This is a genomic window from uncultured Aggregatibacter sp. (genome assembly GCF_938046485.1).
Taxonomy (GTDB): Bacteria; Pseudomonadota; Gammaproteobacteria; order Enterobacterales; family Pasteurellaceae; genus Aggregatibacter.
On sequence record NZ_CALIWN010000028.1, the window covers coordinates 1 to 42,807 of the forward strand.

The 42,807-nt window shown below is 42.7% G+C and carries 40 protein-coding genes, 5 tRNA genes, 1 pseudogene and 1 riboswitch; of the genes and pseudogenes, 31 read left to right on the forward strand and 15 right to left on the reverse strand.

Annotated features, from left to right (window positions below; all coding sequences use genetic code 11):
- Window positions 1–114 precede the first annotated feature (114 nt).
- The 6 genes from nagA to Q0203_RS03375 form a co-directional block, all read right to left on the reverse strand.
- On the reverse strand, window positions 115–1,260 hold the full coding sequence (gene nagA / locus Q0203_RS03350; RefSeq protein WP_297929533.1) for an N-acetylglucosamine-6-phosphate deacetylase: 1,146 nt from the start codon (window positions 1,258–1,260) through the stop codon (window positions 115–117).
- Between the two features lie 50 nt (window positions 1,261–1,310).
- On the reverse strand, window positions 1,311–2,114 hold the full coding sequence (nagB, locus tag Q0203_RS03355; protein ID WP_297929535.1) for a glucosamine-6-phosphate deaminase: 804 nt from the start codon (window positions 2,112–2,114) through the stop codon (window positions 1,311–1,313).
- 145 nt (window positions 2,115–2,259) lie between these two features.
- Entirely contained in the window at window positions 2,260–3,138 is an 879-nt protein-coding gene (nanA, locus tag Q0203_RS03360; protein ID WP_297929538.1) for an N-acetylneuraminate lyase, read from the reverse strand.
- A gap of 13 nt (window positions 3,139–3,151) precedes the next feature.
- Window positions 3,152–4,024, reverse strand: coding sequence for a MurR/RpiR family transcriptional regulator (locus Q0203_RS03365; RefSeq protein WP_297929540.1), 873 nt, complete (start codon window positions 4,022–4,024; stop codon window positions 3,152–3,154).
- A gap of 21 nt (window positions 4,025–4,045) precedes the next feature.
- On the reverse strand, window positions 4,046–4,924 hold the full coding sequence (locus Q0203_RS03370; RefSeq protein ID WP_297929603.1) for an N-acetylmannosamine kinase: 879 nt from the start codon (window positions 4,922–4,924) through the stop codon (window positions 4,046–4,048).
- 17 nt (window positions 4,925–4,941) lie between these two features.
- Complete coding sequence (locus Q0203_RS03375; protein ID WP_295976612.1) at window positions 4,942–5,643, reverse strand: N-acetylmannosamine-6-phosphate 2-epimerase; 702 nt, start codon at window positions 5,641–5,643, stop codon at window positions 4,942–4,944.
- Window positions 5,644–5,892: 249 nt separating this feature from the next.
- Here Q0203_RS03375 and Q0203_RS03380 point away from each other — a divergent pair, with 249 nt between their 5' ends.
- The 4 genes from Q0203_RS03380 (at window position 5,893) to nagE (ending at window position 11,710) form a co-directional block, all read left to right on the forward strand.
- On the forward strand, window positions 5,893–6,879 hold the full coding sequence (locus tag Q0203_RS03380; protein WP_295976611.1) for a sialic acid TRAP transporter substrate-binding protein SiaP: 987 nt from the start codon (window positions 5,893–5,895) through the stop codon (window positions 6,877–6,879).
- Window positions 6,880–6,948: 69 nt separating this feature from the next.
- Window positions 6,949–8,799 carry a TRAP transporter large permease subunit gene (locus tag Q0203_RS03385; RefSeq protein ID WP_297929542.1) on the forward strand — a complete coding sequence of 617 codons (1,851 nt, stop codon included), beginning with the start codon at window positions 6,949–6,951 and terminating at the stop codon, window positions 8,797–8,799.
- Window positions 8,800–8,914: 115 nt separating this feature from the next.
- Window positions 8,915–10,048, forward strand: coding sequence for an N-acetylneuraminate epimerase (locus Q0203_RS03390; RefSeq protein ID WP_297929544.1), 1,134 nt, complete (start codon window positions 8,915–8,917; stop codon window positions 10,046–10,048).
- Window positions 10,049–10,243: 195 nt separating this feature from the next.
- Entirely contained in the window at window positions 10,244–11,710 is a 1,467-nt protein-coding gene (gene nagE, locus Q0203_RS03395) for an N-acetylglucosamine-specific PTS transporter subunit IIBC (protein WP_297929546.1), read from the forward strand.
- Window positions 11,711–11,866: 156 nt separating this feature from the next.
- Here the strand turns inward: nagE and Q0203_RS03400 are convergent, their stop codons facing one another.
- The gene (locus Q0203_RS03400; RefSeq protein WP_033002463.1) at window positions 11,867–12,208 is read right to left on the reverse strand and encodes a carboxymuconolactone decarboxylase family protein; all 342 of its coding nucleotides are present in this window, start codon (window positions 12,206–12,208) and stop codon (window positions 11,867–11,869) included.
- Window positions 12,209–12,321: 113 nt separating this feature from the next.
- Between Q0203_RS03400 and Q0203_RS03405 the strand changes: the two genes are divergently transcribed.
- Window positions 12,322–13,230: an AraC family transcriptional regulator gene (locus tag Q0203_RS03405; RefSeq protein WP_297929549.1), complete on the forward strand. Its 909-nt coding sequence runs from the start codon at window positions 12,322–12,324 to the stop codon at window positions 13,228–13,230.
- 79 nt (window positions 13,231–13,309) lie between these two features.
- Window positions 13,310–15,154: an ABC transporter ATP-binding protein gene (locus Q0203_RS03410; protein ID WP_297929551.1), complete on the forward strand. Its 1,845-nt coding sequence runs from the start codon at window positions 13,310–13,312 to the stop codon at window positions 15,152–15,154.
- A gap of 321 nt (window positions 15,155–15,475) precedes the next feature.
- Here the strand turns inward: Q0203_RS03410 and Q0203_RS03415 are convergent, their stop codons facing one another.
- The 3 genes from Q0203_RS03415 to Q0203_RS03425 all read right to left on the reverse strand — a co-directional run bounded on the left by Q0203_RS03415 (window position 15,476) and on the right by Q0203_RS03425 (window position 18,688).
- Window positions 15,476–16,465, reverse strand: coding sequence for an amidohydrolase family protein (locus tag Q0203_RS03415; protein WP_290521519.1), 990 nt, complete (start codon window positions 16,463–16,465; stop codon window positions 15,476–15,478).
- Between the two features lie 255 nt (window positions 16,466–16,720).
- Window positions 16,721–18,460 carry a DUF3413 domain-containing protein gene (locus Q0203_RS03420; RefSeq protein ID WP_297929554.1) on the reverse strand — a complete coding sequence of 580 codons (1,740 nt, stop codon included), beginning with the start codon at window positions 18,458–18,460 and terminating at the stop codon, window positions 16,721–16,723.
- Window positions 18,461–18,466: 6 nt separating this feature from the next.
- The gene (locus Q0203_RS03425) at window positions 18,467–18,688 is read right to left on the reverse strand and encodes a YejL family protein (RefSeq protein ID WP_297929556.1); all 222 of its coding nucleotides are present in this window, start codon (window positions 18,686–18,688) and stop codon (window positions 18,467–18,469) included.
- Window positions 18,689–18,813: 125 nt separating this feature from the next.
- Between Q0203_RS03425 and yejK the strand changes: the two genes are divergently transcribed.
- The 4 genes from yejK to cpxA all read left to right on the forward strand — a co-directional run bounded on the left by yejK (window position 18,814) and on the right by cpxA (window position 22,521).
- Entirely contained in the window at window positions 18,814–19,836 is a 1,023-nt protein-coding gene (gene yejK, locus Q0203_RS03430; RefSeq protein ID WP_297929558.1) for a nucleoid-associated protein YejK, read from the forward strand.
- A gap of 65 nt (window positions 19,837–19,901) precedes the next feature.
- A complete protein-coding gene (bamE, locus tag Q0203_RS03435) occupies window positions 19,902–20,318 on the forward strand; it encodes an outer membrane protein assembly factor BamE (RefSeq protein ID WP_295976603.1) in 417 nt (138 codons plus the stop codon).
- 31 nt (window positions 20,319–20,349) lie between these two features.
- The gene (locus Q0203_RS03440; RefSeq protein WP_297929560.1) at window positions 20,350–21,048 is read left to right on the forward strand and encodes a response regulator; all 699 of its coding nucleotides are present in this window, start codon (window positions 20,350–20,352) and stop codon (window positions 21,046–21,048) included.
- A gap of 45 nt (window positions 21,049–21,093) precedes the next feature.
- Window positions 21,094–22,521: an envelope stress sensor histidine kinase CpxA gene (gene cpxA, locus Q0203_RS03445; RefSeq protein WP_297929562.1), complete on the forward strand. Its 1,428-nt coding sequence runs from the start codon at window positions 21,094–21,096 to the stop codon at window positions 22,519–22,521.
- 67 nt (window positions 22,522–22,588) lie between these two features.
- On the opposite strand, the gene galU is transcribed toward cpxA, so the two are convergent.
- The 5 genes and pseudogenes from galU to uspA form a co-directional block, all read right to left on the reverse strand.
- The gene (galU, locus tag Q0203_RS03450) at window positions 22,589–23,479 is read right to left on the reverse strand and encodes a UTP--glucose-1-phosphate uridylyltransferase GalU (protein ID WP_297929564.1); all 891 of its coding nucleotides are present in this window, start codon (window positions 23,477–23,479) and stop codon (window positions 22,589–22,591) included.
- Window positions 23,480–23,632: 153 nt separating this feature from the next.
- A pseudogene (locus Q0203_RS09655) lies at window positions 23,633–23,901 on the reverse strand (phosphomannomutase CpsG); the annotation flags it as partial.
- 95 nt (window positions 23,902–23,996) lie between these two features.
- Window positions 23,997–24,182, reverse strand: coding sequence for a carbon storage regulator CsrA (gene csrA / locus Q0203_RS03460; protein ID WP_021615192.1), 186 nt, complete (start codon window positions 24,180–24,182; stop codon window positions 23,997–23,999).
- A gap of 139 nt (window positions 24,183–24,321) precedes the next feature.
- Entirely contained in the window at window positions 24,322–26,946 is a 2,625-nt protein-coding gene (gene alaS, locus Q0203_RS03465; RefSeq protein ID WP_297929566.1) for an alanine--tRNA ligase, read from the reverse strand.
- A gap of 212 nt (window positions 26,947–27,158) precedes the next feature.
- Window positions 27,159–27,584, reverse strand: coding sequence for a universal stress protein UspA (gene uspA / locus Q0203_RS03470; protein WP_021615195.1), 426 nt, complete (start codon window positions 27,582–27,584; stop codon window positions 27,159–27,161).
- Between the two features lie 312 nt (window positions 27,585–27,896).
- On the opposite strand from uspA, the gene Q0203_RS03475 reads away from it, so the two are divergent.
- The 21 genes from Q0203_RS03475 (at window position 27,897) to Q0203_RS03575 (ending at window position 42,728) form a co-directional block, all read left to right on the forward strand.
- A tRNA-Met gene (locus Q0203_RS03475) sits at window positions 27,897–27,973 on the forward strand.
- Window positions 27,974–27,978: 5 nt separating this feature from the next.
- Window positions 27,979–28,063, forward strand: a tRNA-Leu gene (locus Q0203_RS03480).
- Window positions 28,064–28,091: 28 nt separating this feature from the next.
- A tRNA-Gln gene (locus tag Q0203_RS03485) sits at window positions 28,092–28,166 on the forward strand.
- A 38-nt stretch (window positions 28,167–28,204) separates the two neighbouring features.
- A tRNA-Gln gene (locus tag Q0203_RS03490) sits at window positions 28,205–28,279 on the forward strand.
- Between the two features lie 110 nt (window positions 28,280–28,389).
- Window positions 28,390–28,477, forward strand: a riboswitch (TPP riboswitch).
- A gap of 126 nt (window positions 28,478–28,603) precedes the next feature.
- The gene (thiD, locus tag Q0203_RS03495; protein ID WP_297929568.1) at window positions 28,604–29,413 is read left to right on the forward strand and encodes a bifunctional hydroxymethylpyrimidine kinase/phosphomethylpyrimidine kinase; all 810 of its coding nucleotides are present in this window, start codon (window positions 28,604–28,606) and stop codon (window positions 29,411–29,413) included.
- Window positions 29,414–29,434: 21 nt separating this feature from the next.
- A complete protein-coding gene (gene thiB / locus Q0203_RS03500; RefSeq protein WP_297929570.1) occupies window positions 29,435–30,439 on the forward strand; it encodes a thiamine ABC transporter substrate binding subunit in 1,005 nt (334 codons plus the stop codon).
- A gap of 29 nt (window positions 30,440–30,468) precedes the next feature.
- Complete coding sequence (gene thiP, locus Q0203_RS03505) at window positions 30,469–32,091, forward strand: thiamine/thiamine pyrophosphate ABC transporter permease ThiP (protein WP_297929605.1); 1,623 nt, start codon at window positions 30,469–30,471, stop codon at window positions 32,089–32,091.
- Window positions 32,075–32,722 carry a thiamine ABC transporter ATP-binding protein gene (thiQ, locus tag Q0203_RS03510; RefSeq protein ID WP_297929572.1) on the forward strand — a complete coding sequence of 216 codons (648 nt, stop codon included), beginning with the start codon at window positions 32,075–32,077 and terminating at the stop codon, window positions 32,720–32,722. Before thiP ends, thiQ begins: the two co-directional genes overlap by 17 nt.
- A gap of 45 nt (window positions 32,723–32,767) precedes the next feature.
- On the forward strand, window positions 32,768–33,772 hold the full coding sequence (gene bioB, locus Q0203_RS03515; RefSeq protein WP_297929574.1) for a biotin synthase BioB: 1,005 nt from the start codon (window positions 32,768–32,770) through the stop codon (window positions 33,770–33,772).
- A 188-nt stretch (window positions 33,773–33,960) separates the two neighbouring features.
- Window positions 33,961–34,030: transfer RNA gene (locus tag Q0203_RS03520), tRNA-Cys, on the forward strand.
- A gap of 669 nt (window positions 34,031–34,699) precedes the next feature.
- Complete coding sequence (locus tag Q0203_RS03525) at window positions 34,700–35,887, forward strand: phage major capsid protein (RefSeq protein ID WP_297929576.1); 1,188 nt, start codon at window positions 34,700–34,702, stop codon at window positions 35,885–35,887.
- A gap of 53 nt (window positions 35,888–35,940) precedes the next feature.
- The gene (locus Q0203_RS03530) at window positions 35,941–36,507 is read left to right on the forward strand and encodes an HK97 family phage prohead protease (protein ID WP_297929578.1); all 567 of its coding nucleotides are present in this window, start codon (window positions 35,941–35,943) and stop codon (window positions 36,505–36,507) included.
- 43 nt (window positions 36,508–36,550) lie between these two features.
- Window positions 36,551–37,741, forward strand: coding sequence for a phage portal protein (locus Q0203_RS03535; protein WP_297929581.1), 1,191 nt, complete (start codon window positions 36,551–36,553; stop codon window positions 37,739–37,741).
- A complete protein-coding gene (locus Q0203_RS03540; RefSeq protein WP_297929583.1) occupies window positions 37,725–38,099 on the forward strand; it encodes a phage head closure protein in 375 nt (124 codons plus the stop codon). The genes Q0203_RS03535 and Q0203_RS03540 overlap by 17 nt, the downstream gene beginning before the upstream one ends.
- Window positions 38,086–38,400: a head-tail connector protein gene (locus Q0203_RS03545; protein WP_297929586.1), complete on the forward strand. Its 315-nt coding sequence runs from the start codon at window positions 38,086–38,088 to the stop codon at window positions 38,398–38,400. Before Q0203_RS03540 ends, Q0203_RS03545 begins: the two co-directional genes overlap by 14 nt.
- A 14-nt stretch (window positions 38,401–38,414) precedes the next feature.
- Entirely contained in the window at window positions 38,415–38,777 is a 363-nt protein-coding gene (locus Q0203_RS03550) for an HNH endonuclease signature motif containing protein (protein ID WP_297929588.1), read from the forward strand.
- Window positions 38,778–38,879: 102 nt separating this feature from the next.
- Complete coding sequence (locus tag Q0203_RS03555; protein WP_109059162.1) at window positions 38,880–39,248, forward strand: phage terminase small subunit P27 family; 369 nt, start codon at window positions 38,880–38,882, stop codon at window positions 39,246–39,248.
- Window positions 39,249–39,254: 6 nt separating this feature from the next.
- Entirely contained in the window at window positions 39,255–40,922 is a 1,668-nt protein-coding gene (locus tag Q0203_RS03560; RefSeq protein ID WP_297929599.1) for a terminase large subunit, read from the forward strand.
- On the forward strand, window positions 40,919–41,206 hold the full coding sequence (locus Q0203_RS03565) for a hypothetical protein (RefSeq protein ID WP_005633842.1): 288 nt from the start codon (window positions 40,919–40,921) through the stop codon (window positions 41,204–41,206). The genes Q0203_RS03560 and Q0203_RS03565 overlap by 4 nt, the downstream gene beginning before the upstream one ends.
- A 125-nt stretch (window positions 41,207–41,331) precedes the next feature.
- Window positions 41,332–41,664 (forward strand): hypothetical protein, encoded by a 333-nt coding sequence (locus Q0203_RS03570; protein ID WP_172452405.1) that lies wholly within the window; start codon window positions 41,332–41,334, stop codon window positions 41,662–41,664.
- 95 nt (window positions 41,665–41,759) lie between these two features.
- Window positions 41,760–42,728: a hypothetical protein gene (locus Q0203_RS03575; RefSeq protein WP_297929602.1), complete on the forward strand. Its 969-nt coding sequence runs from the start codon at window positions 41,760–41,762 to the stop codon at window positions 42,726–42,728.
- Window positions 42,729–42,807 lie beyond the last annotated feature (79 nt).

Sequence of the window (42,807 nt, forward strand, 5' to 3'; positions counted from 1 at the left end):
ACGTTATTTAACCCTTTCGGGTATTCATGATTTCGTGCAACAAGTTGCACGCTACGATTCTTTTGTTTTCAGGGCGTCGCTGTCCTACCCATTAGACAACAAGCTCATATCCGATTAATTCGCTTTCCACTCGCCGTTCACGACAGTACCAACGACGTGGTAATCATTCGTGAAAACAGCAAGGTTGGCGATTTTGCCAGCTTCGACAGAACCTAAACGGTCATCGACACCGATAGCGCGTGCCGGATAAAGGTTACTCATGCGAATCGCTTCGGCAAGAGGAATCTCAACATATTCCACCGCATTTTTGATGGATTCCATCATGGTGATAGAAGCACCTGCGATCGTGCCGTTACCGTCATAGCAACGTCCTTCTTTCACATAAATGGTTTTACCCACGAAGGTGAAGGTTTCTAGTTCAGGGCCTGCACCGGCAGCCGCTAAAGAATCGGTCACAATACAAAGTTTGTCGCCTTTCACTTTTTTATCCAAACGCACATTACCAAAATCCACATGTACGCCGTCCACGATAATGCCGGTGTAAACGTCAGAATCCAATACTGCACCCACCACGCCCATGGCACGACCGGAACTGATCGGCGACATGGCATTGTGTAAGTGCGTTGCAAAAGTTGCGCCTTTACGGAAAGCCGCTTTTGCCACGTCATAGGTGGCGTTAGAGTGACCGACTGACACCACGATGCCACTTTTCACAAAATCAGGCGTGTAATTGATGGTTGGGTTTTCTGCGGCAATGGTGAGTTTGGTGATCACATCGGCGTTTTCACACAAGAAATCTTTCATTTCAGGTGAAATTTCACGGATATATTCCGGACGGTGTACGCCTTTTTTCTCTACGCTCAAATACGGCCCTTCAATATGCAAACCCAGTGCTTGGTTTTTATGTTTATTCAAATATTCACGCATAACTTTCACCGCACTTTTGATGCCCTCATCCGGTGCCGTAATAAAGGTTGGCAAGAAGCTGGTGCAGCCGGATTTCAGGTTGGTCGCTTGCATGATTTCTAAGGTTTCTACACTGGTTTGGTCGTTGAACATCACACCACCACAACCGTTTAATTGCAAGTCAATAAAACCGGCAGTGAGGTTATGCCCCTCTAAATCAAGGGTCTTAATGCCGCTTTCCAATTCGCTTTGTGGAATCACTGCTTCAATGTGTTCGCCATTCACGACCACCGCATAATCCCGAAGGATTTCATGTTTGGTGTAAATGACAGAATTAATTAATGCATATTTCATAATCGTACCTTTAAATAATCTAAAAATTCACCGCACTTTTGCGCTAAACATTACAACACGCTATGAATAGCGTGACTTTCCAAGTCGGTGAAATATTTCACGGTTTTTACTTTCAACTCTTGCAACGCCGGCTCATCACACACCAACACAAAATGGCGATGTAATTGCAATGCGCTGACCGTCCACATGTGATTTACTGCGCCTTCAACAGCGGCTTGCACAGCGAGCGCTTTGGAATGCCCTGTTGCCAAAATCATCACTTCTTCTGCGTCTAACAAGGTGCCGACCCCAATGGTTAAGGCATATTTCGGCACTTTATTGACATCATTATCAAAAAAGCGAGAATTGGCGATGATCGTATCCGGTGTAAGGGTTTTAATACGGGTACGGGAGCTCAACGAAGAAGCCGGTTCGTTAAAGGCAATATGGCCATCTACGCCAACGCCGCCCATGAATAAATGAATTTTGCCGTAAGATTTGATTTTTTCTTCGTAACGGCGACATTCTTCATCATGATCGTCCGTATTGCCGTCTAAAATATTGATGTTTTGCGGCTGAATATCAATGTGGTTGAAAAAATTGTTATGCATGAAGCTGTGATAGCTTTCCGGGTGTTCTTTCGGAAGACCCACATATTCATCCATGTTGAATGTGACCACATGTTTAAAACTCACTTCACCGGCTTGGTTTAAGCGGATCAGTTCTTGGTAAGTTTTAAGTGGCGTTCCGCCGGTAGGTAAACCCAATACAAACGGGCGTTCTTCGGTGGGATTAAAACGATTGATTCTGTCAACGATGTGACGTGCTGCCCAACGGCTAACTTGTTGTTCGTTATGTAGAGGGATAAGGCGCATAATAAACTTCCTTTATTGTGACCGCACTTTACAATCATTTTGTAGGAACAGGCGTTATGCCTGTCCCATTTATGTCATAAAGAGAATTTAGGACAGGCATAACGCCTGTCCCCACCAGAAAAGTGCGGTCTCTTTTTCCATTAAATTAGAGATATTTCGCTTTTAATTCTTTTGCTCTTGCTAACTGAGCGTCAGTCGCTTTTGCCGTCATTGGTTCACGACAATAGCCGGCATCCACACCTTCCAATTTCAACAATTCTTTGATGGTTAAATACAAACCATTCGCTAAGATACCTTCGATTAAATCGTTGGTCACATGTTGAATTTCACGAGCTTCAGCCAGTTTGCCTTGTTTGGTCAAGTCAAAAATTTGTCTTGCACGAACACCGTTGACGTTGAATGTACTACCGATAGCACCATCCACCCCTAAAGCCACCGCCGGCAACATCATTTCATCGAAGCCGGCCCAAATTAAGTGGTTTGGATACGCTTTTTGTAAACGTTCTAATAAGTAGAAGTCACCTGCGGTAAATTTCACACCAAGCACTTTCGGGTTTTTGTAAAGTTCGCCGAATTGTTCTACGCCCATGTTTACGCCGGTTAAGAACGGAATGGAGTAAACGATCATGTTGTTACCGGTTTCGGCAATGATGGTGTCGTAGTAGTGTTTGATTTCAGGGAAGCTGAATTTGTAGTAGAACGGGGTTACCGCAGAAAGGCAGTCATAGCCTAATTCAGTGGCATATTTACCTAATTCCACCGCTTCGTGTAAATTCACGCTACCCACTTGTGCGATTAACGCCACTTGGTCTTTTGCTTCATCTTTTGCAATACGGAAGATTTGTTTTTTCTCTTCGGTAGAAAGCATGAAGTTTTCACCGGTAGATCCGCCCACATACAAACCATTGACTTTCATTTTGTCGATATTGTGGCGAATAATTTGGCGTAAGCCTTTTTCATTAATAGAGCCATCTTCGTTAAATGACACTAATAACGCACTGAAAATACCTTTTAAATCACGCATTGTTTTCTCCTGTTTAGTATTTAATACGTTGTTCTAAAATGACATTAAGAGTTTTCTCTTTTATCTTAATCGCTTTTTCATGCTCCGCTTGAACCAGCAAAGCATAAATTAAATCTAAAACGAATAATTGCGCCGTTTTGGTACCAATGGAATCCCCTTGCAGTTTCCCTTGTTTATTACCATTGACCAACACAAAATCCGCATATTCGGTTAACGGGGAACGCATACTGTGGGTCAATGCTACCGTTGTTGCGCCGTTTTCCTTGGCAATTTTTAATGCATGCGCCGTTTCTTGCGAATAGCCGGAGTGACTGATGCCAATCGCCACATCATTACGTTGTAATAACGCCACCTGCATATACATAAAATGGTTGTTGCCGCTCGCATCCACTTGAATGCCAATCCGCATGAATTTGTTCTTGGCTTCTTCTGCCGTTACGCCGGAGGATCCGACACCAAAGAGAAAAACTCTGTTCGCGCCTCGAATGGCTTTTACAACCACTTCTAACTGATGAAAATCCAACAAATTAATCGTTTCGTTCATCACTGAATTAATGGCTGATTGCAATTTATGTGCAATCGTTTGTGAATCATCGTTAGGTAAGATCTCCGTTTCTAGCACCGTATCATCTCGACCTTCCCGTGTTTTCGCCAGCTCAATCGAAAACGCCAACTTAAAATCACTAAATCCTTTAAACCCCAGTGTACGGCAGAAACGCACAAGTGTCGCCTCTCCGACATCTAAACGTTCGGCAAGCTGCGCCAAGGAATACTGCATAATACAATCAGGCGATTGGGTAATGACATCCGCAATTTTTTTCTCCGTCTTCGTCAGGCTTTGATAAAGCGAACTGAGGAAGTTAAGTACATTTCCGTTTCCCACCATAAACAACCCTAATCATGTAATTTAGCCATGTAATTGAGTAAGTGCCCATGCAGCCGCGCCGATAAGTCCGGCATCTTGCCCTAATTGAGCCGCATCCAACGGACAACGATAAATTTCCGGCATTTGCGCCAAATACTGTTTCACCAAAGGCAAATAGCCCTCAGCCAACCCAACGCTACCCCCAATGACCACGTGTTGTACGTCCATACCAATCACTAAATCCGCCACTAAATTGGCAATCGCTTTTGCTGAACGAGACACAAGTGCGGTCGCTTTTTCATCCATTTTTCTAAAACGGGCAAAGACTTCTTTGGGATCGCAAGGATCGTCCCATTGTTTGGAAACCGCTTCAATGGCGCGTCCCGCTGCGATGGCTTCCACACAACCGACTCGACCACAGCCGCATACTGGTCCATTGGGATCCGCAAGGGTATGTCCAATATGGCCGGCAATGCCATTCGGTTCGGTGAGTAATTGGTGGTTTAAAACTAACCCGCCACCTACGCCCGTAGAGACGGTAATAAAAGCAAAGTTTTGAAGGTTATTTTTATCTTGCAGTTGATATTCCGCATAAGTCGCCGCCTGTGCGTCATTTAATAATAACACCGGCTTGAACGTATGCTGAGAAAGGCTTTGTTTTAGAGGGAAATAAGCCAGTCCGCCTAAATTTTTCGGGTTAAGTGCGGTCAATATTCCTTTATTGATGATGCCTGTGGAGGCAACCGCAACATAATCGAATTGCCCCGCATAATCCGAAAGTAATTGTGCTAGCGTTTGATGCATTGCCTCCACCACATTTTCTTGCGGTGTGTGGATTTGTTGACGTTGTGTCACTTGGTTCCCTGACACAATGGCTGAGGCGATTTTAGTTCCGCCGATATCTAAGGCTAAGCAACGCATCATGTTTCCCCTCTTAATTATTTATTTGCAGAATTAACCGCACTGGAGAACCAGCTAACGATATGTTCTAAACGGGTTAATGCGGAACCTACGGTCACGAAATCCGCACCGATCTCAATGGCGGTTTTGGCAAGTTCCGGTGTGTTGTAACGTCCTTCTGCCATCACTTTGCAACCGGCAGCTTTCAAATCTTTCACTAATTGATAGTCCGGTTCCTCCGGTACAGCGCCACCTGTGTAGCCTGACATGGTGCTACCCACAATATCAAAGCCTAATTTTTGGCAGTACAACCCTTCTTCTAAATTGGAGCAATCCGCCATGGCAAGACAGCCCATTTCATGAATTTTTTTGACCGCACTTTCAATATCAACAGGACGCGGACGATGGGTGCCATCCACTGCAATGATATCCGCACCGGCATGGGCTAAATCTTCAATGTCTTGTAAAAACGGCGTGATACGCACCGGGCTGTCCGGCAAATCGCGTTTTACAATACCGATAATCGGCACATTGACGGTTGGACGCGTTGCTTTCAAGTTGTCCACGCCTTCAATACGTAGTCCAGCCGCACCACCGATAACGGAAGCCTGCGCCATCGCGGCAACAATTTCCGGCTTATCCATCGGGCCATCATCGACCGGTTGGCAGGACGCAATCAATCCATTTTGAATTTTGGCAAAAACTTCTTGGTGGGATAATTTGTGCTGAGTGAATGACATAAAAACTCCTATTAATTTGCGGCTGCATTTGGCAGTCATTCTTGTCATCGTGCATTATATGATAACAATACTTCATTTTGAAATATATTTTTGAAGTGTTTTTCCAATGATGTGATCTACCTCTCATTTCTGAAATAAAACTTCATAATCTATTTGAAAATGATTTTTTTACTTTAGAATGGATACCGAGTTGTAATCTAACTATGTTTCAAAACATCAATTAACTTACTATCATTACAGGAGTAGCTTATGAAACTAGCAAAACTTTTCCTTGCCACTGCAATCGCATTAGGTGTGACTTCCGCTGCTAACGCTGCAGAGTATGATTTAAAATTCGGTATGAACGCAGGTACGTCTTCTAACGAATACAAAGCCGCTGAAATGTTTGCCAAAGAAGTGAAAGAAAAATCCAACGGCAAAATTGAAATTTCTCTTTACCCAAGTTCCCAATTAGGTGACGACCGCGCCATGTTAAAACAATTAAAAGACGGTGCGTTAGACTTCACTTTTGCTGAATCTGCACGTTTCCAATTGTTCTATCCAGAAGCGGCTGTGTTTGCTTTACCTTACGTTATCAGTGACTACAGCGTGGCACAAAAAGCGTTATTCGACACGGCATTCGGTAAAGACTTAATCCAAAAAATGAACAAAGATTTAGGCTTAACCTTATTATCCCAAGCCTATAACGGTACACGCCAAACCACCTCTAACCGTGCAATCAACAGCATTGCTGACATGAAGGGCTTAAAATTACGCGTACCAAACGCGGCAACTAACTTGGCGTACGCAAAATATGTGGGTGCATCCCCAACACCAATGGCATTCTCCGAAGTGTATTTAGCATTACAAACGAACTCCGTTGACGGTCAAGAAAACCCATTGGCAACCGTTCAAGCACAAAAATTCTATGAAGTGCAAAAATACTTGGCAATGACCAACCACATTTTGAACGACCAACTTTATCTTGTAAGTAACGAAACCTTTGCTGACTTACCGGCTGACTTACAAAAAGTGGTTCGTGATGCAGCACAAAAAGCCGCAGAATATCACACCAAATTATTCGTTGACGGTGAAAAAGAATTAGTGACTTTCTTTGAAAAACAAGGTGTAACCGTAACATATCCGGATCTCGCCCCATTCAAAGAAGCGATGAAACCTTTCTATGCTGACTTTGTAAAACAAACCGGAACAAAAGGCGAAGAAGCACTTAAAGAAATTCAAGCCATCAGCAAATAATACGCTTATTCGTGTGCCTGTTTCGGCAGGCACGCTTTTTCTCTCCTTTATTATTCAACGGAGTTGAATATGAAAATCTTTAATAAACTCGAAGAATGGATCGGTGGGGCACTATTCCTCGTGATATTCTGCATTCTTGTTTTGCAAATTCTATTCAGACAAGCTTTCCACTCCCCATTAATTTGGAGTGAAGAACTTGCCAAATTGCTGTTCGTTTATGTCGGTATGCTCGGCATTAGCGTTGCCGTCAGAAAACAAGAGCACGTTTATATCGACTTCTTGACTAACTTAATGCCACCGGCAGTCAAAAAAATCACCAATACATTCGTACAAATCGTGATTTTCCTCGGTGTGATTTTCTTTATCCACTTTGGTATCAAAACCTATTTAGGTGCCAGTTTCCCAATTGATGCGTTAGGCGGTATTTCTGAAAAATGGATCTATGCCTCTTTACCAATCATTGCCGTATTGATGCTCGTTCGCTTCTTCCAAGCGCAAGCAGACAACTTCAAAGAAAACAAAAGCTATTTGCCGGCAACCTTCTTTATCGTAAGTGCGGTCGTTTTATTAGGCATTTTATTCCTGGCTCCTGACTGGTACAAAGTCTTCCGCGTTACCGAATATGTCAAATTGGGCGCAAATGCCGTTTATGTGGCATTGCTTTTCTGGTTAGTGATTATGTTCTTGGGCGTACCAGTGGGCTGGTCATTATTTATCACAACCCTACTTTACTTCTCTATGACTCGTTGGAATGTGGTGAATGCGGCTTCTGAAAAACTCACCATGAGTTTGGACAGTTTCCCACTTCTTGCCGTACCATTCTATATTCTTACCGGGATTTTAATGAATACCGGTGGTATCACCGAACGTATCTTTAACTTCGCCAAAGCCTTACTTGGCCACTACACCGGCGGTATGGGACACGTTAATATCGGTGCGAGCCTGTTATTCTCCGGTATGTCCGGTTCTGCACTTGCCGATGCGGGTGGTTTAGGTCAATTGGAAATCAAAGCCATGCGTGATGCAGGATATGACGATGACATCTGCGGCGGTATTACTGCAGCCTCTTGTATCATCGGTCCATTGGTTCCGCCAAGTATTGCCATGATCATTTACGGTGTTATCGCAAACGAATCCATTGCAAAACTCTTTATTGCCGGCTTCGTACCGGGGGTATTAGTCACCATCGCCCTCATGGCAATGAACTACTACATCTCCAAAAAGCGTGGTTATCCAAGAACACAAAAAGCTTCTCGTGAAGAACTTTGCTCTTCATTCAAAAAAGCATTCTGGGCAGTTTTAACTCCAATTTTGATTATCGGCGGTATCTTCTCCGGTTTATTCAGCCCGACAGAATCTGCGGTGGTTGCAGCAACCTATTCTGTGATTATCGGTAAATTCGTGTATAAAGAATTAACCTTGAAAATGCTCTTCAACAGCTGCGTGGAAGCCATGTCCATTACCGGTGTTGTTGCATTAATGATTATGACGGTGACCTTCTTCGGCGACATGATCGCCCGTGAACAAGTAGCAATGCGTATTGCTGACGTCTTCGTTGCCGTGGCGGATTCTCCGTTAATGGTGTTAGTCATGATCAATGCCTTGTTATTGTTCCTCGGTATGTTCATTGACGCCTTAGCACTACAATTCCTTGTATTGCCAATGTTAATTCCAATCGCCATGCAATTCGGTATCGACCTTGTGTTCTTCGGTGTTATGACAACCTTGAACATGATGATCGGTATCTTAACCCCACCGATGGGAATGGCATTATTCGTGGTCGCACGTGTGGGTAACATGTCCGTGTCCACCGTAACGAAAGGCGTATTACCATTCTTAATCCCGATTTTCGTGACCTTGGTGTTAATCACCATCTTCCCAAGTATCATCACATTCATTCCGAATTTGTTAATACCTTAGGAACCTAAAAGTGCGGTTGCAAAACGCAGTAAATTTGAACCGCACTTTCTTATACATATAAAAGACCTATTCTGCCGTTGACGAATAGCCCAAATCACTCCAAACGAGGTTTATTATGAAATTTCAAAAAACAACATTAGCTGCACTCTTCTTTGCTGCAACCACTTTTGCTGCGACAGCGCAAGCGGCTGCTTATCCGGATTTACCGGTGGGTATTAAAAGCGGTGCCGGTGCGTTAATTGGCGACACTGTTTATGTGGGCTTAGGTACAGGCGGTGATAAATTCTATGCGTTAGACTTAAAAACGCCGAACGCGCAATGGAAAGAAATCGCTGCATTCCCGGGCGGTGACCGTAACCAACCTGTGGCTGCGGCTGTTGACGGCAAATTATATGTATTCGGCGGATTACAAAAAAATGAAAAAGGCGAATTACAATTCGTCAACGATGCTTACAGCTATAATCCGGCTGATAATACCTGGAACAAATTACCCACCCGCTCGCCACGCGGTTTAGTCGGTTCTACCGGCGCATCACATGGTGACAAAGTGTATATCGTGGGCGGTTCTAACTTGTCTATTTTCAACGGTTTCTTCCAAGACACTGTTGCGGCTGGGGAAGACAAAGCGAAAAAAGACGAAATCACCAAAGCGTATTTTGAACAACGTCCTGAAGACTATTTCTTCACAACCGAATTGTTAAGCTATGAGCCATCTACTAACAAATGGCGCAATGAAGGTCGCGTACCCTTCTCCGGTCGTGCCGGTGCGGCATTTACCATTCAAGGTGATGATTTAGTTGTCGTGAACGGTGAAATCAAACCGGGCTTGCGTACGGCAGAAACCCACGCCGGTAAATTCACCACGAAAGGTGTAGAGTGGAAAAACTTACCTGATTTACCGGCACCAAAAGGTCAAAGCCAAGATGGTTTAGCCGGTGCGATGGCAGGTTACAGCCACGGACATTACTTAGTCACCGGCGGTGCAAACTTCCCGGGTTCCGTAAAACAATTTAAAGAAGGAAAACTTCACGCTCACCAAGGCTTAAGCAAAGCCTGGCATAAAGACATTTATACGTTAAACAACGGCAAATGGAACATCATTGGCGAATTGCCGGCAGGCATCGGTTACGGTGTTGCCGTATCTTATGACAACAAAGTCTTGCTCATTGGAGGGGAAACCGATGGTGGCAAAGCCTTAACCTCTGTTCAAACGATGAGCTATGACGGCAAACAATTAAAAGTAGAATAATCTTCTTTGGGTTTCAAATTAACGGATTAAGCGTGCTTGATCCGTTATTTTGTTTTTAAGTTAAGCATCGTGCCAACAGATTCGTGATAGCTCTCACAAATACGAAAGTTTTCATTTGAAAAGCGAAATCCTCTCGCGCTATGCTACGCAGACCTCAAAAATTATTTTATGAATCAAAAAATTAAAGGAGTTCTTATGAGTATTCTCAGTTATGCCCAAAAAATCGGGCAAGCCTTAATGGTGCCGGTGGCTGTATTACCGGCTGCCGCTGTACTAATGGGGATCGGCTATTGGCTAGACCCAGACGGTTGGGGTGCAAATAGCCAACTTGCCGCCTTGCTCATCAAATCCGGGGCTGCCATCATCGACAACATGGGCTTATTATTTGCCGTGGGCGTGGCTTTCGGTTTATCTAAAGACAAACACGGCTCAGCCGCTCTTTCCGGTTTAGTGGGTTACTATGTTGTAACTACACTACTCGCACCGGGTGGCGTCGCACAATTACAACATCTTGATCCAAGCCAAGTGCCTGCCGCTTTCGGTAAAATCAATAACCAATTTATCGGGATCTTAATCGGTGTGCTTTCTGCCGAACTTTACAACCGTTTCTATCAAGTAGAGTTGCCAAAAGCCCTTTCCTTCTTCAGCGGAAAGCGTTTAGTTCCAATCGTGGTCTCTTTTGCCATGATCGCGCTTTCTTTCATTCTGCTTTATGTATGGCCTTATATCTTCAACGCACTAGTGTCTTTCGGTGAATCCATCAAAGATTTAGGCGCGGTGGGTGCGGGTATTTACGGTTTCTTCAACCGTCTATTAATTCCGGTGGGCTTACACCACGCGTTAAACTCGGTATTCTGGTTTGACGTTGCCGGCATTAACGATATTCCTAACTTCTTAGGTGGTGCAAAATCCATCGCTGAAGGCACTGCCACTGTGGGTGTGACCGGTATGTACCAAGCCGGTTTCTTCCCAGTCATGATGTTCGGTTTACCGGGTGCCGCATTGGCGATTTACCAATGTGCAAAACCAAGCCAAAAAGTAAAAGTCGCTTCCATCATGTTGGCGGGCGCCTTTGCTTCCTTCTTCACCGGTATCACCGAACCACTTGAATTCTCCTTCATGTTCGTTGCACCGATTCTTTATGTATTACACGCGTTATTAACCGGTATTTCCGTGTTTATCGCAGCGAGCATGCACTGGATTGCGGGCTTCGGCTTCAGCGCAGGTTTAGTGGATATGGTATTATCTTCACGTAACCCATTAGCCGTTGACTGGTACATGTTATTGGTACAAGGCTTAGTCTTCTTCACCATTTACTACGTTGTTTTCCGCTTTGCTATCCAAGCCTTCAACTTAAAAACTATCGGTCGTACCGAAGAATCTGAAGAGCCAAAAGAAGAACAAAGCGAACACAATCACTCTCGTGAAGAAAGAGCGGTTAAATTTATCGACGCTTTAGGCGGTGCAGATAACTTTAAAACGATTGACGCTTGTATTACGCGTTTACGTTTAACTTTAGTGGATCGCAATAAGATCAACGAAGAACAATTAAAATCGCTCGGCTCTAAAGGCAACGTCAAACTGGGTAATGATGGTTTACAAGTCATTCTGGGAACAGAAGCGGAATTGGTTGCAGAAGCCATTAAGGCGAAAGTGAAATAATGCAAAATCATATTAAACAACGAATGTGTTTAAATTAACGAACGTGTTTAAATTGATGTTGTAACACAATTTATCAGACGATCAGCGCCTGTCTCTCTAAAAAAAATGGCACCCTTAACGAAAGGGTGCCAATCATACAAAGTTCCTAATAAATGCTTAGTCTTTTTGCGTATTATAAGCTTCTAATGCGCGTAAAGAATAGGTGTAAGCTGCACCTGCATTTAATGCGATAGACATCGCTAATGCGGCAGCCACTTCTTCTTCAGTTGCTCCGGCTTTTACCGCTTCGGCGGCGTGTACGCCGATACAGCTTTCGCAACGGGTGGTCACAGCTACGGCAAGGGCGATTAATTCACGGGTTTTCACATCTAAAACATTGCCTTCTGCTGCGGCTGCGCCTAGTGCACCGTAGGCTTGTAACATTTTCGGATGTTTTTTACCTAATTCGCCGAATGATTTTTTTACGTGGGCAACATCATTTTTCCAATCTGCAAACATGATTTTTCTCCTTAATTTAGGTTGGAATCTATTTAAATTTCGCAACCAATTATAGGCAAATTCGTCTATCATACTTGCTCATTCGTCTTAACTTTTATGCGTAAAATCTCATTATGGACTGTTTAGATAAACTTATTCAGCTGGCACAGGTGAGCGGTGAAGTGAATATTCGCTGCCTGTTTCAAGGACAGTGGCAAATTCAACCGAATATCGCCGAAAATCAATATGTGGGTGCATTTCACTTGATTGAGCAGGGCGAATGCTGGCTCACGCTAGATAAAAAACAAATTCATTTGCAAGCGGGTGATATCTTTTTTCTCCCGCAAAATCGACCGCACTTAATTGCCGGACAGGCACAGAATTTGTCGGAAAATAATGAGCCCCATGCCCAAGATAACCGCTCTACGTTGTTTAAAGTGTATAGCATTGGGCAGAATTCGGCAGATTTGAAAATGTTCTGCGGTTTGTTTTATTACAGCAAACCCTCCCTGCTCATTGATTCGTTACCGGAATATTTGCATTTATCGCTTAATGACACACCGGTGCAGCCGCTGATTCGCTTAATGCAACAGGAGGCGGATAATCATCAAAGCGGTGCAAAATCGCTGATGGATGCCTTAGTTACTGTACTGTTTATTTATATTTTGCGCCACGGACTACAAGCCAATCTGCTTCATTGCGGATTATTTGCCGGGTTACAAGACAAGCGCTTAGGCAAGGTATTAGAGCAGTTATTTAATGCGCCGCAACAGGCGTGGAATATGGATGCTTTGGCAGCGTTGGCCGCGATGTCACGGGCGAATTTCATGCGTGTATTTCAGCAAAAAATCGGTATGGCGCCGGGCAAATTCTTAACGCAACTGCGTTTGCAAGAAGCGGCGTTATTGTTAAATAAAACACAAAAAAATATTTTGTCGGTGGCATTAGAGGTGGGCTATCAATCGGAAGCGCATTTTAGCAAAGCCTTTAAAGCACTGTATGGCATGACCCCAAGTCAATATCGAAAGGCCGAACAGGTTTAGGTGATATTGGCATTTTACGCTATAATGTATTCTATTGAGGCAACAGCGTGGTTGCCTTTTATTTTTAAGGAAAGAGGACATGTTAAATAAAATTTTTAGTTGGTTTGAGCATCGCTTGAATCCCTATCCCGACCAATCGCCGAAAACACCGGATAAAGGGTTGTTCCGCTTTATCTGGTCGAGCATCGAGGGCATGAAAGGTTGGATTTTGCTGTTAGCCGTACTGACGATTGGCAACGGCGTGATGGAAGCCATGTTGTTCCAATTTATGGGCTTATTGGTGGATTGGTTGGGGGCTTATACCCCAGCAACCTTATGGCAGGAAAAAGGCCATTGGCTCATGGGAATGGGCGGCTTGTTAGTCTTCAGCATCGTTTGGTTGTTTTTAGCCTCCTCCGTGCGTCTGCAAACCTTACAAGGCGTGTTCCCGATGCGTTTGCGCTGGAATTTCCATCGTCTGATGTTGGGACAAAGTTTAAGTTTTTACCAAGACGAATTTGCCGGCAGGGTGTCTGCCAAAGTCATGCAGACGGCCTTAGCAGTGCGCGATACGGTGCTGACCATCGCCGATATGTTAGTTTATGTGGTAGTGTATTTTGTCACTTCTGGCTTGGTGTTGGCCTCATTAGATAGTTGGTTCCTTGTGCCTTTCTTCGTTTGGATTGTGCTGTTTATCACCATTTTACGTTTGTTAATTCCCCGTCTTGCCAAAACTGCCGAACGTCAGGCAGATGCCCGTTCATTAATGACGGGGCGAATCACCGATGCCTATTCCAATATTGCTACGGTGAAACTCTTTTCCCATGGTGATCGAGAAGCAAGTTATGCTAAACGTTCTATGGAAGAATTTATGGTCACGGTGCACGCCCAAATGCGTTTGGCGACGTCGTTAGATAGCTTAACTTACATCAATAATGTCGTGCTGATTCTAAGTACCGCGATCATTGGTGTTCTGCTATGGCAACAAGGGCTGGTCGGTGTCGGCGCCATTGCCACGTCCACCGCAATGGCGTTGCGTGTTCATGGCTTGTCCCGTTGGATTATGTGGGAATCGGCACGCTTGTTTGAAAATATCGGTACGGTCAATGATGGTATGAATACGCTGACTAAGCCGCAGACTATTTTGGATAAGCCGAATTGCCTGCCATTAAAAGTGACGCAGGGTGAGATTAAATTCAATGACCTAAGCTTTGCCTATGATCCGGCAAAACCTTTATTGAGCCATTTTAATTTAACCATTAAACCGGGTGAAAAAGTGGGCTTGATTGGGCGTTCCGGTGCGGGCAAATCCACGATTGTGAATTTATTATTACGTTTCTATGAGGCCCAGCATGGCTCCATTACCATTGATGGGCAAAACGTGTTAGATGTCAGCCAAGAAAGCCTGCGTAGTCAAATTGGCTTGGTGACGCAAGATACATCGTTATTGCATCGTTCCGTACGTGATAACATCGTATATGGCAGACCGAGTGCCACCGAGCAGGAAATGTTGGATGCCGCCACACGTGCCGAAGCGGCAGATTTTATTCCGTTTTTAAGCGATGCACAGGGACGCAAGGGATATGATGCGCACGTTGGCGAACGTGGCGTGAAACTCTCCGGCGGACAACGCCAGCGTATCGCCATCGCCCGCGTGATGTTAAAAGATGCGCCGATTTTGTTATTAGACGAAGCCACCAGCGCGCTGGATTCCGAAGTAGAAGCGGCGATCCAAGAAAGTTTGGATAAAATGATGGAAAACAAAACCGTTATCGCCATCGCTCACCGTTTATCTACGATTGCCGCGATGGATCGTCTGATTGTGTTGGATCACGGACAAATCGTGGAACAAGGTACCCATGCCGAATTACTCGCACAAAACGGTCTTTATGCCAAATTATGGCAGCACCAAAGCGGCGGCTTCTTGAGTGGGCATACGGATTAAAAACATTTAAAAAAACGACCGCACTTTAAAAACAAAATACCGAGCATGATGGCTCGGTATTTTATTGCACAATTAACATTAACCTCGATGTGTAATTCATGATTTCGTTCGTAGCACGACCAAATTACGCACGGAACGTTATTTAACGCTTTCGGGCATTCATGATTTCGTGCAACAAGTTGCACGCTACGATTCTATGCTAAATTATGGCAGCACCAAAACGGTGTTTTTTTTGAGTAAACATATAGATTAAAAACATTTAAAAAAATGACCGCACTTTAAAAAAATACCGAGCATGATGGCTCGGTATTTTATTTTGTATTAATCAATGCCTAATACTTTACGGCCGTTAATACTGGCAATATTCACCATGGCGTCTAAATCCGGGAAACGACAACCGGCGGCCAATAAGCTCAATTCCTGCCACATATCCCCTTCGCACAACGGCACCATGTAGTCACAAATATTATCCGTACCAATCGCCACCGTAATCCCTTCCGGAATCATTTCATCGGCTGGAGTTAACGCATTGTGGAACGGCATGAGTTCTTCTTTACGATTACTGTCAATCCATGCCATCGGGCAAGCAATCATCATCATTTGTGCTTGGCGCATTTTTTCATAGAGGCGATAGCGATAGTCTTTGGAATGCGATCCAATGGAGATGCCGTGAATAGCGACTACGCGTCCTTGCATACCGTGTTCAATGGTTTTGTCGCACAACTGTTCCGTTTCGATTTCCGTTGGCGAGTTAAATTGATCCACGTGAACATGACACATAATGCCGCGTGATTTGGCGGTATCCAATAAAATATCCATGGCTTCCAAACCACGTCCATAATCCAACTCATCACGGTATGGTAAGCCACCAATCATATCCACCATCTCGGAACCAATGTCAAACCATTTACGCGCCGTTGGCTCAATCACACCTTTTAAGGTTTGGTTCGCAAATTTCAATACGATGTCATGCTTATAGACTTCACGAGCCTTGTGGGCGGCGATAATCGCACGATCTTCACACACCGGGTCAATGTCCACAAACGTCCCGAAAGCCGTCACCCCTTGGGAAATCATCAATTCAATTGATTGACAAAAACGGGCATAGTAGTCATCTACCGAAGAGGTACGCTTCACCTCATCCACCAAATCCCATTTTTGTTGCAAATTACAGCTTTGATAAATACCGATTTTTTCCGGTGTCATGGTAAAGGCACGATCCGCATGCGCATGCGCATTCACCCAGCCGCCTTTTTTAATAATCTCATCTCGAATATAAGTTTTAAAACTACGAACGTGACTTTTCGTCATAGTGACTCCATAAGTAAATTTAAAGGATAGGCAGGGAGCAAATAGAAAAAAATCCTCATAAAAGAGGATTTCGTATTAATTGAAAATAGGCAGGCGTTCAATGACAATGCATTGAAATAACAGATAATGTTATAAAAAATTCGCAGATTTTTAATTAATAACATCGTATTTGTCCTAATGAAATTGCGCGCTAGTATAAAACCCGGCGGCACAAAAATATAATTGATTCTGGCTATTAGTTAGGCACATTTTCAATCATTTCTCTAAAAATGATCGATCTTGATTGAACACTTCCAAGAACAAGCCTAATGGCGGTCTCTCCGATGAAATCTTCTGATAAGTGCGGTCATATTTTTGATAGTTTCCGCGCGTATCAATATGATATTGCGTGCCGTCCGGCTGAATAATCACATTCCAACGATAATTGGAGACTAAGACCCAATCCGTTGCCTGTTTCAAATCGAATAAATCACGCCCTTGCGCATAATCCCTGATCGGATTTTTTACGTTGAAAACGTGTTTCATCAATGCCGGCAATAAATCCACATGGGCAGTTAATTTGGTGATTTTGGTTGCCGGTAAGCCTTGCCAACGGACAATCATTGGCACCTGCACTTCGTCACGAGAGAAATCATTGATTTCTTCTTTTTCTGTCAATGTGTTGAAACGATACCCATGCTCTGCAGTAATCACCACAATCGTGTTCGGCAAATCTAATTCCGGCAAGAGTTGCCCGAAGAGTTCGTCTAGTTTAGCAAGCTGTTGCTGATACTTATCTTGCGTCAAATTGGGTTCAATATTTAAACTCAAATAACCCCAAAACGGTTTTTCCTGTTGTTTAGCGGAATCCAACCAACGTTTAAAGGACTGCACCGCAGCTTGGTTGCTATTATCACCGCTTAATTTCGCTTTCGGATAAATCGCACGACGGAAAACCGCATTATCAAATTTATTCGCAGAAAATAAGCCTTGCACATATTGTTCTTGTGCAAAACGTTCAACCAAAACGGAAGGGGTTTTATTGCTGAGCAGGCTGTCTGTATAGCTCGCGTTCAATCCGTAAAATAACCCTGTTAAGCCGGCATTGTTATTATTGCCGCTACTGTAATGGTTGGTAAATTGTGTGGAACGTTGTGCAAACGCCGCCAAATTCGGCATAGTTTCCATATCAACGGCATCATAACGTAAGCCGGAAACCGTAATCAGCAGCACATTGGTCTTTTCTTGCGGTGCCTCAAAAAGCAATGGGTTTCTCGGGTAGTTAATCGCTAATGCATCTAAACGTCCTTCTTGTTCTAAGCGTTGGGAATATTCTTGCTTATTGATAAAGCCATGTTTTTCCAAGAAAGAGCGCGCTGTCATCGGATAAGACAGCGGGAAATTGGAACGTTGCATCGTAATCGGGCGATATAAATAAGCGTCCGCCCACGCATAAATCAGATGGGTGGCGATAAAGGTGCAAACAAAAAAGATACCAACGCCTCTCAGCCATTTTTGGCGCTCCAAGCTACGTAACTTTTGCCAAGACCAACGGGAAAACAACATTTGCACTAATAAAATCAACGGCATCGGCGTAAAGAACAGTTGCCAGTTACGCGACAATTCGCCATTTTCCGGATTCACTAACAAATTCCAAACAAGGGAAGATAAATGCAGGTTAAACCGCACAAAAACTTCCGTGTCGACCAATAATAAAGTATTACCGATTGTGGCAAGAATAACCGTGAGCCCGCGAAAAGTGCGGTGGTTTTTCACGATAAAACTGAGGGGGAAGATCACCAACAAATAAAAGGCGAATACAATGAAACTAAAATGCCCTAATAAGCTGATGAAAAAGTAAATTTTGCCAAAGAGCGTATCCGGCCAGTCAATAATAAACGCATAGCGGGCACCGATAAAAATTGCCCAAAGAATATTAAAAAAAGCAAACCAGTGCCCCCACGAAATTTTCTGTGAGGTTTCTTCACGATATTGTCTGCTGTTGAATTTACACATTGCCAATTATTTCGCTGTGTTAATGGAATTGAGTAGTGCCTCAGAAAAGGCTTGTGCCAGTACCTTTTGCTGTTGTTTCCCCAAGCTGCCGGTGAGCAAATTGGTGGTCATATTGCCTAAGACGATTAAGGATAAATCCAATGGCGCGTGGTGTTTTTCAAGCACTGCGATCATGTCGTTTAAAATTGCATCTATTTGTTTATCTTGATATTTTGATTGAATTGCCATGTTTGATTAGCCAATTAATGTAAAGCATTACGTATATTAACCGATAATTGGGCTAATCCTAACATATTTTGTTAGTTCTGTTAAAAAGTGCGGTTATAATAGCGGGCGTTTTTTAAGGTGATTTTATGAGCATTACAGTTAAACAAATTATTCTTCATCAAATTATCAAGGCGGAGCCAGAAGGCGACAATCTGCCACCATTAAGCTGTGTTCTGCGTGAACAATTATTAACCATCACCCCTGAAGTAGAGCAAATGATGTTGCAATTACATCAGGGTTATCAAAATAAAGCCAAAGCATACGGCGTGTTTCAAGAATCTTCGGTGTTTGCCCAATGCCTTAACCGATTGTTGGAAAATGAACTGGATTTTCTGCCATTCAGCCATGAAGCAACTCATTTATTGCTTGCCGAATTGGGGAAATATCACTTTGCCGACAACGGCACGTTAGTGTTATGCCAATATAATTTCTTGGCTACCGATTATTTATTTATTGCGCTATTGGACAGTCGTGTCAGTATGTTAGTCAACGATCAACTGGAAATTCAACGCACAGAATATCTCGATATTACGCAATTCGACATTGCTGCTCGCATTAATTTGACGGATTTACAACTCAATGCCAATTCCAATCGTTATCTCACGTTTATTAAAGGGCGCGTAGGACGCAAGATCGCCGATTTTTTTATGGATTTCTTAGGCGCAGAAGAAGGGCTCAATCCACAAGTACAAAACCAATGCTTATTACAAGCGGTGAGTGATTACTGCGTACAAGGCGAACTCAATTCAGAACAAACTCAAGCCGTGAAAAAGCAGGTGTTTGAATACTGTAAAGGTCAAATAAATAGCGGTGAGGAAATTACGTTGACGGAACTTTCCGATACGTTACCAACACTCAATCAGCAACCTTTTGTTGCATTCGCACAAGAACAAAACTATGGATTGGAAGACAGTATTCCACCAATTCGCACCGCACTTAAATCGTTAACCAAATTTTCCGGTTCTGGCAAAGGCATCACCATCAGTTTTGATGCGGAATTACTAAATCAACGCATTCTTTGGGATGAAACTACCGATACGTTGACGATTAAAGGATTGCCGCCAAACTTGCGGGATCAATTACAACGCCGGCTAAAAGAAGAGAATTAATTTGGCAATTAATTAAACTTTCGGTATCATCATTTTTCATTATTTACAGAGGATAAAAGGCAAAAATGCAATTCAAATTTATTGTCACCACATTAATTTTTGCATTGAGCGTGACCGCTTGTTCCAGAATTAACAAAGTGGTCTATCGTATTGATGTGCCACAAGGCAATTACTTACAAGCCTCCAGCGTAGCACAACTCAAAACCGGTATGACAACTCAACAAGTTCAATATTTACTAGGCACGCCGGTGTTGGTTGATCCATACAGTAGCAATACTTGGTACTATGTTTTCTTACAACAAAAAGCCTACGAAACGCCGGAGCAACATACGTTAGTGGTTAATTTCGATCAAAAAGGCACCGTGAGCCACTTTGATTTAGATAAACCATTACCGAATGAAGAGCAAGCAGCCCCAAATAACACGATTATTAATGCGCCTGAAGCGCCGAAAAAACGTTGGTGGCAATTCGGCAAAAAATAATTCGCAATAAACCATGAATCAGGGGATTGTTATGGCAAAAATTTTACTTGTTGATGACGATGCAGAATTAACGGATCTTTTATCGCAATTATTAGAATTGGAAGGATTTGAAGTTAATGTCGTACGCAACGGTAGAGAGGCGCTAACAGCACTTGATAGAACCTACGACTTAGTATTGCTCGATGTCATGATGCCTGTTCTAAACGGCATCGAAACCCTACAACAAATCAGAAAAAACTTTTCGACGCCGGTGATTATGCTAACCGCGCGTGGCGATGAAATTGATCGCATAGTAGGACTAGAACTTGGTGCGGATGACTATCTTCCTAAGCCTTTTAATGATCGTGAGTTGATCGCACGAATTAAAGCGATCTTAAGACGCGTCGATCAAGTCAATAAAATGGCGACACAAACTGATGTTGAGAAAATTGAATTTGCCGGTATTACGTTATATCCGGGAAGACAACAAGTGCTCGCCGGTGATCAGGATTTAGAGCTCACCGGAACCGAGTTTGCCTTGCTGCTCCACTTGATTAAAAATCCCGGTATTATTGTGCCTAAAGAAGTCTTAAGCGTTGAAGTGCTTGGAAAAAAACTGGCTTCATTTGACCGCTCAATTGACATGCATATGTCTAATTTACGCAAAAAATTACCTCCCCGTTCAGATGGCTTACAATGGATGAAGACCTTAAGGGGGCGTGGGTATTTATTAATCACTGAAAAACAATAAATCCTCTAGGGCTATATTGATATAGCCTTTTTTCATTTTAAAATTATGCAAAAGCAAAAGTTTACATTTAATTCTCTGACTATCCGGATCTTTCTCTTTTTCTGGCTGACCTTATTTATCTTGTTACTTTTCATTTTTCTTCTTCCCTATTTTGATGCACATGTTTATTCCAATTTAAAAGAAAATGAAATTCATCGATATGAGAATAAAATTGAATACGCCATTCAGCATAATCAATTTTCAAGATTACTCAATGGCGATATTATCTTTCCGGCTGAATTTTTTAGTGATCACCCGATATTAGTCTCTCATAGCGGCCAACTTCTAGGAATGTTACCGGAGGAAGAAAAAGCCATTAGACAATTCATGTTCAGTAACCCTGTTCAAGTAAAACCGTTAAAGCGGATTTATGGCAATTCCCAAATCGTAGGCCCTTTTCCGATTAAACTAAGCGAACAAGACGCAATGTATCAATGCTTTTTTATTAATCGAATCAGTGCACAAAAAGAAATCCTCACTTATGTTTTCGAACGTCCTATTTTTCTGATTATTTTAGTCATTCTGATTTCCTCGCCTCTATTGTGGTGGCTTTCACAAAGTATTGGCGGACCGATACGCAATTTACAACAAGCCGCAAATGCTGTTGCAATGGGACATTTAACCATCGATAAAAACTTAGAGAAGAAAGGGCTACTGGAATTACGTCAAGTTGGGCAAAGTTTTAATCGAATGACACAATCATTGGAAGACGTTTTAAATAACCAGCGCACATTACTTTCCTCGATCTCACATGAATTACGAACGCCATTAACGCGCTTACAGCTTGCAACTGCTTTATTGAGAAGACGATTAGGCGAAAATGAAAATATCCAGCGCATTGATACGGAAGCCCAACGCTTAGATAAAATGATCAATGACTTATTACAATTATCAAGACAACAACTCAATAGCCATTTAGGCAGAGAAATTTTTGAAATCGCTGCTTTATGGGAAGGCATACTAGAAGATGCAGAGTTTGAAGCCGAACAGAAAAAGATTCTATTTCTTAGCAATCTCTATATTTTCCATCCGGAGAATTATCGCATCAACGGCAATCTCGAACTCCTTCAAAGTGCGGTCGAAAATGTGATTAGAAATGCCTTAAAGTACACTTCTTCTAAGATTGTGATTCATTTCTATATTGAAAACCACGAATTAGTGATTCTCACAGAAGATGATGGCGCCGGATTACCCGCAGAAGAATACGAGAAAATTTTCAAACCCTTTTATCGAGTAGATGAAGCAAGAACACGAACCACCGGCGGAACCGGTTTAGGGTTATCCATTGTTGCACATACCATTAAAAGTCATCATGGACGTGTTCGGGCAAATCGAAGTCGGTTAGGTGGACTGGCCGTCACCTTAAGTATTCCTCTTTGGCTCAGCGAAGTAAATTCTGCTACGACAAATAACAAAACCCAATCTGATGCTTAATTGACAACGGGCATCGGATTGGGTTAAGTATCTTCAGGATAAATCAATTTAGACGAAACAATACGGCTTATTGAAATGATGAAGTCAATGCTTTTAAGTAAGATTTAAACTCATCACCCAGTTTATTGTGATGTAAGCCATATTCTACGAATGCTTTCATATACCCAATTTTATCGCCACAATCATAGGAAATACCGGTCATATGGAACGCTTCCACCGTTTCTTTTTCAATTAACATATCAATCGCATCGGTTAATTGAATTTCATCACCAACGCCAACCGGCGTTTTTTCCAATAAATCCCAAATTGCTGCAGAGAAAACATAACGCCCCACGACCGCTAAGTTAGATGGCGCATCATCAACACTCGGTTTTTCCACAATGCTATTAATTTTTGCACTTTCACCTGGTGGAATTTCAACGCCGCCACAGTCGGCAATACCGTAGCTACTTACGGCTTCCGGTGCAACAGGACTTACCATAATTTGACTGGCTTTGGTTTGATTAAAGCGTTTTAACATGGCCGCAAGGTTTTCTTTTTTCTGATTAGCTGAAAATTCCGCCAATAACACATCCGGTAAGATCACTGCAAAAGGCTCATCCCCGACTAACGGACGACCACATAATACCGCATGCCCCAAGCCTTTTGCATTCCCTTGGCGCACATGCATAATTGTGACATCTTTTGGCACAATAGAACGGACTTCTTCCAAGAGCTGGCGTTTTACCCGTTTTTCTAACATCGTTTCCAATTCGAAAGAGGTATCAAAATGGTTTTCGATAGCATTTTTAGAAGAGTGAGTAACCAATACAATTTCTTTGATGCCAGCAGCAATACACTCATTAACAACATACTGAATAAGTGGTTTATCTACTAGCGTTAACATTTCCTTTGGAATTGCCTTTGTTGCAGGCAACATACGTGTGCCTAAGCCGGCCACAGGAATAATTGCTTTCATATTTATTTTCCTTAATATAAAAAGACCGCACCTTTCCACTTCAAAAAAGTGCGGTAAGTTTTTTATGAATTTCTACTGGCGAAATAAAGCGTATCTTTCGTTTACAAGTTGAGTGTTAATTTACCTTATGAAAGGAATACATCCACACTACGATTCACGCATGACGATTAAGTCCGATATCATTGTCGGATTGTTGTATATAGTCAGTTTAATACCGCCATTGTTTTTCAAAATGATGTAGCAAAATAGACGTCCTCTGTCCCCGTTTCACCAAAATCAATTACATTAACACCGGAATTCAATAATCCATTTGTTACCGTATTTTTTAGTTCTTCGCTCGTTAAACGAACATCACCGGCAACGACAATAATTTTGAGCCTAAAAAGCCACCCACATACACGACCTATACGATAAACAATATCCTATAAAGTTCACTTGAACAAACATAGGCATTACACGCCTTTGGTAAGTCAATTGACTTATAACCGACTTACTTCAACTGCTCATAAAATAAAATTTACGATACTTTGTTTTCATCCTTAGTTTGATGAATACGCTGGTAAATTTCTTCTCTATGAACAGAAACATCCTTCGGGGCTTGTACGCCAATTTTTACTTGGTTGCCTCGTATATTAAGAATCGTGATAGAAACATCATCGCCGATGAGCAAGCTCTCGCCAACTTTACGGGTTAAGATCAGCATATAAACTCCTCACCTTTTATAGTTTATTTCCAACTTCCCTATTTTGCTTCCAACATCCCTATAAAACATTAAACAATACTTTGTACTTTGGCACTTATGACATCATAAGTGCCGACGATTAATTAACAGGAAACAAAGATTATAAATTTGCTTTTAACCAATCAGAGCAAACAGATAATGCTTTGTTGATATTTTGCGGTTCAGTACCGCCAGCCATCGCCATATCAGGTCGACCACCGCCTTTACCACCGACTTGTTGAGCCATTAAATTCACAAGCTCACCGGCTTTCACTTTGGCTGTTAGATCCTGAGTTACGCCAACAATTAAGTTAACTTTTTCATCCAACGCAGAAGCAAACACCACGACGGCAGAGCCTAATTGATTTTTCAGGCTATCCACCATTGCACGTAAAGACTTCGCTTCGATACCATCAAGCTGCTGCACAATCACAGAAACACCATTAATTTCGACCGCACTTTGCGCCAACTCATTACCGGCCTGAAGTGCAGCTTTCTCTTTTAATGTTTGTAACTCTTTCTCAACTTTCTTACATTTATCTTGCAACAGAGAAATCTTATCCACAATAGAATTCACATCGGATTTCAGTAATTCGGCGCTTTGATTCAATAAAGTTTGTTGATGTTGTAACCATTCAATCGCCGTTTCGCCGGTAATCGCTTCAATTCGGCGAATACCTGCTGCCACAGCAGTTTCTGTGATGATTTTAAATAATCCGATATCTCCCGTGCGTTTTGCATGAATACCACCACACAACTCAATAGAGAAATCCCCCATCGTTAAGACACGAACCTGTTCGGAATACTTCTCGCCGAATAACGCCATCGCCCCTTTTGCTTTTGCGGCTTCCAACGCCATAATGTCGGTTTGGATTGGATGATTGGCTCTCACTTGCTGGTTCACAATACGCTCAACTTCAGCTAACTGCGCTTTGCTAATGGCTTCATGTTGAGCAAAGTCAAAACGTAACAACGTATCGGAAACAAGTGAGCCTTTTTGGGCGACATGTTCACCTAATACTTGACGTAATGCAGCATGCAACAAGTGTGTTGCGGAGTGATTTAACGAAATGCGTTGACGGCGAACATCGTCAACCACTGCATTTACAGACTGCCCAACAGATAAACTCCCTTGTGTGAGTTCACCAATATGACCAAATACCTGACCATATTTTTGAGTGTCTTTTACGTCAAAACAAAAACCATTGCCTTCTAAACGACCGATATCTCCAATTTGTCCACCGGATTCTGCATAGAACGGCGTATTATCTAAAATAACTACGGCACTTTGACCTGCTGAAATCGATTCCACTGGATTTCCCTCATGGAAAAGTGCGGTCACTTTTGCCAGTGTTTCTGACTCGGTATACCCTTCAAAACGGGTTGCCCCGTCAACACGGATTACACTGTTATAGTCCATGCCGAATTGGCTTGCCGATTGTGCGCGAACGCGTTGCAATTCCATTTCACGCTCGAAACCTGCTTCATCAATCGCAATACCACGCTCACGGCAAACATCTGCAGTTAAATCCAGTGGAAAACCATAGGTATCATATAACTTGAACGCCACTTCACCGGACAAGATATTCTCTTTTACGTTGGCCAACGCTTCATCCAACAAGGTCAAACCACGCTCTAAGGTGCGAGCAAATTGTTCTTCTTCCAAGCGCAAGAATTTTTCCACTGTCGCTTGATGTTTTTTCACTTCTTTACCCGCTTCTGCCATCACATCAATCAGTGTTGGGACGAGTTTATAGAAGAATGCTTCTGTTGCACCGAGTAAATGCCCATGACGTACGGCACGACGAATAATACGGCGAAGCACATAACCACGTCCTTCATTAGAAGGTACAACACCGTCAGCAATTAAATAAGCGCAAGAACGAATATGGTCGGCAATAACACGTAATGATTTATTGGCTAAATCTTTCTCACCGGTTAACTCTGCCACTTTGGCAATTAAGGTTTTAAAAATATCAATATCATAGTTGGAGTTAACGTGTTGCAATACCGCACTGATTCGCTCCAAGCCCATACCGGTATCCACGGATGGTTTTGGAAGTTTCTCCATTGTGCCGTCAGCATGGCGGTTAAATTGCATGAACACGATGTTCCAGATTTCAATATAACGGTCACCATCCTCTTCAGGAGATCCCGGAGGCCCACCCCAAATATGATCGCCATGATCGTAGAAAATCTCCGTACAAGGACCACAAGGGCCGGTATCACCCATTTGCCAGAAGTTATCTGAGGCATAAGGCGCACCTTTATTGTCACCGATACGAATAATGCGTTCTGCCGGAATACCGATTTCTTTATGCCAAATGTTATAGGCTTCATCATCGGTTTCGTACACGGTCACCCATAATTTTTCTTTCGATAAGCCCAACCATTGTGGTGAAGTTAAAAATTCCCAACCGTAATGAATGGCATCATGCTTAAAATAATCACCGAAACTGAAGTTCCCTAACATTTCAAAGAAAGTATGGTGTCTTGCGGTATAGCCCACATTTTCTAAATCGTTATGCTTTCCCCCGGCACGCACACAACGTTGTGCAGTGGTTGCTCGGGTATAAGGGCGTTTTTCTAATCCTAAAAAAACATTTTTAAATTGGTTCATCCCGGCGTTGGTAAATAATAATGTCGGATCATTATCCGGAACGAGAGAACTGCTTTCTACAACCTGATGCCCTTTACTATGAAAGAAATCCAGATATGCTTGTCGAATTTGTGCTGTTGTTTTCATTTATAAGCCTTAAACTTTAACGTCTTTACTTAATTATTTACAAATTACTGCGTAACTTCTTATTCTTGCATATTTTTTACATTTATAGAAAAACTTTTTACGAAACCATTTCTCTTTTCTTAAAAATGAAGAAAACAAAACCGCACTTACGCTCTAACTTCGTGAAGTGCGGTTATTTTTTTCTGCCTTTAATAACAGGTGAGCTTTAACAATTATTCTTCACGAAGAGGAACAACAAGCATATCAATCTTAATGGAATTCATCACTTGGCGAGTTGAAGACATCAACTTACTCCAAAAATCTTGGTGATGTCCGGTCACAAGCAAATCCACATCATATTGTTCAATCGCATCTGATAGCACTTGACCTAAATCGCCACTTCCACTTAATTTCTCACTCACTGGATACCCTGCTTGTTCAGCTAATTGCAACAATGTTTGTTGAGTTTCGCTGGAAATTCGATCCTGCATGGAGACCATATTGACATCGATCAAACCTGTATAAAGATCCGAAAAGTTCACATCTACATGGATGATGGATAATTTCGCATCATGCCGCCGTGCAACACCAACGGCTTTTTTCAAAAGAACCGGACTTTCTTCTGAAAGATCTACTGCAACTAATACATGTTTGTACATAATCGACTCCTTATCCGATCAGGGTTATTTTTTGTCATTCACATAATAGCACCGCCATATAGGAAAAAATATGCGTCAGATCACATTTTGAGAAAAACATTGATTTTTAATTAACTAAAAACAACCTTACCGCTTTGAATCTCCTCTAAAATAAAGTCAGTTATCTACCTACAATGAACAAAACTAATACGATTTGCTTAATCTCTATTCGAATGCGCCAAAAATAGTTTTTTTCATAAAAAAAGAGTTGACGAGCAAAAGCAATATCCGCATAATACGCCGCGCAAAGTCAATGAGATAATGCAAATGAATGGCTATGTAGCTCAGTTGGTTAGAGCACAACACTCATAATGTTGGGGTCACAGGTTCGAATCCCGTCATAGCCACCATTATTGCGGGACTGGCGAAATTGGTAGACGCACCGGATTTAGGTTCCGGCGCCGCGAGGTGTGTGGGTTCAAGTCCCTCGTCCCGCACCATTTATTTCATTGATATCAACATAGTTGTTGGGGTATCGCCAAGCGGTAAGGCACCGGGTTTTGATCTCGGCATCCCTAGGTTCGAATCCTAGTACCCCAGCCATACTATTTTCAAGCTCTCATTTCTTATTAATATTCTATTGGGGTATCGCCAAGCGGTAAGGCACCGGGTTTTGATCTCGGCATCCCTAGGTTCGAATCCTAGTACCCCAGCCATTTTCTTCATTGTCTTCTGATTCATACTTTCGCTTCCGACCGTATGTTATCGCTTTTACATATTTGATAAACCCCTTGCCCTTTTTTCTTAAAGTATATAGACTGAATCTCGTTATTAGTCGGGGTGCTTTGTGCTGAGATCATACCCGTGAACCTGATACAGTTAATACTGACGTAGGAAACTAACGAGAAAATCACACTTCCTTTCTTTTTCTCCATATCTTCTTCATTCGTCACTATTGCTGATTATCTTTTTTCATTAAAAAGGAACAATGATGCAATATGAGTTTTGTCGTTCTGTGCCGCTAAATGGCGGAGGACGTTATGAGTAAAGTCGCGCAGGCGTTGACCATTGCCGGTTCGGATAGTGGTGGTGGCGCCGGCATTCAGGCAGATTTAAAAACATTTCAAATGCGTGGTGTGTTTGGTACCTCGGTGATTACGGCTGTCACGGCGCAAAACACCTTAGGCGTCTTTGATATTCACACCATCCCTCTTCAAACCATTCAAAGCCAGCTGAAAGCGATTGCTGATGATTTCACGATTAGCGCCTTTAAAATCGGTATGTTAGGCACATCAGAGATTATCGAATGTGTCGCTAAGGCATTAAATCAGTATCACTTCGGCACGTTGGTGTTAGATCCCGTCATGATCGCCAAAGGCGGTGCACCCTTGTTACAACAAAGAGCGGTCGATTCTTTGAATAAATTTTTATTGCCGTTGGCGGATGTGATCACGCCGAACTTGTCGGAAGCCAAGGCACTGACAGGCGTGGAGATCATTGACGATCAAACCGCGCAACACGCAGCGCAAATTTTGCAGGCGCGTGGCGTGAAAACCGTGGTGATTAAAGGCGGACACAGCGCGCATTCGCAAAGTGCGGTATGTCGCGATTGGGTTTTTACCCCCAGCGCACAATTTACTTTAGAAAGCCCACGTTATGCGACAGCGCAAACGCATGGTACGGGTTGCACGTTCTCCGCTTGTATGACGGCGGAGCTTGCCAAAGGTGTTTCCGTGGAACAGGCGATTAAAACCGCAAAAGACTACATTACGGCGGCAATTAGCCATCCGTTAAATATCGGTCATGGACATGGACCGACTAATCATTGGGCTTATCAAGACAAAGCATAATTCATACTGAGGAACAGACACATGAAAAAAACAACGTTAATTTTGACCGCACTTTCTTTATACGCCGGCATGGCATTGGCGAATCATTACGAAGAAACCGTGAATATTTATACTTACGATTCTTTTACCTCTGATTGGGGCGCCGGTCCGAAAGTGAAGCAGGCATTTGAACAGCAATTTCCACTTTGCAAAGTGAATTATGTCCCGTTTGAAAGCGGTGGTACGTTGTTTAACCGTGTGCGTTTGGAAGGGCATAAAACCAAAGCGGATATCGTGTTAGGCTTGGATAATTTTGTGTTGGATGAAGCGAAAAAAAGCCATTTATTTGATGCGAATAACGTGGATTTAAGCAAACTTTCTTTGCCAAACCAATGGACGGATAACACGTTCTTGCCTTACGATTTCGGCACTTACGCCTTTGTCTATGACAAAAATAAAGTGAAAAATCCGCCGAAAAGCTTGAAAGAATTGGTAGCGCGTGAAGATTTACGTGTGATCTATCAAGATCCGCGCACCAGTAGTGTGGGACGTGGTTTGTTAGTGTGGATGAATACGGTTTATCCTGAAGACCAAGTGGCACAAGCCTGGCAACAACTTGCCAAACACACAGTTACGGTGGGCAAAGGCTGGTCTGACACTTACGGCGCATTCCTAAAAGGGGAAGCCGATGTGGTATTGAGTTACACCACCTCGCCGTTATATCATCAATTATTTGAAAATAAAGAGAATTATGCGGCAACCGCCTTTTCTGAAGGCAATGTGATGCAAGTGGAATTGGCGGCGCGAATCGCAGAACATAAAAATCAATGCGCTGATCACTTCATGGATTTTTTGGTGACGCCGGAAGCGCAAAAACAGATTGTCACCGCAAACGTGATGTTCCCTGTAATTCAAGCGCCGGTAGAACCGCACTTTGATGCCCTAAAAGAAAAGGTGTTGCAACAACCTTTCTTGAATACATCCAATATTACTCCGGAAATGTTGCGTAGTTGGGTTAATCAATGGCAAACCACATTAACTCAATAATCTGAACGGTGTTTTTGTTGTCTCGTTCCTTGTTTACTCGTTTAGTGTTTTCCAATCCGCAATTCCGCCCACGTCATTATATGGGCGGAATTTGCGTCATATTGCTCATTTCCCTGCTTTATGCCTTCTCCATGCGTGCTGTGTTGGCGCAGGGCACTAAATTTCACTGGCAACAGTTTTTTTCTGATAGTTATTTACATCACGTTATCGCCTTTAGCTTCGGGCAGGCGTTGCTTTCTGCGTTGTTATCCCTGTTCTTCGGCGTGCTACTCGCTCGTGCTTTTTATTATGTGGAATTTGTCGGCAGAGCCTTTTTACTGAAAATCATGTCGCTGACTTTTGTGTTGCCGGTATTGGTGGCGATTTTTGGCTTAATCGGCATTTATGGCGCCTCCGGTTGGATCGCGCAATTCTTCCATTTTTTCGACCGCACTTGGACGGGCAGCATTTACGGTTTATCGGGGATTTTAATTGCGCATCTTTTCTTTAATATTCCGCTGGCAACCAAACTGTTTTTACAAAGTTTGGAAAGCATTCCTTATGAACAGCATCAGTTGGCAGCTCAACTGAATATTCGTGGCTGGCATTTTGTGCGCTTGGTGGAATGGTATGCACTGCGTCGGCAGATTTTGCCGACTTTCAGCTTGATTTTTATGCTCTGTTTTACCAGTTTTACGGTGGTGCTCACTCTTGGGGGCGGACCGCAATATACTACGCTGGAAACGGCAATTTATCAGGCGATTTTATTTGAATTTAATTTGCCGAAAGCGGCGATATTTGCCTTGTTGCAGTTTGTGTTTTGTTTGCTGCTATTTACGTTTAGTAGTCTGTTCAATAACGCTTCACAAACCACGTTAAGCAGCCCGTATCGTTGGCTGAGTCCATCGAAAAGTGCGGTCAAAATTTGCTATGTTTTTTTGCTCGGCGTTTTTGTGTGTTTTATGTTATCGCCGTTGTTAAATATTTTGTTTAGCGCACTGACATCAGGAAAATGGCTGACGGCGTGGCACAATCCGCAACTGTGGAAAGCCTTAACCTACTCTTTAACTATTGCGCCTGCGTCCGCTTTGCTGGCATTGCTCATGGCGGTGGCATTGTTGTTATTATCCCGCCGTTTGCAATGGCTTTATTATGTGAAAACAGCACAGTTTATTCTTAATGCCGGTATGGTGATTTTGGCAATTCCTATTTTGGTGTTGGCGATGGGGTTATTTTTGTTGTTGCGTGACGTAGATTTTACCAATGCCTATTTATTTGCCATTGTCGTTGCGTGTAACGCCTTGAGTGCCATGCCTTTCGTACTGCGCATTTTGACCGAGCCGTTCAACAATAATATGTTGTATTACGAACGCTTGTGTAATTCCCTTGGGATTGTCGGCTGGCAACGTTTTCGTCTGATTGAATGGCATGCACTTCGTACTCCGATAAACTATGCGCTTGCCTTGGCATTTGCGCTTTCGTTGGGGGATTTCACGGCGATTGCGCTGTTCGGTAACCAAGAATTCACCTCGTTGCCGCACTTGTTGTATCAACAATTAGGCAGTTATCGTCACCAAGAGGCCGCTGTCACCGCAGGTATTTTGCTGTTATTATGCGGCGCTATTTTCGCTTTAATTGAACATCAAAAGGAACAACATGATTCGCTTAGATAACGTATTTTTAGCTGATGATGCACTGCCGATGACGTTTGATTTGCAAGTGGCGGCAGGAGAGCGTATTGCCATTGTCGGGCCAAGCGGTGCGGGTAAAAGTACGTTGTTAAATTTAATTGCCGGTTTTGTTTTGCCCACCTGTGGCGAGATTTGGCTCAACGGTGAAAATCATACGCAAAGCGCGCCTTATGAACGCCCTGTGTCCATGTTGTTTCAAGAGAACAACTTATTTCCCCATTTAACTGTGCAACAAAATTTGGCATTGGGTTTAAAAACAAGCTTAAAATTGACCGCACTTGAGCAAGATCAGATCGAACGGGTTGCTGATGCGGTAGGATTAACATCCTTTTTATCCCGTCTGCCAAACAGCTTGTCGGGCGGACAAAAACAACGGGTCGCATTGGCGCGTTGTTTATTGCGTGATAAACCGATTTTATTGTTGGACGAACCGTTTTCCGCGCTCGATCCGGAATTGAGACTGGAAATGCTCAATTTGATTGATGAACTTTGCCACAGTAAAAACTTAACATTGTTACTTGTGACCCATCAACCGTCAGAGCTGACTGGCAAAGTGGATCGTATGCTTCGTATTGAAAATGGTCGGATAAGCCAGCAAGAAAAATGCGCTTAAAATGCACCGCACTTTTTATTTACTTTGTTTTACTTAAGGAGACCTATGTCAACCAGTACCTTACAAATTTACTCCATCACACCGCATCCAAGCGTAGAATATTGGTCGGTGTGCAAAGTAGAAGCCCTATTTGAAACCCCATTTTTAGATTTGGTTTATCGTGCGGCACAAGTTCATCGCAAAAATTTCAATCCACGCGCGATTCAGCTTTCTACCTTAATGTCGATTAAAACCGGCGGTTGTCCGGAGGATTGTGGTTATTGCCCGCAATCGGCGCGTTACCATACAGGCGTCCAAAATCAAGAGTTATTAAACGTGGAAGACATCGTGGCGAAAGCCAAAATCGCCAAAGCGCGTGGGGCTGGTCGTTTCTGCATGGGCGCCGCATGGCGTGGACCAAAACCGAAAGACATCGCGAAAGTGACAGAAATTATCAAAGCGGTGAAATCCCTTGGCATGGAAACTTGCGGTACTTTCGGCTTATTGCAAGATGGCATGGCGGAAGAATTAAAAGACGCGGGCTTAGATTACTACAACCACAACCTAGACACCGCACCGGAACATTACAGCGAAGTGATTGGCACGCGCCGTTTTGACGACCGTATCAGCACCTTAGGCAAAGTTCGCAAAGCCGGCTTGAAAGTATGCTGTGGCGGTATTGTGGGCATGAATGAAACCCGCAAAGAACGCGCAGGACTCATTGCCAGCCTGGCGAATTTGGATCCGCAACCGGAATCCGTGCCGATTAACCAATTGGTGAAAATTGAAGGCACCCCACTTGCCGATGCAGAAGATTTGGACTGGACAGAATTCGTACGCACCATTGCCGTGGCACGTATTACCATGCCAAACAGCTATGTACGTTTATCTGCCGGTCGTCAAGGCATGAGCGAAGAAATGCAGGCAATGTGTTTTATGGCGGGGGCTAACTCCATTTTCTACGGCGACAAACTGCTTGTGACTGGGAACCCGGAAGAGGACGGAGACCGTTTATTGATGGAAAAACTCGATTTGGAGCCGGAAACGGAAGAGAACAAGCGTTTACGTTAATGACTCGCAGAGATTTAACGCATATCATGCAATCTGCAATATATGATTAAATCAAACATAAAAACAGGTAATTTGTTTAGGTTTATTATGTATCGCAAAAAATAGAACGATCACTCGTCCTGTAGTGTTAATAGAGATTAAGAAATGCATTTGACTTTGTTTTAGCAGGTAGGGTGGTGCACAGTAATGCGTTGTGTAGACTAATGGTAAGTCAGCGAGCAATCGCGGTATTGTGGGTTCAACTCCCACCACAGCGCGTTACAACCTTTGTTTCAATATAATTTTGTCAATCGCCTTTTCTTCGATTTCGTGCTTGATGCACGATCGAACCACGTGCGGCACGTTATTTAACCCTTTCGGGTATTCATGATTTCGTGCAACAAGTTGCACGCTACAGGGATGTTGCGCGGTGGATGTTAATTTGTGGTGTGGGTGTTGTTTTTTGAGGGAAATAAAATGATGCGGTATGGCGAAAGTGGTGCCCCAACAGGACTTGAAATTATTAAATAATTCTTTAATTATCAATATGTTGAATTTTCATTGAAATACCATGGTTACTATCGTGGTTACATTAAAGAACAACCAATGAGAAAAAAGATTTAATTTCTATCAGCGTTCAAAATTATATAAAAAGGTGTTCACCTGTTCACTATATATTATATTTCTTTATTTATCATATAGTTATATAGTGAATAGGGTGTTCACTAGGTATTCACCAGTGTTCACTCTTAAAAAATCCCATCTAAATTATATTTTCCTATCTATGCCTGTATAAAAAACAAGCAACCAAACCTTACCCACTCAACGTAGCCTACCGTAGCTAAACTATTAATTTTTAAGCAATTTACTTCCTGTTTTTTGTATATATATTGTTCTATGGGCTTTTTATAAGCCGTCTTAATTAAGATGATTTTAAAAGGATTAACTATGTTTAAAAAACTGTTAGAACTACGCCAACAAAAAGCGGAAAAAGTCGCAGAAATGCGCGCTATGTTAGATAAAGCAGAGCAAGAAAATCGCTCATTAAATGATGCCGAAAACGTTGATTTTGAAAAATTGAAAGATTTGGTCAAACAATTGAGCGATGAAATCGCCCGTTATGAAACGGTGGCCGATGAAGAACGTAACATTGCCGACAAAGGCAAGCCGGTAGAAACACGCGGTAAAACCTTCAGCAATGACGAACTACGCCACTACATTAAAACGGGTGAATTACGAAATCTTTCCACCACCGGTCAAGAAGATGGCGGTTATACCGTGATCCCACAATTGGATAAAGACGTAATGAAACGCTTAACCGATGATAGCGTGATGCGTCAAATTTGTAACGTGATCCGCTTGCCGGTTGGTGCGAAAGAATACAAAAAACTTGTTTCTGCCGGTGGCGCGGTGGTGGCACATGGTGAAGAAGGCGTAGCGCGTAACAGTACGGCAACCCCGAAACTCCATGAAGTCACCATTGCGTTAAACCCTATCTATGCCTATCCAAAAACCACTCAAGACATTTTGGACTTCTCCAGCATTGATGTTTTAGGTTGGCTGACTGATGAAATTACCGAAAGCTTCACCGAAACCGAAGAAACCGACTTAACCGGCGGTGACGGCACGAAGAAATCAAAAGGTTTCTTATCCTATGAACGTTCTACCGAAGCGGACAAAGTACGCGCCTTTGGTAAGTTACAAAAATTAGAAGTTGCCGGTGCCGACAAAATCACCGCCGATACGCTCATTGATTTGTTCTACACCTTACACAGCAAATACCGTAAAAATGCCGTTTGGGTGATGTCTTCTACCATTGCGGCAGCATTACAAAAACTCAAAAACAAAAACGGCGATTTTATTTGGCGTGATGGTTTAACTGTAGATGCGCCTTCTACCCTTTTAGGTCGTCCGGTTTACTTCCTTGAAACCATGCCGGCAAGTGGTGCCAATAAACCGGTAGTTGCCTTTGGTGACTTCAAACGCGGTTACTTCATTGTAGATCACGAAACCGGCGTAAGAACCCGCCCCGATAACATTACCGAACCGGGCTTCTATAAAGTCCATACCGATAAATATCTTGGTGGTGGCGTGGTAGATAGTAACGCAATCAAGTTCATTGAAGTTACGGCTTAATCGTCAAATTCCAACGGGGGCAATTAAGCCCCCTTTTTGTTAAAAGGGAAAGTATGAATAAAGAATTTGAAATCCGTTCATCCGAAATCACCGCAGACAGCGAGAATAAAAAACTGGTTGGCTATGTGGTGAAGTGGAACAGCCCTTCTGAGGTGCTTTATTGCGATTTTGTAGAACAATTCAGTGCGAATGCGTTTAGTGAAAGTTTAAGCAGCGGTGCCGATGTACGGGCATTATTTGAACACGACTATACCAAACTATTAGGGCGTACCCGTGCGGGAACCTTAAAACTGGAAGAAGACGCAATAGGTTTACGTTTTGAATTAATGCCACCTGATACCACCTTAGGGCGTGATTTGTTGGTAAGTGTTGAACGCGGCGATATTAGCGGGATGTCTTTCGGCTTTTGGGCTAAAGAAGAAACATGGAATTTTGATGTAGAGCCTTGTCAACGCACAGTAGCCAAAGCGGAATTATTTGAAATCACCGTTACAAGTATTCCCGCCTATCCTGAAAGTAGCGTTGAGATTGCCAAACGATCAATGGCAACCGCGAAGGGAAAAACGCAAGGAAAATCCACCGCACTTTTGAAACAGTGGCTTGATGTGGCGGAGGCGTAATATGTGGAACCCGTTCAGACGAAAATAACAACGCAACGCACCGATGGCAATTAATGAGCTGCTTTCTTATCTTGGCGTATCAAACACCGGCGCAGGGGAATTTGTCAGCCCGAACACGGCAGAAAGTTTACCGGCGGTGATGAGTGCCGTTACTGTTATTTCTGAAGCAGTGGCAAGTATGCCTTGTTATTTGTATCAGCTTAAAGACGATGGCCGCGAGCGCGTTTATCGTCACCCGGTGGACTATCTCTTAAACGAGATGCCAAACCGTAGCCAAACACCGTATCAATTCAAATACACCATGATGCGTCACTGCCTATTAAATGGTAACGCTTATGCGGTGATTGAATGGAACAGCAAAGGCGAACCGGTCAGCCTTACCCCGTATCAACCAAGTGCGGTCAATATCTATCGCAAAGTTGGCGGCGAGTATATCTATCAAATTACCGATTTAGACGGCAACAGCAAAAACTATCTTCAAGATGAAATCCTACATTTACGCCATTCATCCCTTGATGGCTTTATGGGGCGTTCGCCAATTACGATTTGCCGTGAAACCGTGGGCTTAGGCATTGCTCAACAGAAACACGGATCGGCGGTGATGAAAAACGGATTAATGGCGAGTGGCTTAATTACTACCGCCGAATGGTTGGATGATGCCAAAGCACAAAAAGCGGTAAAAGCCCTTGAACGTTACAAAGGCGCGAAGAACGCAGGGAAAACACCAATCCTTGAAGGCTCAATGGAATATAAACAGTTAGGCATGACAAACCAAGACGCGGAATGGCTAGCAAGCCGTACATTCACAATTTCCGATATTGCCCGAATCTACAACATTAGCCCAATTTTCCTTCAAGACTATTCCAATAGCAGTTATTCAAACTTTAGTGAAGCCAGTCGAGCCTTTTTATCGCAAACCTTGCGCCCTTGGCTAACCAATTTTGAACAGCAGCTAAAAGATGCCTTGATGATTGATTTAGGTAGCAACAGCAAGAAACGTTACTTAATTGAATTTGATACAAGCGACTTATTGCGCACAAGTCAAAGCGAGCGTTTCCAAAGTTACGATGTGGCAATTAAAGCCGGTGTAATGTGCCCAAATGAAGTCCGCCGTCGTGAAGGTTTACCGCCTTATGATGGTGGAGAAGAATTTAGCCAAGCATGGAAACAAACCGTAGAAGTAAAACGCGGTGATGAACAAGAACCGGGGGTAAGCAATGGCAATCATGATTAAGGCCGGAAAGTATAACAAGGTGATCACCTTACAAAAGCGGGATTATGACAAAGAGCGAAAAAATAACACCTACGGAAACTCAAGACCGATTTGGAAGAATGTCGCCACCGTGCGCGCCAGTGTAGAACCGTTACAAGGGCGAGAATATTTTAGTGGCCCGTTTCAAATAGGGGAAAACATTGTAAGAATCCGCATTCGTTATCTTGAAGGAATCACTCGAAAAATGCGTATTAGATACGGAAACCGCCTATTTGATATTTATTCGGTCATTGACAGTATGGAATCGCACAGAGAATTACAACTCATGTGTAAAGAGGGAGAAGCCTATAACGGCGGAGATGATGATGCTAGATATTAATTTAACGATTGATGAAATCAAAGCGCACTTAAATCTCGATCACGATTTAGATGATGAGTTACTGGAAGTCTATAAGGTGGCCACATTGGAAGTATGCCAAAAACATATTGGCAAAACCTTTGGGGAAGAAGAAACGGAAAAGACCATACCTTTTACCCCGGCGATTAAGATTGGTTGCTTAATGTATATCGCCTATCTCTACACGAACCGAGAAGCCGTCACAGACTTAGCCAACCTTAAGCCGGCACCTATGACGATTTCCGCATTGTGGGAAGTGTATAGAGAACCGTGCGCTTACTAAGGATTTAGTAACCGATGCCATACCAACCGTTAAGACGTTGTAGCTATCCCGGATGTAGAAACAAAGTAAAGTCCGGTAGATGCGAGGAGCATAAACCCAAGGACAACCGCCCAAGCAGTAGCGCACGCGGTTACGACCACAAGTGGAGCAAATACCGCGCACAATACTTAAAGCATCATCCCCTTTGTGTGATGTGCTTAGAGCAAGGCAAATACACACCGGCAACAGTGATAGACCATATCAAGCCGGTAGAGAACGGGCAAGCCGATCCGTTGTTTTGGGTAGCAAGCAATCATCAGCCTTTATGTCGTGATTGTCACAGCTATAAAACACGAGTGATAGACCAACGCGGATTTGGGGCAAAGAAAATTGATTAGACCGGGTGGGGGCAATTTCAAAAAGAAAGTGGCAACCCTACGGAACCGCCCCCCCAATCAAATTTTTAAGCAAAGTGATTTTTTAGAAAATAAGGAAAGTGAATGAGCAAACGAAAAAGTTATAAGACACCTGATTTCTTGGATGATATTGCTAAAAGCCAATGGAAAGCGCGTATTAAACAACTTTCAGAGCGTGGCGATATTAAGTCGGAAGATTTAACAAACCTTGAAATTTATTGCGAAAACTACGCAATTTGGCGTCATTCTGTGGCAGATTTAGCCAAAAATGGCTTCATTATCGTAAATAGCCAAGGCACACAATCAAGAAACCCGGCATTGTCCGCGAAAGCAGATGCCGAAAAAGTCATGATCAAGATGTCTTCCCTGTTAGGCTTCGATCCGGTGAGTCGCCGTAAAAATCCAGTAGAAACGGATGTTACTGATATGTTGGATGAAATCCTCACAATGTAGGCAAAAATGGAAATCTGGCACGAATACGCGAAGAAAGTTCAAACAGGTGAAATAGTGGCTTGTCGTAAGATAAAACAAGCCGTAGCGCGTTATTTTGACGATTTAGAAAACCCCGCTTATTTCTTTGATGAAAGTGCGGTAAATAAATTCTTAGCATTCTCCCGCCTATGCCCACACGTTAAAGGGCATTTACGCGGGCAACCAATCGAGCTTTCAGACTGGCAGACGTTTCTTTTTGCCAATCTGTTAGGCTTTAAGCGCACCGATACCGGCTTGAGAAAATATCGTTCCGCTTATATCCAAGTGGCGCGAAAAAATGCCAAGTCCACCGTGGCCGCCGTGTTGGCTAATTGGTTTCTACTGATGGAAGCGGGCCAACAAGATATTTACACTGCAGCAGTAAGCCGAGACCAAGCCCGCATTGTGTTTGATGATGCGCGTCAAATGTGCCTACTATCTCCCCTTTTGCGCAAACGGCTCAATATTCAGCAGCATAAACTGATTAATCCGAAATCAAATAGCTTAATGCGCCCGTTAGCGGCTAAATCCTCAACCATTGAGGGAACCAACCCAAGCCTCGCCATTGTGGACGAATATCACCTACACACCGATAACAGCGTGTATAGCGCGCTAGAACTAGGGCAAGGTGCCCGCCCGGAAGGTTTATTGTTTGCGATTACCACCGCGGGAAGTAACGTGATATCTGCCTGTAAACAGCACTATGACTATTGCGCGCAAATACTGGAAGGCAACGAACAAAACGACAGCTTATTTGTGCTGATTTTTGAATTAGACGAAGAAAGCGAAATTGATAATCCGGAAAACTGGGTAAAAGCTAATCCGAATATCGGTAAATCCATTCCTTACCTTGATTTTGAAAACACGATCAAGAAAGCCCGAGGGATTCCTTCCGAGTGGGTGGAAATGCTCACCAAGCGTTTTAATGTTTGGTGCCAAGGAACAACGCCATGGCTAGGTGAAGGCAATTGGGCGCAGTGCGCACGAGATTACACGGAAAGCGACTTACTTCACCAAGATTGTTATTTAGGCTTGGATTTATCTAGCACCAACGACTTAACAAGCCTTTGTTACACCTTCCCTCAAGGGAAAAAAGTGCGGTTGATTACCCGACACTATATTCCTGAATTTCAGCTTAACAATGTGGCCAACAAGAACCGGGCCATTTATCGAAACTGGGTGCGCAGTGGTTGGCTTATTGCCACAGAGGGCGACTGTATCGACTATGACAAAATCCGCGATGATATTTTAAAAGATGCGGAAAACTTCAATATCAAAATGATAGGCTTTGATGTTTGGAACGCCACGCATTTACGCACGCAATTACAGGCGGCAGGCTTGGAAGTAGAACCATTCCCGCAAACCTATCAACGATTTAGCCCGGTGGCCAAAAGTGCGGAAGTGTTGATAAATCGCCAAGTGATAGAACACCACGGCGATCCGGTGCTTTCTTGGGCATTATCCAACGTTGTGATGGAAACCGATGCGAACGCCAACATTAAACCAAACAAGAAGAAGGCCGCAAACAAAATCGATCCGGCAGTGGCTTTCTTGATGTCATTCGGCACCTATCAGCTTGAATATGGCGATCTGATTTTTGAATTATCGGAAGAACACAAACAGGCATTGGAACAATTTAATGGGATTGATTTATGAGATGTAAACAGGCAAAGCAAAACTTACTTCTTTCAGCGGTAAATCACTATAAAAAATCGACCGCACTTTTTACCTTTGTCAGCCTTTACGATGATGAAGAACCCTATCCAATAAGTGAAGTTATTCACGCATTAGAATGTAAATGTAATGCGGCCAAGCGAGAAATAGACAGCCGACCAAATAGCCCGAATATGGACGCGTTAGAAACGATTTACTTTATTGCCAAGAAACAGCTTGATGCCATGCTAAAACAGCAAAAAAGAATCAATGCCGGTAAGCGATGAAGAATAAAATATTTCCCTTACACTATTGAATCTTTTCTCCTTTGTTACTATGTTATTTACTATAATAACCAGTAAAAACAAGGGGGGGGGGAACTATGGGGCTGATACTAGTTGCAATAAAGTGTATGGTTGCTGCTTTTTTTGTCGTATTAGCAATAGTTACCTTTCAAGACTGGTGGTTTATTGTGGCCTTTGGTTTAGCCGGCGGGCTTTCATTTACTATCGGTTGGCTTATTTACGATGAATATAAGCGCCGGAAAGAAAATAAACGGTTGGCCGCCGAGTGGGAAGAAAGAAAAAGCCGCCCGGTAGAATATGAAATAAATAACGCAGTTATCAAGAAAACATTACCGGAAAGGCAAAAGCCACTTATTACCGGCACGATAAACTGGATAGACGGCAGCACCGGCAAAGAAACCACTTTAATAGATATTAGTGTTGATATAAAAAACAAATAACCGAATAAAACGCACCTAGGCTGATCCCCGAAAGCAAGAAACCTTATCTTGTTGGTGCGCTCCTATCATAAGGGCAAATGCGAAAGGGGCATTTTATGAGAGAATTACACCGTTTTTCTTATTCGTTAAATCGTGCTATCGAATACTTAAATAATGATTTAGGTTATCCAAACTTAAAAATAGATGATTTAATTCACTTCATTAAAAAAGAAAAATTAACGACTGTTTTTCAAATGGAAGGATTTATACAAGAATCTTCAGCATATATCACTTCTATTTGTGAAAATGATTTAGAAAAGCAGATAAAAATAAATAATATAACTATTAAATATACAGAAAATGAGTATTCAAAAACCGAACCAATTGGGCTATCAAAAGAATTTTCACAGCGTTTTAAAAATGATTTTCTGGAAATTAAATTTAATCATTCATTAAGCAATCAGCCCGCTATAAAATTTCCTTTCGCCCGTCTGGTGAAATATCAAAATGAAAATGATTGTATTATATTTGATAATCTTAAATATTTAACTTTTGAAGGTTATTTTAGAATCGACAACACTCAGTACAAAGGAAATGATGTAGAAATAGTGAATCGTGGTTATATAGAAATAACCCCTGATTTTTCATTTTTTGAAAGCCTTTCATTTCTTGAAAATAAAACGACTGCATTAACATTTTTTGCGAATCTTGATGAGCCTTTAAAATTAAATTTTGATAGCATTCAAATTCTACACAGCGACATAGAAAAAATCATAGGGCTACAAGAAAAAGATGAAATAGCACAACTGAAAGCGGAACTCGCAGAAAAGCAAAATATAATAGATTCCTTTAATAGCGCAGAAGTTAAAGGGCGTATAAGTTCGCCGCAAAAACAACTGTTCGCTTTATTGGTTAAAAAATGTTATCCAAAACTTGATAGCAGAAATAAGTTATTTGATGTTATCAACGCAGATCTAAAAGAATCAGGAATTAGAAATACCAATATCGCAGCAGACACTTTTTACAAGTTAATTGATGAATCAAACGATATTATAAAAGCAATTTTCCCACCTAAAAAATCATAGTTTCCTATAAAAGCCTCTTAGTCTTTCGATTTAAGGGGCTTTTTCTTTCGATTTAAGGGGCTTTTTCTTTCGATTTAAG

Coding starts and splice junctions, on each gene's coding strand:
- nagA (WP_297929533.1), bottom strand. CDS start 1,260: ATGAAATATGCATTAATTAATTCTGTCATTTACACCAAACATGAAATC.
- nagB (WP_297929535.1), bottom strand. CDS start 2,114: ATGCGCCTTATCCCTCTACATAACGAACAACAAGTTAGCCGTTGGGCA.
- nanA (WP_297929538.1), bottom strand. CDS start 3,138: ATGCGTGATTTAAAAGGTATTTTCAGTGCGTTATTAGTGTCATTTAAC.
- Q0203_RS03365 (WP_297929540.1), bottom strand. CDS start 4,024: ATGGTGGGAAACGGAAATGTACTTAACTTCCTCAGTTCGCTTTATCAA.
- Q0203_RS03370 (WP_297929603.1), bottom strand. CDS start 4,924: ATGCGTTGCTTAGCCTTAGATATCGGCGGAACTAAAATCGCCTCAGCC.
- Q0203_RS03375 (WP_295976612.1), bottom strand. CDS start 5,643: ATGTCATTCACTCAGCACAAATTATCCCACCAAGAAGTTTTTGCCAAA.
- Q0203_RS03380 (WP_295976611.1), top strand. CDS start 5,893: ATGAAACTAGCAAAACTTTTCCTTGCCACTGCAATCGCATTAGGTGTG.
- Q0203_RS03385 (WP_297929542.1), top strand. CDS start 6,949: ATGAAAATCTTTAATAAACTCGAAGAATGGATCGGTGGGGCACTATTC.
- Q0203_RS03390 (WP_297929544.1), top strand. CDS start 8,915: ATGAAATTTCAAAAAACAACATTAGCTGCACTCTTCTTTGCTGCAACC.
- nagE (WP_297929546.1), top strand. CDS start 10,244: ATGAGTATTCTCAGTTATGCCCAAAAAATCGGGCAAGCCTTAATGGTG.
- Q0203_RS03400 (WP_033002463.1), bottom strand. CDS start 12,208: ATGTTTGCAGATTGGAAAAATGATGTTGCCCACGTAAAAAAATCATTC.
- Q0203_RS03405 (WP_297929549.1), top strand. CDS start 12,322: ATGGACTGTTTAGATAAACTTATTCAGCTGGCACAGGTGAGCGGTGAA.
- Q0203_RS03410 (WP_297929551.1), top strand. CDS start 13,310: ATGTTAAATAAAATTTTTAGTTGGTTTGAGCATCGCTTGAATCCCTAT.
- Q0203_RS03415 (WP_290521519.1), bottom strand. CDS start 16,465: ATGACGAAAAGTCACGTTCGTAGTTTTAAAACTTATATTCGAGATGAG.
- Q0203_RS03420 (WP_297929554.1), bottom strand. CDS start 18,460: ATGTGTAAATTCAACAGCAGACAATATCGTGAAGAAACCTCACAGAAA.
- Q0203_RS03425 (WP_297929556.1), bottom strand. CDS start 18,688: ATGGCAATTCAATCAAAATATCAAGATAAACAAATAGATGCAATTTTA.
- yejK (WP_297929558.1), top strand. CDS start 18,814: ATGAGCATTACAGTTAAACAAATTATTCTTCATCAAATTATCAAGGCG.
- bamE (WP_295976603.1), top strand. CDS start 19,902: ATGCAATTCAAATTTATTGTCACCACATTAATTTTTGCATTGAGCGTG.
- Q0203_RS03440 (WP_297929560.1), top strand. CDS start 20,350: ATGGCAAAAATTTTACTTGTTGATGACGATGCAGAATTAACGGATCTT.
- cpxA (WP_297929562.1), top strand. CDS start 21,094: ATGCAAAAGCAAAAGTTTACATTTAATTCTCTGACTATCCGGATCTTT.
- galU (WP_297929564.1), bottom strand. CDS start 23,479: ATGAAAGCAATTATTCCTGTGGCCGGCTTAGGCACACGTATGTTGCCT.
- csrA (WP_021615192.1), bottom strand. CDS start 24,182: ATGCTGATCTTAACCCGTAAAGTTGGCGAGAGCTTGCTCATCGGCGAT.
- alaS (WP_297929566.1), bottom strand. CDS start 26,946: ATGAAAACAACAGCACAAATTCGACAAGCATATCTGGATTTCTTTCAT.
- uspA (WP_021615195.1), bottom strand. CDS start 27,584: ATGTACAAACATGTATTAGTTGCAGTAGATCTTTCAGAAGAAAGTCCG.
- thiD (WP_297929568.1), top strand. CDS start 28,604: ATGAGTAAAGTCGCGCAGGCGTTGACCATTGCCGGTTCGGATAGTGGT.
- thiB (WP_297929570.1), top strand. CDS start 29,435: ATGAAAAAAACAACGTTAATTTTGACCGCACTTTCTTTATACGCCGGC.
- thiQ (WP_297929572.1), top strand. CDS start 32,075: ATGATTCGCTTAGATAACGTATTTTTAGCTGATGATGCACTGCCGATG.
- bioB (WP_297929574.1), top strand. CDS start 32,768: ATGTCAACCAGTACCTTACAAATTTACTCCATCACACCGCATCCAAGC.
- Q0203_RS03525 (WP_297929576.1), top strand. CDS start 34,700: ATGTTTAAAAAACTGTTAGAACTACGCCAACAAAAAGCGGAAAAAGTC.
- Q0203_RS03530 (WP_297929578.1), top strand. CDS start 35,941: ATGAATAAAGAATTTGAAATCCGTTCATCCGAAATCACCGCAGACAGC.
- Q0203_RS03535 (WP_297929581.1), top strand. CDS start 36,551: ATGGCAATTAATGAGCTGCTTTCTTATCTTGGCGTATCAAACACCGGC.
- Q0203_RS03540 (WP_297929583.1), top strand. CDS start 37,725: ATGGCAATCATGATTAAGGCCGGAAAGTATAACAAGGTGATCACCTTA.
- Q0203_RS03545 (WP_297929586.1), top strand. CDS start 38,086: ATGCTAGATATTAATTTAACGATTGATGAAATCAAAGCGCACTTAAAT.
- Q0203_RS03550 (WP_297929588.1), top strand. CDS start 38,415: ATGCCATACCAACCGTTAAGACGTTGTAGCTATCCCGGATGTAGAAAC.
- Q0203_RS03555 (WP_109059162.1), top strand. CDS start 38,880: ATGAGCAAACGAAAAAGTTATAAGACACCTGATTTCTTGGATGATATT.
- Q0203_RS03560 (WP_297929599.1), top strand. CDS start 39,255: ATGGAAATCTGGCACGAATACGCGAAGAAAGTTCAAACAGGTGAAATA.
- Q0203_RS03565 (WP_005633842.1), top strand. CDS start 40,919: ATGAGATGTAAACAGGCAAAGCAAAACTTACTTCTTTCAGCGGTAAAT.
- Q0203_RS03570 (WP_172452405.1), top strand. CDS start 41,332: ATGGTTGCTGCTTTTTTTGTCGTATTAGCAATAGTTACCTTTCAAGAC.
- Q0203_RS03575 (WP_297929602.1), top strand. CDS start 41,760: ATGAGAGAATTACACCGTTTTTCTTATTCGTTAAATCGTGCTATCGAA.